The 57671-nt window shown below is 39.1% G+C and carries 46 protein-coding genes, 1 pseudogene and 1 CRISPR repeat array (2 of these 48 cut by a window edge); of the genes and pseudogenes, 33 read left to right on the top strand and 14 right to left on the bottom strand.

Features of this window, described 5'->3' with window-relative positions; all coding sequences use genetic code 11:
- Positions 1–406, bottom strand: partial view of a hypothetical protein gene (locus tag OXIME_RS00860; protein ID WP_393971605.1) — the 5' portion only. It extends 260 nt beyond the left edge of the window; the window shows 406 of its 666 coding nt (coding positions 1–406); the start codon lies at positions 404–406; its stop codon lies beyond the left edge, outside the window.
- Positions 407–591: 185 nt separating this feature from the next.
- Between OXIME_RS00860 and OXIME_RS00855 the strand changes: the two genes are divergently transcribed.
- Together OXIME_RS00855 and OXIME_RS00850 are read left to right on the top strand one after the other, a co-directional pair.
- The gene (locus OXIME_RS00855; RefSeq protein ID WP_393971604.1) at positions 592–1020 is read left to right on the top strand and encodes a 30S ribosomal protein S12; all 429 of its coding nucleotides are present in this window, start codon (positions 592–594) and stop codon (positions 1018–1020) included.
- Positions 1021–1022: 2 nt separating this feature from the next.
- Positions 1023–1586 carry a 30S ribosomal protein S7 gene (locus OXIME_RS00850; RefSeq protein ID WP_393971603.1) on the top strand — a complete coding sequence of 188 codons (564 nt, stop codon included), beginning with the start codon at positions 1023–1025 and terminating at the stop codon, positions 1584–1586.
- Positions 1587–1914: 328 nt separating this feature from the next.
- On the opposite strand, the gene OXIME_RS00845 is transcribed toward OXIME_RS00850, so the two are convergent.
- Positions 1915–2406, bottom strand: coding sequence for a CopD family protein (locus OXIME_RS00845; protein WP_393971602.1), 492 nt, complete (start codon positions 2404–2406; stop codon positions 1915–1917).
- Positions 2407–2741: 335 nt separating this feature from the next.
- Between OXIME_RS00845 and OXIME_RS00840 the strand changes: the two genes are divergently transcribed.
- Entirely contained in the window at positions 2742–3674 is a 933-nt protein-coding gene (locus OXIME_RS00840; protein WP_393971601.1) for a deoxyhypusine synthase, read from the top strand.
- A 23-nt stretch (positions 3675–3697) separates the two neighbouring features.
- Here OXIME_RS00840 and OXIME_RS00835 read toward each other — a convergent pair whose 3' ends face one another.
- Entirely contained in the window at positions 3698–3985 is a 288-nt protein-coding gene (locus OXIME_RS00835) for a hypothetical protein (RefSeq protein ID WP_393971600.1), read from the bottom strand.
- 83 nt (positions 3986–4068) lie between these two features.
- Between OXIME_RS00835 and OXIME_RS00830 the strand changes: the two genes are divergently transcribed.
- Positions 4069–4980 (top strand): ornithine cyclodeaminase, encoded by a 912-nt coding sequence (locus OXIME_RS00830; RefSeq protein WP_393971599.1) that lies wholly within the window; start codon positions 4069–4071, stop codon positions 4978–4980.
- 3 nt (positions 4981–4983) lie between these two features.
- On the opposite strand, the gene OXIME_RS00825 is transcribed toward OXIME_RS00830, so the two are convergent.
- Positions 4984–5922: a TIGR01777 family oxidoreductase gene (locus OXIME_RS00825; RefSeq protein WP_393971598.1), complete on the bottom strand. Its 939-nt coding sequence runs from the start codon at positions 5920–5922 to the stop codon at positions 4984–4986.
- A gap of 458 nt (positions 5923–6380) precedes the next feature.
- Between OXIME_RS00825 and OXIME_RS00820 the strand changes: the two are divergent.
- From OXIME_RS00820 to OXIME_RS00810, 3 genes and pseudogenes are all read left to right on the top strand, one after another.
- A pseudogene (locus tag OXIME_RS00820) lies at positions 6381–6485 on the top strand (hypothetical protein); the annotation flags it as partial.
- 73 nt (positions 6486–6558) lie between these two features.
- A complete protein-coding gene (locus tag OXIME_RS00815) occupies positions 6559–6687 on the top strand; it encodes a hypothetical protein (RefSeq protein WP_393971597.1) in 129 nt (42 codons plus the stop codon).
- 377 nt (positions 6688–7064) lie between these two features.
- Complete coding sequence (locus OXIME_RS00810; RefSeq protein WP_393971596.1) at positions 7065–7493, top strand: NUDIX pyrophosphatase; 429 nt, start codon at positions 7065–7067, stop codon at positions 7491–7493.
- Between the two features lie 50 nt (positions 7494–7543).
- Here OXIME_RS00810 and OXIME_RS00805 read toward each other — a convergent pair whose 3' ends face one another.
- Entirely contained in the window at positions 7544–8512 is a 969-nt protein-coding gene (locus OXIME_RS00805; protein ID WP_393971595.1) for a S1C family serine protease, read from the bottom strand.
- Between the two features lie 101 nt (positions 8513–8613).
- Between OXIME_RS00805 and OXIME_RS00800 the strand changes: the two genes are divergently transcribed.
- The gene (locus OXIME_RS00800; protein WP_393971594.1) at positions 8614–8955 is read left to right on the top strand and encodes a winged helix-turn-helix transcriptional regulator; all 342 of its coding nucleotides are present in this window, start codon (positions 8614–8616) and stop codon (positions 8953–8955) included.
- A 51-nt stretch (positions 8956–9006) separates the two neighbouring features.
- On the opposite strand, the gene OXIME_RS00795 is transcribed toward OXIME_RS00800, so the two are convergent.
- Both OXIME_RS00795 and OXIME_RS00790 read right to left on the bottom strand, forming a co-directional pair.
- Positions 9007–9579, bottom strand: coding sequence for a hydrolase (locus OXIME_RS00795; RefSeq protein WP_393971593.1), 573 nt, complete (start codon positions 9577–9579; stop codon positions 9007–9009).
- A gap of 105 nt (positions 9580–9684) precedes the next feature.
- Positions 9685–10572 carry a hypothetical protein gene (locus OXIME_RS00790; protein WP_393971592.1) on the bottom strand — a complete coding sequence of 296 codons (888 nt, stop codon included), beginning with the start codon at positions 10570–10572 and terminating at the stop codon, positions 9685–9687.
- A 181-nt stretch (positions 10573–10753) separates the two neighbouring features.
- On the opposite strand from OXIME_RS00790, the gene glgB reads away from it, so the two are divergent.
- The 5 genes from glgB to glgX all read left to right on the top strand — a co-directional run bounded on the left by glgB (position 10754) and on the right by glgX (position 20229).
- Complete coding sequence (gene glgB, locus OXIME_RS00785; protein WP_393971591.1) at positions 10754–12934, top strand: 1,4-alpha-glucan branching protein GlgB; 2181 nt, start codon at positions 10754–10756, stop codon at positions 12932–12934.
- A 4-nt stretch (positions 12935–12938) separates the two neighbouring features.
- Complete coding sequence (locus tag OXIME_RS00780) at positions 12939–14876, top strand: maltotransferase domain-containing protein (RefSeq protein ID WP_393971590.1); 1938 nt, start codon at positions 12939–12941, stop codon at positions 14874–14876.
- Between the two features lie 5 nt (positions 14877–14881).
- On the top strand, positions 14882–16549 hold the full coding sequence (treS, locus tag OXIME_RS00775; RefSeq protein ID WP_393971589.1) for a maltose alpha-D-glucosyltransferase: 1668 nt from the start codon (positions 14882–14884) through the stop codon (positions 16547–16549).
- Complete coding sequence (locus tag OXIME_RS00770; protein WP_393971588.1) at positions 16542–18038, top strand: hypothetical protein; 1497 nt, start codon at positions 16542–16544, stop codon at positions 18036–18038. The genes treS and OXIME_RS00770 overlap by 8 nt, the downstream gene beginning before the upstream one ends.
- A 70-nt stretch (positions 18039–18108) precedes the next feature.
- Positions 18109–20229 (top strand): glycogen debranching protein GlgX, encoded by a 2121-nt coding sequence (gene glgX, locus OXIME_RS00765; RefSeq protein WP_393971587.1) that lies wholly within the window; start codon positions 18109–18111, stop codon positions 20227–20229.
- On the opposite strand, the gene treZ is transcribed toward glgX, so the two are convergent.
- Positions 20226–21983, bottom strand: a complete 1758-nt coding sequence (gene treZ / locus OXIME_RS00760) for a malto-oligosyltrehalose trehalohydrolase (RefSeq protein ID WP_393971586.1) — start codon at positions 21981–21983, stop codon at positions 20226–20228. The genes glgX and treZ overlap by 4 nt on opposite strands.
- A 34-nt stretch (positions 21984–22017) precedes the next feature.
- Positions 22018–24585, bottom strand: coding sequence for a malto-oligosyltrehalose synthase (gene treY, locus OXIME_RS00755; RefSeq protein ID WP_393971585.1), 2568 nt, complete (start codon positions 24583–24585; stop codon positions 22018–22020).
- Positions 24586–24728: 143 nt separating this feature from the next.
- Between treY and OXIME_RS00750 the strand changes: the two genes are divergently transcribed.
- On the top strand, positions 24729–26678 hold the full coding sequence (locus tag OXIME_RS00750; RefSeq protein ID WP_393971584.1) for a glycoside hydrolase family 15 protein: 1950 nt from the start codon (positions 24729–24731) through the stop codon (positions 26676–26678).
- A 1144-nt stretch (positions 26679–27822) separates the two neighbouring features.
- Here OXIME_RS00750 and OXIME_RS00745 read toward each other — a convergent pair.
- On the bottom strand, positions 27823–28863 hold the full coding sequence (locus OXIME_RS00745) for a hypothetical protein (RefSeq protein ID WP_393971583.1): 1041 nt from the start codon (positions 28861–28863) through the stop codon (positions 27823–27825).
- 116 nt (positions 28864–28979) lie between these two features.
- Entirely contained in the window at positions 28980–29498 is a 519-nt protein-coding gene (locus OXIME_RS00740) for a TRASH domain-containing protein (protein ID WP_393971582.1), read from the bottom strand.
- Between the two features lie 74 nt (positions 29499–29572).
- On the opposite strand from OXIME_RS00740, the gene OXIME_RS00735 reads away from it, so the two are divergent.
- From OXIME_RS00735 to OXIME_RS00725, 3 genes are all read left to right on the top strand, one after another.
- Complete coding sequence (locus OXIME_RS00735; protein ID WP_393971581.1) at positions 29573–29713, top strand: YHS domain-containing protein; 141 nt, start codon at positions 29573–29575, stop codon at positions 29711–29713.
- 6 nt (positions 29714–29719) lie between these two features.
- Positions 29720–31819 (top strand): heavy metal translocating P-type ATPase, encoded by a 2100-nt coding sequence (locus OXIME_RS00730; protein WP_393971580.1) that lies wholly within the window; start codon positions 29720–29722, stop codon positions 31817–31819.
- Between the two features lie 65 nt (positions 31820–31884).
- Complete coding sequence (locus OXIME_RS00725; RefSeq protein WP_393971579.1) at positions 31885–33252, top strand: MFS transporter; 1368 nt, start codon at positions 31885–31887, stop codon at positions 33250–33252.
- A gap of 9 nt (positions 33253–33261) precedes the next feature.
- On the opposite strand, the gene OXIME_RS00720 is transcribed toward OXIME_RS00725, so the two are convergent.
- Positions 33262–34497, bottom strand: coding sequence for an MFS transporter (locus tag OXIME_RS00720; RefSeq protein WP_393971578.1), 1236 nt, complete (start codon positions 34495–34497; stop codon positions 33262–33264).
- Positions 34498–34693: 196 nt separating this feature from the next.
- Between OXIME_RS00720 and OXIME_RS00715 the strand changes: the two genes are divergently transcribed.
- From OXIME_RS00715 to OXIME_RS00690, 6 genes are all read left to right on the top strand, one after another.
- Positions 34694–35302 (top strand): DUF998 domain-containing protein, encoded by a 609-nt coding sequence (locus tag OXIME_RS00715; protein ID WP_393971577.1) that lies wholly within the window; start codon positions 34694–34696, stop codon positions 35300–35302.
- Positions 35303–35607: 305 nt separating this feature from the next.
- Complete coding sequence (locus tag OXIME_RS00710) at positions 35608–35847, top strand: alcohol dehydrogenase catalytic domain-containing protein (RefSeq protein WP_393971576.1); 240 nt, start codon at positions 35608–35610, stop codon at positions 35845–35847.
- A 785-nt stretch (positions 35848–36632) separates the two neighbouring features.
- The gene (locus OXIME_RS00705) at positions 36633–37508 is read left to right on the top strand and encodes a carbohydrate ABC transporter permease (protein ID WP_393971575.1); all 876 of its coding nucleotides are present in this window, start codon (positions 36633–36635) and stop codon (positions 37506–37508) included.
- Positions 37498–38322 carry a carbohydrate ABC transporter permease gene (locus OXIME_RS00700; protein ID WP_393971574.1) on the top strand — a complete coding sequence of 275 codons (825 nt, stop codon included), beginning with the start codon at positions 37498–37500 and terminating at the stop codon, positions 38320–38322. The genes OXIME_RS00705 and OXIME_RS00700 overlap by 11 nt, the downstream gene beginning before the upstream one ends.
- 8 nt (positions 38323–38330) lie before the next feature.
- Complete coding sequence (locus tag OXIME_RS00695) at positions 38331–39380, top strand: ABC transporter ATP-binding protein (protein ID WP_393971573.1); 1050 nt, start codon at positions 38331–38333, stop codon at positions 39378–39380.
- A complete protein-coding gene (locus OXIME_RS00690) occupies positions 39377–40549 on the top strand; it encodes an amylo-alpha-1,6-glucosidase (protein ID WP_393971572.1) in 1173 nt (390 codons plus the stop codon). Before OXIME_RS00695 ends, OXIME_RS00690 begins: the two co-directional genes overlap by 4 nt.
- A 433-nt stretch (positions 40550–40982) precedes the next feature.
- Here OXIME_RS00690 and OXIME_RS00685 read toward each other — a convergent pair whose 3' ends face one another.
- Positions 40983–42374 carry an extracellular solute-binding protein gene (locus OXIME_RS00685; protein ID WP_393971571.1) on the bottom strand — a complete coding sequence of 464 codons (1392 nt, stop codon included), beginning with the start codon at positions 42372–42374 and terminating at the stop codon, positions 40983–40985.
- 473 nt (positions 42375–42847) lie between these two features.
- On the opposite strand from OXIME_RS00685, the gene OXIME_RS00680 reads away from it, so the two are divergent.
- Both OXIME_RS00680 and OXIME_RS00675 read left to right on the top strand, forming a co-directional pair.
- Positions 42848–43249 carry a hypothetical protein gene (locus OXIME_RS00680; RefSeq protein ID WP_393971570.1) on the top strand — a complete coding sequence of 134 codons (402 nt, stop codon included), beginning with the start codon at positions 42848–42850 and terminating at the stop codon, positions 43247–43249.
- A 1043-nt stretch (positions 43250–44292) separates the two neighbouring features.
- Entirely contained in the window at positions 44293–44532 is a 240-nt protein-coding gene (locus OXIME_RS00675) for a hypothetical protein (protein WP_393971569.1), read from the top strand.
- 533 nt (positions 44533–45065) lie between these two features.
- On the opposite strand, the gene OXIME_RS00670 is transcribed toward OXIME_RS00675, so the two are convergent.
- On the bottom strand, positions 45066–45686 hold the full coding sequence (locus OXIME_RS00670; RefSeq protein WP_393971568.1) for a DUF6293 family protein: 621 nt from the start codon (positions 45684–45686) through the stop codon (positions 45066–45068).
- Positions 45687–45797: 111 nt separating this feature from the next.
- Between OXIME_RS00670 and cas6 the strand changes: the two genes are divergently transcribed.
- Genes cas6 through cas2 form a run of 8 tightly spaced genes read left to right on the top strand, consistent with a single transcriptional unit; the run spans position 45798 to position 54582 of the window.
- Positions 45798–46505 carry a CRISPR-associated endoribonuclease Cas6 gene (gene cas6 / locus OXIME_RS00665; protein ID WP_393971567.1) on the top strand — a complete coding sequence of 236 codons (708 nt, stop codon included), beginning with the start codon at positions 45798–45800 and terminating at the stop codon, positions 46503–46505.
- Positions 46495–49245 (top strand): hypothetical protein, encoded by a 2751-nt coding sequence (locus OXIME_RS00660; protein ID WP_393971566.1) that lies wholly within the window; start codon positions 46495–46497, stop codon positions 49243–49245. Before cas6 ends, OXIME_RS00660 begins: the two co-directional genes overlap by 11 nt.
- Entirely contained in the window at positions 49238–50308 is a 1071-nt protein-coding gene (gene cas7d, locus OXIME_RS00655; protein ID WP_393971565.1) for a type I-D CRISPR-associated protein Cas7/Csc2, read from the top strand. The genes OXIME_RS00660 and cas7d overlap by 8 nt, the downstream gene beginning before the upstream one ends.
- Entirely contained in the window at positions 50295–50978 is a 684-nt protein-coding gene (gene cas5d / locus OXIME_RS00650) for a type I-D CRISPR-associated protein Cas5/Csc1 (RefSeq protein ID WP_393971564.1), read from the top strand. Before cas7d ends, cas5d begins: the two co-directional genes overlap by 14 nt.
- An 8-nt stretch (positions 50979–50986) precedes the next feature.
- On the top strand, positions 50987–52873 hold the full coding sequence (locus OXIME_RS00645) for a DEAD/DEAH box helicase (protein ID WP_393971563.1): 1887 nt from the start codon (positions 50987–50989) through the stop codon (positions 52871–52873).
- On the top strand, positions 52848–53360 hold the full coding sequence (locus OXIME_RS00640; RefSeq protein WP_393971562.1) for a Dna2/Cas4 domain-containing protein: 513 nt from the start codon (positions 52848–52850) through the stop codon (positions 53358–53360). The genes OXIME_RS00645 and OXIME_RS00640 overlap by 26 nt, the downstream gene beginning before the upstream one ends.
- A complete protein-coding gene (cas1, locus tag OXIME_RS00635) occupies positions 53357–54325 on the top strand; it encodes a CRISPR-associated endonuclease Cas1 (protein WP_393971561.1) in 969 nt (322 codons plus the stop codon). The genes OXIME_RS00640 and cas1 overlap by 4 nt, the downstream gene beginning before the upstream one ends.
- A 2-nt stretch (positions 54326–54327) precedes the next feature.
- Positions 54328–54582 (top strand): CRISPR-associated endonuclease Cas2, encoded by a 255-nt coding sequence (gene cas2, locus OXIME_RS00630; protein WP_393971560.1) that lies wholly within the window; start codon positions 54328–54330, stop codon positions 54580–54582.
- Between the two features lie 182 nt (positions 54583–54764).
- Positions 54765–57671: direct repeats of the CRISPR family, unit length 31 nt; unit sequence GTCAGAAATTTACTCTATAAGAGATTGATAC (it continues 2230 nt past the right edge of the window).

Below are 57671 nucleotides of genomic sequence, written 5' to 3'. Positions count from 1 at the left end.
AGATCTGGAGTGGGGTTGCATTACTCATGTTGTCTGCACTGTAATTACCTGGTAATACGGCTATTCCCATTGGAAGATATCCATCCCCGGGATTTGGAAATGAATAATTTCCTTTAAATGAAGGGTATGTTGCAGAAAAATCCATGAGATTGTCGGAAGAGTCAAGATTGGAGACTGCCAGAACCACTGTTATGTTATTGCCCTTTACTATGCTCGTATTGCTTATAGCAGTGCTCAATTCTATTTCGTAAGTGTTATTGACATTGTAATCCGCCTTATCTGTATCCACCGGCAAAGCAGTGGGGTTGCTGAAATGAAATGCCACTATTCCAACTGCAACCACAATAACCACTATGATTACAGGAATCATTTTATTGTAAGTTTTTACTTTTTCAGGCTGACTCATCTGTGATCTACTTAAGGAAAAAACTCTATTAAACTGTTTAGATGGAGTTTATTTATCTGTTTTGTGATGAAGGTTCATGAAGCATTGCGAAGAGTTATAACATTGGCAGGGGATTAAAGAGAGATGTTATATACTGTTTTTAATTAACCGTATATCGCTAAATTACAAATCAAACAGGTGATAAATTGGCCAATGGAGAAAACGCAGGAAAAAAATTAATTTCCACCAGAAAGAGATATAGATGGTCTGATGGTAACTACAAGAGAAGAGTATTGCGCTTAAAGAAAAAAAGTGATCCTTTAGAAGGTGCCCCTTCAGCCAAAGGTATAGTTATTGAAAAGATAGGAATTGAAGCAAAGCAGCCGAATTCAGCAATAAGGAAATGTGTAAAGCTTCAGCTTATAAAAAATGGAAGGCAGATTACTGCATTTGCTCCTGGTGATGGCGCTATTAACTATATTGATGAGCATGATGAGGTCCTTGTGGAAGGAATAAGAGGAAGACAGGGAAGGTCAAAAGGGGATATCCCGGGGGTCAGGTACAAAGTATCAAAAGTAAACGGCATATCACTACATGAGCTTGTCAAGGGAAGAAAAGAGAAGACGGTGAGGTAAAGATGGAACTGAAATTGCTGGGAGAATATACAACAAACGATGTTGAGGTACATGACACAGGCTTGATGAAGTACATCAACCTTAACACAAACCTGAATCTCCATACTGCAGGGAGATTTTCAAGTTATTCCGCAGGAAAGAGGAACATAAACACAATCGAAAGGCTTCTGAATAAACTGATGAGAACCGAGAAATGGACTGGAAAGAAATACGGAGCTTACAGAGTCCTGAAGGACGCGTTTACAATCATTGCTGAGAAAACCAAACAGAACCCGGTTCAGGTACTGGTAAATGCAATAGAGAATGCTGCACCAAGAGAAGAGGTTACCAGACTTAAATACGGAGGCATCGCGGTTCCAAAAGCCGTGGATGTGGCACCTTCAAGAAGAGTAGATGTTGCTCTTAGAAATATTGCAATCGGTGCTACAAATGCATCATACAAGAGCAAGAAGCCCATTGCAAATTGCCTTGCAGATGAAATTCTCGGTGCCTCGAGAAATGATACAACCTCTTTCTCGGTGAACAAGAAAGAGGAGATAGAGAGAATAGCTGCTTCAGCCAGGTAAGCACATATATCTCTCCAAAATCAATTTTTTTAAACTATTGTAATATAACTGTCAAAACCTTTTCAATTATATAAGAAAAATATAATAAAATGAATATTGGTGGATTTTAGTTATAAAGCTTTAAATATTTGAAATTACCTTGTTTCTGAAGACTTGCCATATTAACATTTAATTTTATATTATATGTTCAGGAAAAAATGTTGTTCAATAACTTGGCAGAAGAAAAGAATGATTTGTTTCTGTTAAGGATCAAATATACATCAAAATTCACTTTTTTATCAAAAATTAAGAAATTTTGCGTTGGAAATTCAAAATAAAAAATAGAGAGTTAAGTGGGGAGGAATTGCAGCGAGGTTGCCAAAAGAACGATTATAACCATAAGGGCAAGAGATATGAAAGACATCATGTGCGATATTTTTCTTATTTTCTGAACCTCATCCATCTTTCCCTCCTTGCTCAGTCTAACTATCTTTTTTCCATGATAGAGATTATTACCGTAAATTATTACTATCATAATGACAACAAGTATCATTTTCACAAGCAGTGCTCTCCCCCCCTCAGAATCGAACAGGGCTGAGTATGATGGTAGATACCATGTCAGATTGAATAAACCTGTTACAATTAGAGTTATCAGAGATATGTGGGTGAACCACGCAAACCTCTTGGCTATTTTCCCAACAATCTGAGCATGCTCTCTACTGTCCTGTGTATATTTGTACACGCCTGGCCATACTACCAGCCATATAAAAAAAGAACCTCCGATGAAAATCATTGCGGCAAAAATGTGAATCCAGAGGACTACAATATCCAGCAACAGCATTATACGCAATAACATTATGATAATTTAATTTTTACAGCGTTCTCCTGTTTAATATTAACAAGCAATCGTAACAGTAAGACATCCTGTATTCTTGCCCGGTTCCATAAAAAACAATTTAATATGGTTCTTTTCCAGATTTTGATATATGGCGCTTTAAATGGTTAGACATTTTTCTTACAACCCCATTGCAAATTCATCAAATTCATAATACCTTGATAAGAAGAGAATTTAAAACCCTACATCTAACTAAAGTTGTTAACTTCAAAAAACGATTTACACATTTGGATAGTTCTATTAAAAAGTTAAAGATTTTAGGATTTAAGCAATCATGGTCTGTGAAAAAACAGGATCTCCTAAACAGGAAAGTTCGCGATCTTAAAATTGGCCCGGAAACCACAATCAGGGAACTCATGGAATCATTCAAGGACACTGGCGGATTTACCGCTGCAAAAGTAAGGAGTGGTTATGACATTTTAAAGAAAATGTTTAGTGAGGAAAATACGACATTTCTCTCCTTTCCAGCTGACATAATATCCACAGGGACAAGAGGAATTATCAACGATCTGGTAAGAAAGAAGCTTGTTGATGTGATTATAACAACCAACGGAATGCTTGATCATGATATTGCAAGGACTTATACAGATTATTACTCCGGAAGTTTCGACTTCAGCGATAGGGAATTGAGAAAGTTAGGTATAAACAGGTTGGGAAACGTATTCATACCAGATGAGAGCTATGGGATTATAATTGAAGAAAAGGTTGGGAACATTATAGAAGACCTCTACTCAATAAAGAAGGAATGGAGTGCAGTTGACCTTATTAAGGAAGCTGGCCTGAGAATAAACAATAAGGATTCAATTCTTTATAATGCAGCAAAGAATGACATTCCAGTTTTTGTGCCCGGTATAACCGATGGTTCCTTTGGTTCCCAGTTGTGGTCTTTTTATGAAAGAAACAGGGATTTCAAGATCAACCTGCTTGCAGATGAGCACATGTTATCAGACATAATATTTGAGGCAAAGAAGACAGGGGCACTAATGGTAGGAGGAGGCATTTCAAAGCACCACACAATATGGTGGAACCAGTTCAGGGGAGGACTGGACTACGCAGTGTACGTTACCACTGCCCAGGAGTACGATGGATCGCTTTCAGGGGCGAAACTTGAAGAGGCAATTTCATGGAAGAAAATTAGGGAGGATGCAGAATTTGCAAACATATATGGTGATGCCACAGTAATACTACCACTTCTTCTTGGACCTTTCCTTTGAGATTTAATAGTCGTTTCCAGATTTTATATATATTTAAGCCATTCCATTATGGGATCGTCTTCGTCACTCATCTCGCTTGATGTCTCCCCAAATGCACTTCTGGTTATGAATCTGTAAAATGATATCCTTCCATTTTCCTCTTTTCCCAGCATTATGTGTTCAACGCTCTGCCCTTCAGGCAGGTGCCCCATTGCTTCAGGAAATTCTGGGGAAAACCTGAGTTCCACCAACCCATCGTGTTCATAAAGTGTGTATGAGTTGGTTTCTGCCACATAGTCTCTCAGTTTCTTTGCATCTATTGATGGACCCATTTTTTCATATTGCAGCCGGCTATTTACACATATTTGTTGTCAGCCATGCAAAGCCATAATATTCAGTTTTACATCATAATTCTATGTTTTATATAACGGAAGATGAGGTTGATCGGAACCTTAAGATGGAGGAAGTGGTTGATGCACTGCAGGAAACGTTTGTTCATTATGGTGAAGGCAAAGCTATGGCATCCGCAAGAGACAGGCTAATACTTGATGGAACAGTTTACAACACCATGCCTGCCATAGATTCACAACTTGGCATTGCTGGCATGAAGACCTATATTGCTGGCAAAAACGGGGCAAAGTTTGTAGTAGTGATCTTCGATCAGAGAAAGGACGAACTTCTTGCCATCATAGATGCCAACCGGCTAGGGCAGATAAGGACAGGGGCTCTTCCTGCCATGGCTTCAAGGATCCTTGTTAAGGGAAAGAAACACAACCTTGCAATAATAGGGTCTGGTTTCCAGGCTCAGACACAGATCCAAGGAATGCTTTCACAGTTTGATGTGGATATGGTGAAGGTGTATTCGAGAAATTACAGCCATGCAAAGAAATTCGCTGATGAGATGAGCCGTAAATTTGGCGTAGATGTAAGGGCTGAAGAGACTGCAAGATCTGCCTTGAAAGATATTACACTTGTGAACAGTATAACAGATTCAAACCAGGCTATTTTCAGCAGATCTGATCTTGGTGATGAATACCACGTAAACCTGTGCGGCGGAAACATACCAATGAGACAGGAAGCAGCGGATGACGTGCTCTCTGAAAGTGATCTTGTTGTTACAGAACATCTTGAACAGAGTTTGAAAGAATCCGGTGAGATGATTCATTTCGTTAAAAACAGCGGCGGAAAGCCTGTGGAGCTAAAGGATTTGGTGGTTAACAGAGAAAAGTATTACGGAAAGCAGAGAACCGTTTTCAAAACCATGGGAATTGGGCTTGAGGATATAGCCACGGGATATCTGTTGCTGAAGAAGATGAACCTTATCTAAAAATCACTTTTTCAGAAGATTTTCCAGTGCCGGACCTAGGTATGGATATTTAAATTCAAATCCAAGTTTCAAAGCCTTATCCGGTATAACTTTGGTCCCTTTGCCAAGAACACCGGCAGATTCCCCCAAAGCCAACCGTATGATAAATACAGGAATGGGGAATCTGGAACTTTTTCCAAGCACCTTTCCAAGAGTATGTGCAAATTCCTTCATCCTGGGAACATCTGGTGCACTTGCGTTGATGGGCCCGGAGTATGAACTGTCTCTTACAGCGTTGACTATGATTGACACTTCATCATCAATGTGAATCCATGGAAACCACTGGGTCCCAGGCCTTATGGGCCCACCTATGCCCTTATTGAAGATGCCAACAAGCTGAGGAAGGGCACCACAGTCAGAACTGAGAACCACGGAAGTCCTTATTGTGACAACTCTTATCCCAAGATCCTGAGCCTTCATGGCCTCGGCCTCCCATTTTGAGACCAGATCTCCCCAGAAGTCATTGCCAGGCTTTGATTCTTCAGTCATGGGTTCATCCGTTACCCTTTCATACCCGTATATTCCTGCTGCAGATCCGTTTACAAGAACAGATGGCTTTGTTTTGCAACCTCTCATCGCATCCACAATCATCTTTGTTGATTCCACCCTGCTTGCCACAATCTCTTCTTTGTATCCTCCAGTCCATCTCTGAAAAATATTAGCACCTGTGAGGTTTACTACCGCATAAACACCATCCATTGACTCACTTAGACCTGTATTCTTTTTATAATTAAATTCAATGAATAAATTTACCTCAGGAAAGGCCAACCTTGCCCTCTCAGGGTCCCTTGATCCTATGATTACGCTGTAACCTGATCTATTCAAACCTGCAACCACTGCTTTGCCTATGCATCCTGTTGCACCCAAAACCATAACCTTAGGAGAGGATTCCTCTGAAACCATGTCTTATAATCATGAATACACATATAAAATGATATAAAATTTTTTTGGCTATTTTATTTATTTGCATATTTAAAATAATAATGTTGAATGATTCATACATTTATTCTTTCTATAAAATTCGACACAAAACATTACATGCAGTGCATTCTGGCACTCGACCTGGACCTTGATCTCCTTAATTCTGCCAGGAAGTTCGATTTACAATGCCGAAAAAAGTCTTTTTCTCAAAAATGGATGTATAGATCTTAATGCTTATATTCCAGTTCAGAAGCCTCTTTCCAGAGAGATTGAAATTGTTATGCCTCACTACCCCACACTAAACTTGGGAATGCATATTCAGTCAATATTGGCAAAGACCAATGCAGGGATATTATAAAACCTCTAAATATTCTTTTTTTGAAATCAATGGTAATGGATGATGTTAATTTTTCCAGTAGCCTGCATAAGTTTATTATAGATTCCAAAGGTCTCAACTAAAAAATGTTTCTGGCTTCTTGCTTAAGACAAAAAGGCAGTTACATGGTTTTGTTCTCGAATATCTTGGAAAACTCTGTTCTCATTAAGATCCTTAAGCAGATTGACCTTTGCATCCCCTTATATTAAATATTTCTGGAAACAACATTTAATCCTTCTTGGATGGATAATGAAAACATTCCTCTTGGTACCACTTCATGGAAAAGGGTTAGAGTATCTGGAGGATGGAAAATAAGTGCATATATTATACATGGATGGCAGTTGAGATTGGCGGGGGAAGGGCAGATATGATTTCAGAAAAGATAGCACATTCAGTGTATTTTATGAGCCCTTTATCATTGAATTTCTTGCTAAAAAGATGTTGAAGATGCCCATAATGGCAATCATCTGATCCCTGAGATTTGAAAAATTTAGGCTGAGGATTGATATTATGCTTTTGGAAATTTGCTTTTCCATCTGCCTGGATATTGCTTCTGAATCTATTGAAAAGTTTCCTGATTTAAAAATAACAACAGCCTAATTTAGCAGTTTCTCATAAATAGACAAATTTACAAACCATGCCGCACAGGTTTAGTCTGTGATAAAGGTTTAATGAACAAAGTGGTTATGCTGAAAAATTATAGCACCATGGCAGGTAAACCATAAGAGTGAAAATGGGATTTCCAGTCATGGATAGAATTAGGAAAGTCCAGGTCGTGGTTTACACCATGATTAAAGAACCTCAATTTCTTGTACTCAGGAGAATACCCAGTAAAGGAAGTATCTGGCAGAATGTGACCGGTGCCATTGAGGATGGGGAAACACTGGAAAATGCTGCATACAGGGAACTTGAAGAGGAGACCGGAATAGGAAGGGATAAGATACTGGAATTCGGACAGCTTTTTTCCTTCGAATACAGAGATGCTAGAGATATGGAAGTTGAGGAGACAGTATTTTTCGCAAAAATAAAAGAAGGTACTCCTGTGGATATTACCAAAAATGTCTACCCTGAGCATGAAACCTTCAAGTGGTGTTCTGACAGAGAAGCTATAGAATTAATGAAGTGGAAAACAAACTCAAGGGCAATTGAAGCTGTAATGGAAAATCTAAAAAAATAATTTTCTGCAGTTTGGGAATTATAACTTCCCTCCTGCTTTAATGCACCAGGTTACTGTATTCTGACTATGGTGCCTTTTTCTTTGGCTTCCCTGATATCAACATATGTTTTGTATTTTCTGCCATTTCTTGAAAACACTATATCCAGATTTGATCCCAGTTGAGCACTAGACAACTTCTCTATGAGAGTTCTCATGTCGGTTATCTCTGCATCTCCCATTTTCGTTATTATATCTCCAGGCCTCAACCCAGCTTCATAAGCTGGGGACCACTGATCCACCCTGACCAGGAGAACACCTTTTTTTATTGAGGATCTATTCATCTTGTGATCACTTCTTCCAAGATCAACCCCAGATATTCCCAGCCACGGCCTTTTTACATACCCATCCGATATTATATCTCCCATTACCCTCTTTACCGTGTTTACCGGGATTGAAAATCCCATTCCCTGTGCAAATGGAATCATGGCTGTGTTCACCCCTATTACATTTCCATCTATATCTGCCAGTGGCCCACCGCTGTTCCCCGGATTTATGGCTGCATCTGTCTGTATTAGGCCTTCAAATATAAAATCCGCCCATGGCATTGGCCTGTTCTTTGCACCTATAACACCCATTGAAACTGTAGGTCCTCCGGGAAGTGCAAGGGCGTTTCCAACCGCAAAAACAAGCTGCCCTACTTTCAGGTTGTCGGAATCACCCATTTTTGCAGGTTTCAGCCCCTCTGCATCTATCTTAACCACTGCAATGTCCGTCTGCGGATCAGAACCAACTACCTCACCCTCAAAGCTTTCGCCGGAGTTTAATACAACCTCAACGTTCTCCGCACCTTCTATTACATGGTTATTGGTTATCACATAGCCATCTGTGGTTGCAATGAACCCGGAACCGGATCCTTTTGTGGGAGAAAGGCCATATCTAAGGTCCCTGCTGATCTTTAGGCTGTTGATGCTCACCACAGAGTCCTGAAGCGTCTCCACAGCATTTACAATACTTTCCTGAAGAACTTTCAATCCATCCATATATTCACTTCCTGCACCCTTTCTTCAAGGGGACATTATCCAAGATAACCTTTAAGTTAATATATTGGAAAGTTTTAAGGAATTGACCAGGTGAAGTTGAATTGACTCAGTTGAAATTGATGCACCTGCAGCCTCCTTTGAAGAATGTTGCAATGCTTGAAAAATATCGGGAGATCATGAGATCCTGGACCCTTCCGGTTATATATGCACTTGGGGAGAAAGATTACTCCGGATTCAATGAACTGAAAAAGAAAATAGGTGAAATAAATTCCACAACTCTATCACAGACCCTGGACATTATGGAAAAATATGGAATTGTTGAAAGAACAATAATACCTGATAAGCCGGTGAGGGTGAAATACTCCCTTACTTCCAGAGGGCTTGAATTCCACAGGATTATCATGGAATTCTGGGAGTTTATGGGGACCCATGCTGAGAGTTGATTCTTAGCACCATGGCAGGTGTGCAACGCTTGACAATTATTTACCAAGCCGTTAAATGATCCATTTAAGGATCTCTTCAGTCTTTCTTACCAGACCGATTCTTTTCAACACGAATTCTACCGAATCTTTGTGTGATTCCTCTGAAAGATCAGACATTGCATCCTCAGGGAATATTTGCTGGTATCCGTATTCATAAGCAAACCTTGCTGTGCTTTCCACCCCGTATTTTGTGGCTATTCCACAGAGAACTATTGTATCAATCTTCCTTCTCCTCAACTGCAGGTCAAGATCAGTTCCATAAAACGCTCCCCACTGTTTCTTTGTTATTATTATATCGTTCCTGGATCTTTCCAGTTCAGGGACGAATTCATGCCAGTCTTGGGGCATATCACCCCTCCTCATCTGTCCTGAATCATTCAGGGGATGGAGTGAGGTTTCAACATCGGAATAGACATGAACCAGAAAAACAGGCATGTTGCTTTCTCTGAATTTTTTAGCGAGTATGGCCGAGTTTTTTACAACCTCAGATGTGCTGTAGGGTTTTGTTGGCATAGATACTATTCCTTTCTGCAGATCTATTACAACAAGTGCAGTTTTTTTCCTGTCTAGAGTATTAGAATCCATGCATCCTCATTGGGTTTTTCTATTTATAATGTAAGGCTTCAGCAGACATGGAGAGTCTCTGGATCTATTGGATAAAAACTGAAAAAGATAATGATTATTATGGAATCAAAATTTTTGGAAATTCACAGTACGTATCGCCGGAACACTACTTCCGGGTAATGGATGCGTTACTGCATGTCTTATGGGATACATTGACATCAGTGAAAGGATGAGTAGAATTACACCACTGTTTGGATCTGTTCCCAAAGCTGTATATATCTGGCCAAACATTTCACCAGGAATCCATATGAAGATGGAAAGAGCTATGGATATGTATGAAAAGATATTCTTTCTATCCCTGAAAATGATGAAACCAATGCCGGTGCAAAGAAACAACCCTGCAATAAAAAAGTCAAAAAGAAGAGACTGAAACCCGGACATTTTTAAAAACCAGTTAACTGATAGACTCCATGTTACATTTCTGCTAATGAAATAGTATGGCTGCATCTGCAATATGAAACCCATTATGAACAGAAATCCAAGCGAATATCTTGCAATTTTCCTTGAATTTATTTCTGCTTTTTCGGCATCTCTCGATGGGTACAGAATGATTCCCACCAGAGCATAGAGGATTACTGCTCCCGGTGCACCAGTAAGAAGAGATGCCTGTCCTGTGAATAGTGATCCAAACCCCTCGCCTATCCACCATACGGCAACTGACCATATGACTGAGAATATGATCACCGCTTTCGTATACTTTCCAGTTATAAGCAGAAGCCCTATTGCTACCTGTATTGATCCAAAAATAATATCGAAACCTGTAACATTGATCAGGATAATTTTTCCTGCTAAATATATGGGGTATGCAATGTCCATAGGTTGATACCAGGTATTCGGCCATATCACTGAAGTGACGAAATTCTGTGTGAACATGAGGGGCTTGAACTGCATAAGGCCATCCAGAAGCCAGATTGAACCCAGTATTATGAGAAATTTTCTATTTCGTGATATCATGCTAACAACATTTCTTAAAAACATATTATTGATTAGGCTTAAAAATCAGGCGTTTATTTTATATACAAAAAAATCGCAAACATTTTATATTTTTATATTGACTGGTATTTAAAAATCATGCCACTGGACAATATATATATCAGATAAAACAATGTTAAATGTAATAAAAAGGTGCATCGATTTGAATAAAGAAGAATTCATGAAACAGATAAGAGATATGGATTGTGATAACCCATTTCAGTATCTCGGGCCCCATACAGCATCGGATGGGAAGGTAATTATCAGGGCGTATCTTCCAATTGCAAAAAGATCCTGGGTAATATTTTCAAACGATGGTACAAAGATTGAGATGAAGATGGAGAGGGATCGATTCTTCTTCCTTGAGACTTCTGATAAAAAGATGTCTGGAGGATACCGGATAGCCTACAGTGATGAAAGCGGATATGTGAACACTTCAGAAGACCCCTATGCATTTCAACCTTCATTGAGTGAATTTGATCTCTACCTTTTCAAAAAGGGTGAACTCTATAAAAGTTATGAAACAATGGGGTCTCATATTATCACTATAAATGGTGTGAAGGGGGTAAGATTCATAGTGTGGGCACCAAATGCCAGATCTGTTTCCGTTGTTGGTAACTTCAACCACTGGACACAGGGGATGCATCCAATGGCAAATGTGAGCCAATCCGGTCTCTGGGAGTTGTTTGTACCCGGACTGGGGGAAAATGAGCTTTACAAGTTCGCAATAAAATCGAAGATGGGAGGCGATGTGAGTGAAAGAACTGACCCTTATGCATTTTACACTGAGAAAAGGCCACGAACTGCATCCATAGTTACCAGTTTGGATCACAGCTGGAATGACCAAGGCTGGGTGGATGGTAGGGACAAGCAGTCATACCGTGAAATGCCTATGGCAATATATGAAGTACACCTTGGTTCGTGGAAAAGAGGGCCATACAACACGTTTCTGAACTACAGAGAAATAGCTGACCATCTTGTTGAGTACGTTAAGAAGATGGGATTTACCCATATAGAGATAATGCCCATAACTGAATATCCTCTTGACGAATCCTGGGGGTATCAAGTTGTGAACTATTATGCCCCCACATCGAGGTATGGGGATGTCCATGACTTCATGTACTTTATGGAAAAGTTTCATGAAAATGGGATTGGAGTTATTCTCGACTGGGTCCCAGCTCATTTCCCAGACGACAGATATGGTCTTTCCATGTACGACGGCACACACCTTTATGATCATGCGGACCCAAGGATGGGAAAACACCCGGACTGGGGGACAAGGATATTCAACTACGGAAGGAACGAGGTGAGAAACTTCCTGATCTCCAGTGCACTCTTCTGGATTGACAAATACCATGTTGACGGAATAAGGATTGATGCAGTTTCATCCATGCTCTACCTGGATTACTCACGGAAACCTGGAGAATGGATACCAAACAGATACGGAGGCCGCGAAAACCTGGAGGCAATAGCGTTTATCAGGGAACTGAATACTAAGATTCACGAATATTTTCCCGGAATAGTCTCAGTGGCAGAGGAATCAACCGCCTGGGGTGGAGTCACAAGCCCTGTTGAACTTGGCGGACTTGGATTCGACTACAAATGGAATATGGGCTGGATGCATGATACACTTGGATTTTTTTCCAGCGATCCAATATACAGAAAATTTGATCTTGGCAAACTGACCTTTTCCATGTGGTATGCATTCAGCGAGAAGTACATACTTCCCATATCTCATGACGAAATAGTGCACGGAAAGGGTTCTATATACCAGAAAATGCCTGGGGACAACTGGCAGAAACTTGCCAACATAAGGCTTCTGTTTTCATACATGTTTGCATTCCCAGGAAAAAAGATCATATTCATGGGAAATGAATTCGGGCAGATTGAGGAGTGGAATGCCCTTGACCAGCTGAAGTGGGATGAAGCACAACAGGATGAAAGGAAGAAAATAGTGAGGATGATAACCGATCTTGCTCATATATATGGCAAATACAGTGAAATGCACCAGCTGGACTGCAATCACAGAGGATTTGAATGGATTGACTTCAACGACTCAAATAATACAGTAATAAGCTTCATGAGGATGGATATCAGCAGAGACAAAGAGATTATAGCGGTGTTTAACATGACTCCTGTTCCAAGGAGCCATTATGTCATAGGTGTCAACAGAAAGGGCTTCTACAAGGAGATATTCAATTCGGATTCAGAACACTACGGAGGAAGCGGAGTGGGAAATTATGGGGGGGTGTATTCCAATGGAAATGGATCACATGGAAGGCCGGATTCCATAGAGATCACATTACCTCCACTTGGATCTGTTTTCTTCTTAAGGGAGGAATAGAACAATGGAAAGTGATGGAAGGATTGCCATAGAGAATGTATGGCCCCAGCTGGAATGCGGAAAATTCAGTGCAAAAGCCGTGGTGGGAGATAAATTCACGGTAAAGGCTGACATTTTCACTCATGGAACAGATCTCATCAGCGCCAATTTAAAATTCAGGCCTCAGGGGAGTGCCGTCTGGGAATCAATTCCCATGCAACTGGAAGATAATGACCGATGGTCAGGAAGATTTGAGATTCCGACAACAGGTTTTTATGAATACACAATTGAAGCCTGGGTTGACAAGTTTGCCACTCAGTCCAGAAACATTGCTTCATGGATTATGGGTGGGGAAAGTATTGATGCAGACCTGAAGGTGGCCATATCCATGCTGAAGGATATTGCAACGAGATGCGGAAGCAAGGATTCAGCATTCATAAGGAAGAAGATCGCAGCAATTGGAAGAAGCGACCCTGCAGACGTCCCCCATCTTCTTAACGACCCAGGATTGCTATCAATTGTCAGGCAGTATGGAGAAAAGAAAGATCTTACAACATTTTCCCCTGTGATGAGGGTGAGTGTTGACAGGGTAAAAGCAGGATTTTCAAGCTGGTATGAAATCTTCCCCAGATCCCAGGGGAATAAACCAGGTGTATCTGGTACATTCAGGGACTGCGAAAAAAAACTTGATTATATTTCGTCAATGGGATTTGACGTCCTCTACCTGACCCCAATACACCCCATAGGGATAACAGAAAGAAGGGGGAAAAATGGGGCAAGGAAAGCAATGCCTGGCGATCCGGGAAGCCCTTGGGCAATTGGTAACAGTTTCGGGGGGCATGATGCCATAAACCCTGATTTAGGAACAATGGATGACTTCATTCACCTGATAAATGTTGCTAAAAAGAAGGGGCTGGAGATTGCAATGGATCTTGCATTCCAGTGCTCACCAGACCACCCATACGTCAAGGATCACCCGGAATGGTTTTACCATAGACCTGATGGCACAATAAGATACGCAGAGAATCCTCCAAAGAAATACTATGACATATATCCTTTGAATTTCGATTCACCTGAAAAGGAGAATCTCTGGAAAGAACTGAAGCGCGTTATTCTTTTTTGGATAGAAAAGGGTGTAAAAATATTCAGGGTGGATAATCCCCACACCAAACCCCTTGATTTTTGGAAATGGATTTTGAATGAGGTGAAAAAAGATCATGATGATGTGATTTTTCTTGCCGAAGCCTTCACCCGGCCTAAATTAATGTATGAACTTTCAAAAATAGGATTCTCAATGTCCTATACTTATTTCACCTGGAGGAATTATGATTTTGAGATCCGGGAATACTTTTCGGAACTATCCTCCCCGGAATTGAAAAGCCATTTCCGTCCCATGATCTTCACAAACACACCAGACATCCTTCCTCCAATACTCCAGAAAGCGGGACGGCCAGCCTTCATGTTTAGATCAGTTCTTGCAGCAACTCTTTCTCCACTTTGGGGGATATACAGCGGCTTTGAGATCTGCGAGAACCAGGCTGTTCCTGGAACAGAGGAATACCTAAACTCTGAGAAATATGAGATCAGGAACAGAAACTTTGATGAACCGGGCAATATAAGAGAACTCATAACAAAGCTGAATGCAATAAGAAGATCTGAGAAAGCTCTCCAGTCCATTGGGAACGTTCAGTTTCACCAGAGCGACAATCCAAACATAATATTTTACACAAGGCAGTCAAATGATGGAAAAGAGGCTCTCATGGTTGCCGTGAATCTCAACCCTGACCAGGTCCATTCAGCCACGGTTAGGGTGCCTCTTTCACTTGTCGGTGCAGATGAATCAAAACCTTACAAGGTGAGAGACCTTCTGACAGGTGATCTTTACGTATGGAATGGAGAGTATAATTATGTGAGACTCATACCTGGAGAGAGACCTGCACACATACTGAAAGTGGAAAGGTGAGATGCATGGAAGACAATCCTTTGTGGTATAGAGATGCTGTTTTTTACGAAGTGCCTGTAAAATCGTTTTATGATTCAACAGGGGACGGTTTCGGTGATTTCAATGGCCTGAGGCTCAAGCTCCCCTATCTGCATGATTTGGGCGTAGATTGCCTCTGGCTCCTCCCATTTTACAAATCTCCAATGAAGGATGACGGATATGACATATCAGATTTCTATACCATTCAGCCTGATTACGGTACAATGGATGATTTCAAGGCATTCATAAAGGATGCCCATGACCTGGGAATAAGGGTCATAGCCGATCTTGTTCTCAACCATGTTTCTGATCAGAATGCATGGTTCATCGAGGCTAAGAAAAGCAGGAATTCTCCAAAAAGGGACTGGTTTGTATGGAGCGACACAGACCAGAAGTATAAGGATGCAAGGATCATATTCATAGATACTGAGCTTTCCAACTGGACATGGGAACCAACCTCCAAACAGTATTACTGGCACAGGTTTTACAGTCATCAGCCTGATTTAAACTATGATAATCCTGAAGTGCGGGAGGAGATAAAGAACGTGATCAGGTACTGGCTTAGCATAGGACTGGATGGGTTCAGATGCGATGCTGTCCCTTACCTCTATGAAAGAGAGGGGACCAGTTGCGAAAACCTTCCTGAGACACATGCCTACTTCAAGGAGATCAGGAAAATGATAAACGAGGAATTTCCCGGATGCATTCTTCTGGCTGAAGCAAACCAGTGGCCGACTGATGCAAAAGAATATTTTGGAAATGGAGATGAATTCCACATGGCGTTCAATTTCCCACTGATGCCAAGAATGTTTATTTCACTGGCCAAGGAAAACGGTTATCCCATCGTGAATATTATAAACCAGACACTTGACATTCCCGAAAACTGTGATTGGTGCATTTTCCTGAGGAATCATGACGAACTTACACTTGAAATGGTCACGGATGATGAGAGAGATACCATGTATCAAGAGTATGCCAAACTTCCCAAAATGCGACTTAATCTTGGTATAAGAAGAAGGCTTGCACCTCTGGTGGATAATGACCGCGCTACACTTGAACTTTTGAATGCCCTTATTTTTTCGCTTCCGGGAAGCCCCATTATATACTATGGAGATGAGATAGGTATGGGGGATAATATATACCTTGGAGACAGGAACGGGGTAAGGACCCCCATGCAGTGGTCACATGATCGTAATGCCGGATTTTCTATGGTGGATAGCGAGCAGCTTTACTCACCGGTAATAACAAACCCCAACTACAACTATGAAAGCATTAATGTGGAATCTGAATTGAGACTCAATTCATCACTTCTCAACTGGATGAAGAAAATGCTTCGGGTGAGGAAAAATTATTCAAAACTCCTGGGAAGAGGCAAGATCAGATTTATAGAACAGAAAAACAGAAGGGTGCTGGTATATGTCAGAGAATTTGAGGATCAGAGAATGCTATGCATATACAACCTCTCCAGAAGACCTACATATGTGGAACTGAACCTTCCTGAGTTCAAGGGCCTTAAACCATTGGAAGCCATAACAAAGGCTCCATTCCCCCGAATTGGAGATCTCCCCTATTTCTTTACACTTTCCCCCAGATCCTTCTTCTGGTTGAACCTTACAGTCCCGGATCAGGACGATGAGAGGGATTTTGATGATTGATCTTCACCCTGAAGATCTAGGCGGAGAAACCGGAGAAAAGCTTCTCAATTATATAAGAAACAGGAGATGGTTCGGACAGAAGTCCCTTGCACCTGAGAGTATTAAGGTTTTGGACATTGCAACACTGGATTCCCAAGATCTCATTTTTATACTTATCTTAGAAATAGGCTTTCACGAAGGGGGGAGTGCACTTTATTCTTTCCCGCTGGCTATTTCATTAAAGGAGGAGGAGGGCACAATAGCCTCAATTGATTTTAGAGGCTTGAGAATGTTTCTGTGTGATGCTTTCTTCCAGCCTGCTTATACAAAGGCCATGATTCTTGGCATAGCCGCAGAATCTGAGATAAAAGGGATGGCGGGGACAGTGAAGTTCTCAAAAACCGGGTTCTTCAGAATGCCGGCATTCCAGGAATTTGAAACAGTAAAATCTGAACAGAGCAACAGTTCCTCCATAGTGGACAGAGGGATTATCGTAAAGAACTACAGATATCTTCAGAGCGGTGAAAATCCAGATCTGGAGATGGCCTTGGCACTGAGGGTGAGATCAGGGTTCAGCAACGTACCCATGCCAATGGGGTATGCTGTGTATGAAGGGAAGGGGATGAGATTATACCTGGCCGGTTGTTCAGAGTTCCTGGATGGATCAGTAGATGCGTGGTCATACTATACTGGGAAATTCATATCACTTGCAGAAAAACCGGAGACATTTCCATTATTGAAATGTGATATTGTCAGACTTGGAGAAGAACTTGGAGGAATCACTGGCAGCATGCACAGATCACTCTCACATATAGAGGAGGGGGCATTCAGGCCGGAACCAGTGCAGTTAAGTGATCTGCATGATATTGTAACTGGATCTCTCAGTTATATAAGGGAGTGTTTTGAACTCCTCAAGCCATATATTGAAAAAAATGAAAAATATACGGAAAGATTTTTAAAAATAGTCGGAAAAATCCATTTGAATGCATTGGGTGAAAGAATGCTTTCCGGATTGGCCCTATCAGGAATGAAAAAGATCAGGGTGCATGGAGATTACCATCTTGGCCAGATACTCATATGGAGGGATTCATTCTACATCATAGATTTTGAGGGGGAGCCCGTGAGATCAATGGAGGAGAGAAGGAAAAAGCAGTCCCCAATGAAGGATCTTGCCGGCATAATCAGATCCATGGACTACTTGGTATCCTATATTATTTTGAAGACAGGAAACAAAAGGCTGGCTAAAGATAAGGAAATATTGCTGAGGAAGGTGAGGGAGACCTTGATTGATTCTTATAGGAAAGCGTTCACAGGATGCCCTGAAATTTTTTCTGATGACAGTGAAAAATTCAATGAACTTTTAGACTTATACATACTGGAAAAAGCATCATATGAACTGCTGTATGAGATCAATAACAGGCCTGCCTGGATAGAAATACCACTGATCCCGGTTATGGACATTCTTGAGAGTTCCACCGCCACCGGGGAAGATCATAAGGGATCTGCGTGACCTACTGGCAATAAGATCATAATAACCGGTATATCGTAAACTATATCATAGGCATTGGTTATACTCCCCCATGCTGAAAATAAAGTCAGGGAGTGCCAATATACAGGGTGCCACAGTTGAAGAGAGCGGCACAAATTTTGCATTATTTTCTGAAAACGGTACTGCAGTAGATCTTGAGATATACAGCCATAGGGACGATGGAGACCCAAAAGAGATCATAAAACTGAAGGAGAGAGATGGATTTGTATGGCATGCGTTTGTTTCAGGCATTGGACCTGGAACGCTCTATGGTTACAGGGTGGATGGACCGTATAAACCCCAAGAGGGACACAGATTTAACAGGAACAAGCTACTCATTGACCCATATGCAAAGGGAATCTCCAATCCTGTGCATTGGAATAATGATATTTTCGCTTACAATTTTGGTGATCCTGACGCGGATCTATCATTCAACGCCAATGATGATGCAAAGTATGTCCCTAAATCGGTTGTTATGAATGATAACTTTGACTGGAAGGGGGTCAGAAACCCCGGTTTTCCATGGAACAAAACTGTCATTTACGAGACACATGTGAAGGGCTTCACAGTGGCCAGGGAGGACATTGGCGAGAATATCAGAGGCACCTACCTTGGACTCTCCTCTCCAAAAATGGTACAGTATCTGAAGGATCTGGGGATAACTGCTGTAGAATTGATGCCTGTACACCATAAAATAGATTCAGATTACCTGATAAATAAAGGGCTTTCCAACTACTGGGGCTATAATACAATTGGGTACTTGGCACCTGATATAAGGTATGCTTCCAGCGATGTTCCAGGGGAACAGATAAACGAATTCAAAAACATGGTAAAGACGCTTCATGAGAACAGTATAGAGGTGATTCTTGATGTTGTCTATAACCACACAGGTGAAGGCAATCACCTTGGACCCACCCTATCCTTCAAGGGCATAGACAATGCCATTTACTACAGGCTTGATCCAAATAACCCCAGATATTACTATGATGTTACCGGCACTGGAAACAGCCTTGACGCAGGACATCCTCAGGTGTTGAAGCTCATAATGGACAGCCTGAGATACTGGGTAACGGAGATGCACGTGGATGGTTTCAGGTTTGATCTAGCAGCAGCTCTTGCCAGGCAGCTTTACGATGTGGACAGGCTTTCGGCATTCTTCGATATAATCTACCAGGATCCTGTGATATCCAGAGTGAAGCTCATCGCAGAGCCATGGGATATAGGTCCAGGAGGGTACCAGGTTGGAGGGTTTCCAACCCTGTGGGCTGAATGGAATGGCAAATACAGGGATTCCATCAGGAAGTTCTGGAAGGAGAGAGGAAACATGATTGGTGAGTTTGCAACCAGAATCTCCGGTTCACCTGATCTCTATGAGAGCAACGGAAGAAAGCCGCATTCAAGCATAAACTACATAACATCCCATGATGGGTTTACAATGTATGATCTTGTTTCCTACAGTTCAAAACACAATGAGGCAAACGGAGAGGACAACAAAGATGGAACGGATGACAACATCAGTGAGAACTTCGGCGTTGAGGGGGATACTGAAGACCCTAATATCCTCAGAATGAGGGAGAAACGTATTAGAAGTCTTTTCATAACGCTGCTTACCAGCCAGGGATCACCCATGATACTGGGCGGAGATGAAATAATGCGCACTCAGAAGGGAAACAACAACGCCTACTGCCAGGATAATGAGATAAGCTGGTACAACTGGAAACTTGACCAGAATAAAATTGATCTGTACAACTTTGTGAAAAACCTGATTGAAATTAAGATGAAGTTCCATGTGCTGAGAAGAAAGAATTTTTTTCAAGGGGAGGTTATGCCTGGCACTGACACAAAGGATGTCACATGGGTAAAGAATGATGGAGTTGAAATGGGTATGGATGACTGGAACTCCGGCAAGGTAAGGGGATTGGGAGTTGTTCTCTCATCTGCCGGAATAGAGGAAGCAGGCAACGGAGATGATATTTCCAACAATAACCTGATGCTTCTATTCAATCCCACTGATACAGATATGGAGTTCACCATCCCTGAAAAGTGGGAAAAAACAGATATGATCATCGATTCCATCCCTGAACATAAGGGCATTTTTCCTCTGCGGATAAACTCACATAAAGTAAAAATGGAGGGGGGTTCTGCAGCCATTCTTATGGAATCTTCCGATTAATGGTGGTATTTGGTTATGAACGCAGAGTAGGGTTGCATTATTATTGTTCCTCCTGCACTTTTTTCTGGAGAAGATTCATCAGTATTGCAATCTTCGGTAGTGAAGATAATAGAATTGTCACTGTTGAGATCAAAATTTTCCTCTTTTGATGAGAATGACATCACAACCCTTACATGTGTGTCAGCATAGTCAAGAACAATGAGATGCCTGTTTTCATCAGACCAGACTTCCGGCCTATGCCCCTGGATGTATTTTTTCCTTATTGAGATAAGATTTCTGTAATGGGCCAGAAATCTCTTTCCTGTTCTCTCCTCTGACCTTTCATGATTGACTTTGGATGAGATGAATGTTTCAATGTGGGAGGGATCTGGGATATTCTCTCCCCAACCGAATTGGGAGAATTCATCCCTTCTTCCCTGGAAAACCTTTTCAGCAAATTCTCTCTCCTCCGATTCCATGAAAAAAAGGAATGGGTTTGCTGAACCGAACTCCTCACCCATGAAGATCATAGGTGTAAAGGGGGAGGCAAGGACTGCCACAGCGAACAGGAGGGCTTTCCTCTCCCCCATTATTGCAATGGGCCTCTCTCCAAATGCTCTGTTTCCAACCTGATCATGATTCTGGGTAAAAACCACCAACCTCTCCATGGGGAGACCGGCATATCTGGAACCCCTTGTTTTCCCAAGAAATTCTGAGTAGACGCCGTCGTAAACAAAGCCGTTTTTATATGCATGGACTATCTGATCAAAATTTCCGTAATCCATATAGTAGCCTGATCTCTCCCCTGAAAGAAAGCAGTGAAGGGCATGGTGAAAATCGTCGTTCCACTGCCCATTGAACCCATAACCGCAATTATTCCTTTCCCTCACAGTTTCAGGATCGTTTCTGTCTGTTTCAGCGATGATTCTTATATTTCTGCCAAGTTTATTCTCCAAATACCTTGAAAGATCAGTGATCTCCTTCAATATGTTCAAAGGTGAACTGTCGTAAATTGAGTGAATCGCGTCCAACCTGAGGCCATCCATCCTGAATTCCTCAATCCAGTACCTGACATTTTGCAACACGAATGATCTCACCTCATCGGAACCCCTGCCGTCAAAATTGATGGCATCTCCCCATGGGTTATGGTAAGTGGAACTGAAATAGTATCCGAGAATGGGAAATATATTTCCCATTGGGCCCAGATGGTTGTAGACTACATCTAGAATTACATTCAGCCCCTTTCCGTGACATTCATCCACAAGATTCTTGAGATCTTCCGGAGATCCGTATGAATATGATGGTGAAAATGGAAAAACCCCATCATAGCCCCAATTCCTCGACCCATAGAACTGGGCAAGCGGCATTAGTTCTATGGTATTTATTCCTGTATCAACAATATGGTGGATGTAACGGGAAAGATCACTGTATTTCCCCCCTTCTGTGTAAGTTCCAACATGGATCTCCTGTATCACCGATTCTTTCATTATATATGTTTCCCACCTATTATTTTTCCATTTGAAACTGCCTGTGTCCACCATCATTGATGGTGAATCAATACCCTGGGGCTGGAAACGTGACGCCGGATCGGGAATCTCCTTACCTGATTTCGTTATTATTATGTATCTGTCACCATTTTTGCCATCTGTGACTGCGGAGAAATAACCTTTCTCCTTTCTCTGCATGTTTATGGTTTCACCTGAGGATATATTCTTCATCCTAAGATCCTTCTGAAGGGGGGCCCATACATTGATCTCCACTTCTCCTTTTTCCATGAACCTTGCTCCATGCATTATTTCAAATCTTTTTTCAAACAGAGGATTCAGCCTCCCTCATCAAAACTGAAAATGGGAACTGGGAAAACATCTCTCCAACTTTCAGGGAAGTGCCGTGATATATATTCCCTGTGAAGATATCCCTGTAAAACCCGGAATATCCATCAGGAATATTTATTGCTGTATCTCCCCATCTATCCATTCCGGTGGGCATATCATCATCTGCCTTTTCTTCATATTCAAGCATAACTGTTACTATAATTACACTGCTACCTTTTTTTCTGCAGTAACTCAATATTTCAATTTCACAGGGGCCGGTGGTTTCCACCTCCTGGTAATCCCCTGAGAGAAAAATATCAGGATTGTTTTTCCTGAGGTTGAGAATTATATAATTTATGAAAATCTTTAATGTTCCGTTTTTCCAGCTTTTCTTAATCCCGCTATAATCTCCCTGCAGGTACATCCCCACTGCCTTTTCAAGCATATACTCAGAGTGTTTATAATCAACGTTACCACGATTATCAGGATCGGTGAAGTTCAGATTCATAGCCTCCGAACCCTGGTATATGTCTGGTATGCCGGGGGCAGTAAGTTTAATTATATTCTCAGAGATGGATATAAGCATCCCCATAAACTGAGCTTTCCCATAGAACGCTTTGAATGAATTTCTGAAGCCTTCACTGCCCATGATCCCATTTATAAACCTTGAAAGGTGATCCTCGTACACTTCATCCGGACTGTTCCAGTCCGAAATGGTTCCGGCTTCCCTAACCATTTTTACCATCTGCCCATGGATTCTATTTCTAAATCCAGTTTCTTCCATCCACCTATCTGGATCTTCAGCAAGCAAAATCTGGTATAGATAATACTCATGGTTTTTTGTTGGATATTCTTTTTTTCCATCCACTGTTTTATAATTCAGGTTGATTCCATGCCACTTTTCAACCATTTCTACCCATGTATCTACCATATGTGAGATGGATGCGATCCTTGCCCTGATATCCTCCCCCAACTTTGTGTCATGGGTGGATAGGGTATTCATAGCCATTGGCCAATGGGTTGATCTCATTTTCATGAATCTGTGGAATGATTTTCTAGAGATTGAAAACTTTTCAGGCATGCATCCAACCTCGTTCAGGGAAATCAGCATATTATACTGGAAAAATAACCTGTCCTCAATAGATTTTGCAATTGTTGCCGGTATGAACTGCTGAAGTTTCTGAAAACAGTATAATGCTTTTCCCTCAATAAGATGAGAATCCAACATCCTGTTCATGCTTTCCTGAACAACTCTCAGCCCTGACCTCTTTCCAGCCAGATTTATTGCATTGCGCATTATACTGATATCCTTCATATTTTTTGAACCGGCTGTGAGATATGTTCGGTATGTGGTGAATGATGAAAGCAACTCTTCCATGAATTCACGTGTTTGGCTATATGTAATATCCTGGCCATAAATCTTATCCTTAAAAAAATCAAAGAAAATATAGGAGAGAAAATCGGCTTCATGTGAGAAACTTTTTTTTATATATGATTTCTTGTTTTCATATGCCATTATCCTTGCTGATTTTTTAACACCGGAAAATAGAGTGTAAAACTCCTTCAGTTTTTTATACCCCTTGTTTTCAACAAAGAGATAGGTGCAGTAATAGAGAAAATCATAGCCTGTGGTTCCATTTGTTTTCCATGATTCTCTTAGATTCTCACTGCCTGTGAGAATCTTCTCCACCCATACAGGCGCATTTTCTGTTCCTCTGGCAAACCTGAGAAGGAAATTTTCAGGGCTAAAGAGACCGTCTATATGATCCAGCCTGAAGCCGTCTATTATTCCATTTCGAAAAAGGCTGATCAATTTCTGTATTGTTACACCGCTATACTTTGTGTTTTCAGTGCGTATTGCAATGAGACTGTTAACGGAAAAGAACCTTCTGTAGTTTGTCCCTTCAATCCCAGATTTCCAGTACCTGACCCTGAAAATCTGTTTGGAAAGAAATGAATGAATCATTTCAGGATCAGAGTTTATTTTTTTGATGGCCTCACCCGTTATTTTTCCATCCGTCACAGATTTTAGCATTTTTAAACTATTTTCTGACATTGGAAATTCCTGATCATAAATTTTAATGGATGGATTCTCCGGGTTAACTATGCATATATTGCCCGATTTTATAACCTCCTCATATGGATAACCCAGTATGAACAGATCAATCCTGTTATGGAATTCCGGTGTGTTCATGAAATCAAATAGATTCCAGTAAAATGATTTTTTACCATATTTAAAAACGTCCTTCAGATAGATGTTTTCAGAATTCATGGCCATGTGGTTTGGCACCGTGTCCTGAATCCACTTGATTCCATTACTGTGAACCATGCCTGTTATGTCCAACAGACCTTCCTCTCCCCCAAGATCTGCATTTACCTCACGGAAATCTGTCACATCATAGCCATGGGTGCTTCCCTTAGTACTCTTAAGAATTGGTGATGAATATATTGCGTCAACGCCAAGTTTCTTCAGGAATGGAATTACTGGCTTTAGATCCTGGAAATTGAAACCCTTCCAGAACTGGATGCGGTACATTGATGTTATTTCCGAATTTTCTGACATCATATGTAAATGAGGTATTGCTTAAATAGTTCACTGGAAATATTGCCCATAATGTTTTTGATAACATTTTTATACATGCAGAATAAAAAATCATGCCGGCATGATAACAGTAAAATCTTTAACCTTAATGTCACTGACCTAACATGGTCAGATATCTCCCAATCGGTAACGGGAGAATGCTTATAAATTTCGACGCGGATATGAATCTCATGGATTTTTATTTCTCCAGGAATCAGGGGGAGAACCATGCAGGCCATCCTTTCAAATTTGGTCTGGCGGTTAATGACCATTTCACCTGGTCAGATAAAATGGGAATTCATGATATGGATTACCTGGATCATACAATGGTAGGCACCTGGAAGTTTTCCCACCATGGAGTGGATTTTGAAACCTTCAATTTTGTTGACATATATGAGAATCTCTACGCCAGAAGAATTACTGCATACAACACAACGAAAGAACCAGTTGATATAAAATTCTACTTTAACCAGAATTTCAATATTTATGGGAACGATATAGGCGACACTGCCGTATACATGCCTAAAATGAATGGGGTTCTCCATTACAAAGGCAGAAGATATTTCCTGGCTTCAACACTGGACAGCCTGGGAAATAGAATGGATCAGTATGCAATAGGGATAAAGGACTTTATGGGACTGGAGGGGAGCTGGAAGGACGCCGAGGATCTGGAGCTTTCAGGAAACTCCGTGGCAATGGGGTCAGTTGATTCCGTTATAAGGCACAGAGTTAAGCTTGAACCTGCCATGGGAATCAATGTGTCATATTTCATATCAGCAAATATGTCTCTTGATGAGACTGTGGCTAACTCAGCTTTAATAACATTTGATAATCTCAGGAGGGATGAGATAAGAACATCCAACTACTGGAAGCTTTGGGCCGTTAAGAAGCCCATAAACCTGGAATTAAAACTTTCATCAATGTTCAGAAAGTCCCTGTTTATAATTCGAAGCCATATGAGCGATAAGGGGGGCATTGTTGCCTCAAGTGACAGCGAAACCATCAAGGCCAATAAAGACGGTTATTATTATGTGTGGCCAAGAGACGCTGCTATTGCAGCATATTCACTCATAAGATCAGACCATTCCGGACCTGCAAGAAGGTTCTTTGATTACGCCAAGAATCTTGTATCTGAGGAAGGTTACTTCTTCCATAAGTATAGCCCCGATGGTGAAATTGCCAGCAGCTGGCTTCCCCAGATCTATAGAGGAAAATCCATTCTTCCCATACAGCAGGATGAAACGGCCCTTATGCTATGGGCCATATGGAAGCATTACGAAAAAATCAATGATATAGAGTACATGGCTGAATTTTACGAGACAGTAGTTAAAAAATGCTCAGAGTTCATCATGTCCTTTCGTGATGAGAATGGCCTTCCAAAAGAATCCTTTGATCTCTGGGAGGAGAGGTACGGTGTACACACATTCACCATAGCAACATCATTTGCAGCCCTAATCTCAGCATCAAAGTTTGCCAAAAGATTCGGAGATATTGATCTTGCAGCAAGATATGAAGAAGCTGCAAGGAAAATGAAAGCATCTTTTGAGGAGAAGTTCTACAGCCCTGAAAAAGGATTTTACGCGCGGGCCATTATAAATGGAGTGCCTGATTTTACCGTGGACAGCGCCATAATGTCCCTTTATCTTTTTGGAATGGAATCTGTCCATGATGAGAGAATGATATCTTCCATGAAAATTCTTCTTGATCGGTTGTGGGTGAAAACTGTTGGAGGAATTGCCAGATATGAGAAGGATATTTACCAGAGAGTGAGAGATGACAGTTCAATTCCCGGTAACCCATGGATAATTACCACCCTCTGGGCAGCTGAATACTTTTTGATTTCCGGTGATGTTTTAAAAGCCAGACCCTATATTGACTGGGTCGTGGACCACAGCCAGCATTCAGGAATTCTGCCTGAACAGGTAAACCCCTATAACGGCCAGCCTCTTTCTGTTTCTCCTCTTGTATGGAGTCATGCCCAGTTCATAATAACAATGCTTGATTATGAGAAGGCACTGAGTGCAGTACAGGATAAAATGTTACACGAATCAGCTGGAATTCCAAATCGATCCTGAGAATGATGAGCAATCAGCTTATTTTAAACAGAAATGATTATCCTCCAGTATCTGTTTCAAAAACCCTTTTTTTCCAATCAAACTTACCTTAATGCATATGACCTTTTTAATCTGGTTTTCCCTCCCTTCAAGTCTTATAATGAAATAAGGTATACATACCATCATTATTACGCCTGAGACTTTTAGGTTACAAATTAGGTTACAAAGTTTGTTATAATATAAAGTCATTAATATTGTTCAAATTCCTAAAAAGAGACAGTAATGAAATATTTTTCAAAAATCTTTATGCGATTTGAATATTCGTCCGGAACCTTGTCAATATTGGTTTTGGTAGAAAGTGGCAGTTTTGATCAATGCATACCATAAGCGATGATGTGTTGGCAACTTCAACCGTATTAACTAAAAATACAAAATTAAAATTATGCCAGCTATTGCACTTATTATTAGGTAAAAAGGTTTGTAAAATCTGTCTATTTTGTTATTTTTTCTTAAAATTCATTGTAACTTGACATTGAAAACAGAACTCTGTGTGTTTCATTTAATTCCATTAGATCTACATGTTCTGTGGCTATGATTCCTACAACCACAACCATTATAATCATATTCTGATGAGGCACATTAAATAATTATGGCCTCTTTACAAAAAAACTCACCATATTTGAAGCAGATCAACTTTGAGAAAATAGCTTAGAATGCCCTGGATTACCAGGAACTTGAGAATAGGGGTAATGCAACCATGATCGAGATGAAAGGGACCTGAAATGATGAAGCAAATCATACGAGGTAAGAAGCCACTACTGGGAATAATTTTGTAAAGTATCAACCAGATTGGAAATAACTACTGATCCAATGTCTGCAAATTCCAGCAGAAGTTTCCTTTTTTCTTACTAGATTCACTTCTTTATCTCTCAATTCTCTTAAAACCTTGTTATTTTCATCCATTTTTTAAATCATTTACAGATTACTGTTAATTGGGCTTTCATCCTGTTTTTACTTTTCTTCATAAATACTGGATGAGAATAAATTAAAGGATGGTTTAACAGTGAATTTCTAAAATTCCAGAAAATAAAATAAATAAGTATCCCGCCAAAAATAAGAGCGGGTAGTGAGAAGAGGACTGTTGTATTTAGTCTCTTCATTTATACTACCTTTTTATACCAGATATTCCGTTGGCAACCATATTCTCCAGATATGAGATGGAGAAGGGAGAGACATATATGTACTCTACCTGACTGCCCGTTCCATGTATATCACTCTGAATGTTACTTATGGTGCTAGAGATACCTGTTGATACTGTTCTGTTTGCGGTTGTATTTGCCCACGGCGGTAAATATCCTCCAAAGGGATGACCTGCATAACCCAAGTACCCCAATCCAAGACTATTGGCCGCCTGCCAGTCTGTATAAGTTGTAGAGAGAACTCCTTTTATTGCCTTATAAAGGGTGAATGACGCAGACAGATAGTTACTATTTGACCCTCCAGATGAGAAGCTTTCGGAAAATGCAGTTAAGGCTGATTCAAATGTAGCAGTAGGACCATCAAACATTCCAGCCTGGAGCTGATAAACCCAATCATTAGATGGAGTTTTCTTTGCTTGCTGGTAACTGTACCACTGAGCCGGAGTGTTAAAGTAATTAGTTGTTATGTTATCATAGAAAGTCACAGCTTTCCATTTTGTAAATATTTTTTGCCCTGCGAAAGACGCAAAGTATTTGGCAAATGCGAGACCATTGATCTGTGACTTACCAGTTGGCACAGCAACGGAATCGGATATCATCTCGAAATATTTTCCTGTTCCAGGAAAACTATTCGACATAAGAGTTATGTTTTTCCAAGAGGTGTATGGATCTATAGCTGGATAGTTAGTAACATTAAGATAGTCGTATGCGTAATTTGTTTCCCAATTTCCATTATCCTGAAAAGCAACTTTCCCTTGGGTTACTAGGGGTATTCCCTGAGTCCAGGTGAGTGACTGTTCTCCTGAGTAACTGTCATTTTCGAATACTGAAAAGTAATTGTTTGTAATATTGATATCATTCATGAGAGCGGGCGACATTAAACCGTATGTAAATTCATCATACAGTTGATTACCAGCCACAGCCAATAGTATATCTCCCCATAAAACTATCTGATCAAAACCCCCATCAGCGCCTGGTATAACCCATGCCGTTTGGCCTGATTTCATCAAATATTGCATATATATGCTATTGAGGTGGATACATTGTTTTTATAATCGAATAGTTGACAATCTTAATAAATAAACCAAAGATCAGTAAAAGTGAATGTTGCAGATGGATCATATCATTTCATTGCCTCAAGCCTTTTTTTTAGATTTGTCTCACAGGATGTGCAGCATACATAGTAAAGACTGTTTCCATCCCTGATCTTTAAAGGATCAGAGTTGATCTTTCTGCCACAGAAGTCGCATTTTATCCCTTCAATATTTAATGATCCAGTATTTCTTTTTCTGCCTGTGCTAATATGAATTCGCTTCACTTTAATTCCCTCCAGTTTGAATGAATCACTGAAAGGTACGGTAATTATGTGGGTTCCGTCAAGAAGCCGAAAATCATCAATGATTATGTCCTGGTCAATGCCTTCAATGCTTTCCAGTTCCACCACCAGAAGAGGGTCATTCTCCTGTCCGGTCTCAATAGTGAAGCTTTTAATTATCCCCCTTTTTATGAGAGATGCAAGCATTCTCTTTGCCGTAATCCTGCTTACTCCCAGTGTACTTACCATCTCAGTTATTGGAGTTCTGGCATTTATTTTCAGCATCTTTAGCATTTTATATTCTTTTTCACCTAAATCTATGCTCATATGAATACATATCCACAGTTTTCTTTATCAGTATGTTTAATTAAGTTATAAATATACATCTTCAATAACATATCATGAAGAAAAATATTGATCCAGTTTGTGGAATGGTGGGCAAGAACGACATAAAAGCAGAATATAATGGAAAAACCTATTATTTCTGTGCAGAGGGCTGCAGAGAACAGTTTCTGAAAAATCCACTGAAATATACAAGATGATCATATATGCCCACTGATCCCGTCTGCGGAATGTTCGTACCTGACACAACAGATCTTGTGCAGGAAAAAGATGGGGTAAAATACTATTTCTGCTCAACCACGTGCCTGGAAACTTTTAAGTCACCAGAGGTTGAGATCTCAAAGCTGAAAATGAAGCTTGCAGTGGCATGGTCGCTTTCAATACCTATTTTACTGATTACCTATTTGACCGGGCATTTTACCTTGAAGGATTATCTTCTCTTTGCACTTGCAACACCAGTACAGGCCTATTCGGGAAGAGGATTCTATTATGGCGCCTGGAACTCCATAAAACAGAGAACCAGCAATATGGATCTTCTTGTAGCGCTTGGAACCACAACTGCATATATTTTTTCCGTTGCAGTGACTTTCGCAAGGCCCTCAATCATACCTATGGGATCAGTTTATTTTGACGCTTCCTCCTTCATAATAACACTGATCTTGACCGGAAGTTATGTGGAAACACTGACAAAAACCAAAGCAAATTCTGCGGCAACTAAGCTTCTCTCAGTGATTCCCTCCACTGTTCATATCCTTAGAGATGATGGTACCATCGCCAATGAGGGGATAGAGGCACTTAAGAAGGGGGACAAGGTTGTTGTAAAACCTGGAGAAAATATACCTGTAGATGGGACTGTTTCATCAGGCAGCAGTGAAGTGGACGAGTCCATGATCACCGGTGAGCAGATGCCGGTTTTAAAGAAAACAGGCGACTCAGTAACATCTGGAACATTGAATCTTAATGGTGCGTTGACGGTGAATGTTGAAAAGACAGGATGGGATTCCACAGTGAGAAGGATATATTCCCTTATTCAGATGGCTGCCTCCGGACGGACAAAGGTGCAGAAAGCAGCAGATACTTTCGCTCTCTGGTTTGTTCCTGTGGTTCTTTCAACTGCAATAGCATCTTCACTTTTCTGGTTCATTTATCTTATTTATTCCGGAAGCACGCTTTCCTCCTTTGTACCTGTACTGGTGTTTGTTTCAGTGGTGGTTATTGCCTGCCCATGTGCAATCGGCCTTGCCGGTCCCATAACACTTCTTATTTCATCCAACATATCATTTTCAAATGGGATGATCATTAAGAATCCAAACGCACTGGACCGGATCTCAAAAGTATCAAGAGTAATACTGGACAAAACCGGAACCCTTACCGAAAGGAATCCAGCAATCCAAGGGGTAAGTTCTTCCTCCGGTTTCACAAATGAGGATGTGATAAGATATTCCTCTGCACTTGAGGCGTTTTCCAACCATCCCATAGGAAACGCTATTAACGCCTATGCAGCAAGCCATGGGATAGATGTTCCGGATGCACACAATGTAGTGGAAACGGCTGGTATGGGCATAACTGGAATCGTTTCTGGAAAGAATATTGAGATAACAAGGTCAAAGGAAGCTGGCGGGTCGGATGTAATGGTGAAAGTTGATGGCAGATTAGCTGGAACCATCAGACTTAATTATGAACTCAAAGCTGATGCAGTGGAACTTGTTAAAACACTCAATGATGCAGGGATTAAAGTAAGTATGATCACAGGAGATAAAAAAGAGGAAGCCGATAGGCTCGGTGGTTTGGTTGGCATAACTGATATACATTCTGATGCCCATCCGGAAGATAAAGCAAATATTGTTTCTGAGTACCAAAAATCCGGCGATTATGTAATGTATGTAGGAGATGGCATAAATGACAGCATAGCTCTTGAAACAGCCGATGTGGGTATGGCAATGGGAAGCGGATCTGACATTGCAATGGAAAGTGGTGATATAATTCTGTTAAACGATGATCTAATGAATATAAGATCATGCTTAATCATAGGAAAGATGACCATTAGAAAGATCAAACAGAATATAGTATGGGCTATAGGATACAATTCTATCCTAATACCTGTAGCGGCAGGCATCCTCGTGCCACTTACCGGGCTGGGCATTTACTCATTCCTCCCAATCCTTTCGGCACTTGCAATGGGGTTTAGTTCCACTTCTGTAGTGTTGAATTCACTTCTTCTAAGGAGAAATATTGGTGGGAAACTAAAAAATCTAATAAATCCATCTGGGAAAATTACCTTGTCTGGAAATCGACTGGCACATTAGGAAAATACAAGTTTTGTATCACTTAATAAGAAAAAAATAAAATACCATGGGTTTGTATCTATTTTATGCTAGATAGTGGCGAAAGTTATGAAACATCGCTGAAGAATTTGCTTGCAAGAATAAACAGGATCAGTGTCTGGTCCCTTCCAACTGCTTTTCTTGCCATAATAGGCATTGGGTATTTCTTCGTTTTTTACGATATTTCAGATATTGGGCTTGCCATGCCGGCCATTGATGCACAGTTCAATCTTCATGGATCAATCATACTCTTTCTGGCACTTTCAATAGGGCTCATAGGTTATGCAATAGGATCTTATGTCATAGGTACTGCCTCGGACATATTTGGAAGATACAGGACAATGATTCTGACCATGGGGCTTACTGCCCTTGGTTCCTTTGGAGATGCACTTTCCGTAAATGTTCCCATGCTTGTGGTATTCCGTTTTATAACCGGATTAGGACTTGGTGCTGACCTGAATCTTGTTTCAGTTTATGTGAGTGAATTTGCTCCCCCGAATATAAGGGGGAAAATCACTGTGTTTACCTTCTTAATTGGTATTCTGGGACAGTCAGTTACACCACTCATTGGTTACTATCTGGTACCTTCATCCGCTTTGGGTTGGAGGTACCTGTTCATTATTGGTGGTATTATTGCAGTGGTTGCACTTGGACTGAGATTCGAACTGCCTGAGTCGCCAAGGTGGCTGGCAATAAGAAAACGTGACATTGCAAAAGCCTCGCTTATAGTTGACCAGATGGAAAAAGTTGCGACAAATAAAGAGGGAAAACTTAGAGATCCTCAACCTGAAAACGTTAAAATTGAAGATAACAAATTCCCCACGCTTTACCTGTTTAAGAGACCATACTCCACAAGGCTTTCTATCCTGGTAGCAATGTGGTTTCTCTGGTATATAGGAAATTACGCATTTCTGGGGGATGCAGCTACACTGGTCTCTAACCTTGGTGTCACAATTGCAAGCTCAATCCTATACCTCGTTGTAGGGGCAATAGGATATCCGGTTGGAGCTGCAATAATGATATTTGTATCGGACAAACTGCAGAGAAAAATTCTCATATTAATCGATACGGTAGTATGGTTTTTTGGCATGATCATATTCAGCCTTGCCACAAAGGATGCCTTATTTGTTGGAGCGTTCTTGGGATCGCTTGGTCTTGGGATGTACCTTCAGGTAGCATATACATTCACAGCTGAGAGCTATCCAACAAGGGCCAGAACATCAGGATTTGCCCTAACAGACGGAATAGGGCATGGAGGTGGAGCACTGGGGGCCATATTGCTTCCTGTTCTTGTAGCAGAATACAGTTTTTCATTTGGCTTTACCTTCATAGCAATAACCGGTCTGTTGGCTGGTCTGGTAGCGCTTCTGGGTCCTGTGGCATCCAAGAAGAGTCTGGAAAATATATCCAAATGACTTTTATTTTTATGCGTTTTCAATTGAGGTGGATTCGACTCTCCATCCTATGAACAGAACAGTAAAAATAAAACCAAGCATGCAGGTCAATGACAGAAAGATGAGGCCAACCCCAGCACCTATGAGGGAAAAAGCACCAAATCCAAGAACACCAACAAACCCTCCAATTCTTCCAAAAGCCTCACTGATGCCCTGTCCTGTCCCCCTTATCTCTGTGGGGTAACTTTGGGCTGGGGAGGTTACCGTAGTTTTGTCCGGACCCAGAGCACCGAAGAAGAATGATCCGCCCAGCATTCCAATTATAACAAAAGCTGCAATATGAATACCCATGTAAAGTACAACACCAAGCAGTCCCAGAAGTATTGATCTCAGAAGGAAACCCAATGACTGGAGGAAGTTTCTACCCAGGCGATCAATGAATATTATTGTAAGGAATGAGGCGGGAATTGTAAAGATTTTTACGAGGACTGCGCCCAGAGCCCCTCCCGAAAATGATGCACCTATGTAGGGTATCAGGATCACAGGTAAAAAAAGTGTAAGGCTCTGGTCGCTGATTTGATAAAGAAACCATGGAACAGAGAACCTGAATACATCTTTCCTGTTATGTTTTAGAAAGGTTTTAGCCAGGATTTCCCTGATGGAACCAAGACGAGAAAGTTTCCACAGTTCTGATTCTCTAAGCCTCAGCCTCATCAATATAGAGAACATTGAAAGTATGGATCCTGTTGCAAGAGTAAGACGCCATCCTGTTGGTCCAAGTTTCAGAAGAATAATCCCGCCCAGTAGATAGGCAAGAAGTATGCCAAAGTTGGCAAAGAACATGACTGTAACCAGCCTTTTCCCTCTGCTGTGGGATCTATGTTCAATTTCTGATATGTATGCGAACACAACCACATAATCCATCCCAACGCCTATTCCAACAATTAACCTCAGTGTGAATATCTCAAGAAAGTTGCTTACCAGGGCACTTGCAATTCCAGCAACCACAAACGTCATAAGATCCAATGTAAGGATTCCAATTCTTCCAAACCTGTCAGAGAAAATGCCACTGAAGAAAGCACCAAAAACTGCCCCTAATAATATTGCTGAAGCCAGGAGTGTAACCTCTGTTCCATTAAGAGACATGTAATTCTTTATAGGACTCAAAGCAACAGAAATTATGGCAATATTATAGCTGGCGGTAAGTATGCTCATTGAACCAGCCATTGTTGGAAATATCTGTTTTATATAATTTCTTGAAATCATTAGGCATACCTATTTAATTCGTACTTGAAACTGCTATTTACCTAATTGGATGCTTTTATTTAAATAATCCTGTTAACAATGTTGTCTGCAAAAATGAGCAAGAAAATTTCCTCTTATTCCCTTCTTAGAAAAGGTTATGAAATGCCTGAACTCAATTAAACCTTAAATTTTGATCTAAAAACTCAAATTTATTTTCATGGTAACAATATTTAATAAGGATCTTAAACATAATATTCACATGCATGTTTCAGGAAATTGGAGAATGAAAGTCTCAGGTCTTGTCCTATTTGCAGGAGTTGCTCAGTTTTTCCTTTTTGTACTAATTGCAGAGGCAATATATCCTAATTACAGTATTGCGAATAATTATATCAGTGACCTTGGGGTAGGTAGCACTGCTTACATTTTTAATACATCCATTGTCATTCTTGGAATTGCAATCATAATTGGCGGTTTTTTTCTTGAAAAGTTTTCCACCCAGCTGAGAATAGTTTTGATACTGGCAGGAATTGGAGCTATGGGTGTAGGAATTTTTCCTGAGACTACCGGGGCTTTGCATACATATTCTTCTCTCTTGGTATTCCTAATGAGTTCAATTGCACCTTATTTCATAATCTGGAAGTTGAGAAGTACTATGTCTCTGCTATGGGTTATTCTGGGTACGCTTGGTTTGATATCACTGATTCTTTACGTACCTGGGGTTTATCTGGGGCTGGGAAAAGGTGGGATGGAAAGGCTCATAGTCTATCCAAATATTATCTGGGTTCTTAGCTTCAGTGGATGGATATTTGGGAAATATGATAAATGATTGACTTTCATACCAGTCCGGCATTTTTAATCCAACATAATAACTGATCCTTAACATAAATATACGCCGCTTACGGTGAAAACGTATCATAATAAATGCCAGGTAGTAGTCTCAGTTGCTAAATAGGAAGCTCTCCAACCTGAAAGATCATCGGTGAATTTTTTCACCTTATTGGTTCCAATTCATGGCTAATTTGATAGGGCTTATTGATTGCCTGGAAGAGTGTTCATCTTTAAATCTTGTTATGAATAAAAATACTTATTCATCCATAAGAAGATATACCTTATACAAAATAGGTGTTTTCAATGAAAGCTATAGTTGTCAGGCCCCCATCGGTTGGTGCAGAAATAGGGGATATTGAAATAAAAACGGAGAAATTCCATGGTTTGAGTGTAAAGATTCTTGAAAATGGGATTTGCGGAACCGACAGGGAGATAGTTAAAGGAATGATGGGAGAAGCTTCTTCTCCACCAGGTGACAGATTTATGGTTCTGGGCCACGAAGCCTTAGGAATTTTGGAGGAGGATGGGTTTCAAAAGTACTAGTTAGTATGGAAGGACCTCTAATTTTGCCGCTTTTTCTGTGTCATTTCCGAATAAGTTTCAAAAGTACTAGTTAGTATGGAAGTAATTTTAGACGGAGGGGCATGGGACATATAATGGTATTTAGTTTCAAAAGTACTAGTTAGTATGGAGGTTTGACTTTTTTGAGCCTTTTTATTTCTATGTTTTTGTGTTTCAAAAACATTAGTTAGTGTGGAAATGCCATATCAACTTTCTACATTCTTATTTGTGTGCTTATTATCTCCGCTTTTTTCAAAGTTTATTAAAAAGAGAACGAATGCAACAATATCTCTTATTATTACTAATCTTTCAGAATTGAAAGCAATATTGGTGATAATTCCAGTTGGAAAACTGATACTCAGATTGGAATAAGAAAATGCAAATCAGATACTATCGCTTCTTATATTACCCATTACAAAAAAAAGTTATAGGTGGCACACTAACAGAATAACAGTAAGATCGCTATGAAATTCTTTGAGATAAAGTGTCTTCTGACAATTTTCATCAAACATTATGAGAAACTCAAGTTTTAATACATGTTACCCTTTAGAATCCTTAAAAATGTTCTTTTAGTTTTTGTAACATTTAAAACTTCCAATTTGTCAGTAAATTTGTCAGTAAAATTCTATAATACATATACAGTCCACTGGATACTAATATAAATAGAAAAATAAATAGAAAAATATGCAAATTCTTTAGAAATAGTATGATTGAAATCGAGAACCGTTTAGAAAAATATATATTACAATGATCTCATAATGATATCAATGGAATCTGAATTTACAGAGGTAAATAAGAGAAAGATTCGTGTTACGAAAAAGCATCTAATCTACTTCCTTTTTTCTCTTCCTGCTATTGCGTATGTTATTGGCCTTTCAATACTTCCAGCGTTAACCGTGGTTTATGACAGTTTTCTTGTTAATGGCAACTTGTCAATACACAATTACCAGTCTCTTCCAAGTTATGGCCTCTATTCATCCATAGGCAATACTCTGCTCGTGAGCGTTGGTGCTCTTTTAATCCAGCTACTCCTTGCTCTAGCCATAGCCATGGTAATGGTAAAACCTTTTAAGGGAAGCAAGATATTTTCAACAATAGTTATTATTCCTTTTGGTATTTCAACCATTGTAAGTGCCTTTATTTTTAGTTTAATTTTCCAGAATATCGGTGGATTTGCCAATGGGGTGCTTGTATTCTTTGGATTGAAGCCGGTAGTATGGTTTTCTTCTTCTCTTTCCGATCTCGGCATCGTAATGTTTTCAGATTTTTGGAAGAATACACCATTGGTTGCGCTGATTCTTTACGGAGGTTTATCTTCAGTCTCACCATCGCTATATGAAGCAGCGTCCATGGATGGTGCTGGCCCTTTTAGCAGATTCAGGCATATAACGCTTCCAGCTCTTGCCCCTTTAATTTCCATTGCTCTCCTTGTTAGAGGTGTTAGCGAGTTTAACATTTTTGCGTTACCTCTGGTTCTTATAGGATATCGCCCCCTTATACTAAACACACTGATTTACGAGAATTATTCTACTTTGGCGACAAGACCCATCTCTTACGCGGCGGCTACTGTACTTCTGGTAATAATAATGGTATATGCCATTTTCGTTTTGAGGATTGGGGGTGCAAAACAATATGCCCAGTAAGACAAAACCGCTTATTTACATTGCAGCTATTATACTTTCAATCATATTTTTTTATCCATTCTGGACATTGATTCTATTAGCTTTTGAACCAACAAGATTGACATTTGGAAGGCTGTATCCTGTTCAGTTTCCATTTGAGGTAACTTTGCTTAATATAATTAATTCTTTCAAACAGGTTGATCTCATTGGTCCACTAATTAGGAGCTTTGAAGTTGCATTTATGGTAGGGGGGCTGGCACTCTTGCTTGGCGTTCCAGCGGGGTATGGAATAGCTAAGTTAACAGCAAAAATTTCCAACAAGCTTATTGCCTTTCTATTTATAATAAACATGATGCCAGGTCTTGTTATCGCAATTCCAATTTCTCTTTATTTCTACTCGGCACATCTTGAAAACACCGCCGTGGGAGTTGCACTTGCACAGGAACTTGTAGTTCTTCCTCTTACTGTCTTCATTTTAATGGGAGGTTTTAGAAGCCTTCCAAGGGATCTGGAGAATCAGGCAAGAGTAGACGGAGCATCACTTGGTTCAACCTTTTACCATGTATTGCTGCCGCTGGTTCGCATACCCATACTAATAGCCTTTGTTCTTTCATGGATGACTTCGTGGGACGAATTTACTTATGCATTCATAGTTGCACCCATTGTGCCTTCAGATTCAACGTTTCCGGTTGCTCTGTATGACTATGTTAGGCGTGATCTTCCACTACAGTCGGCAACATTTGCACTGATTGCTACAATACCGGTAATTATACTCGTGGTTGTTTTCCAGAAATATCTCAAAGGACAGTATCTTTCAGGAGGATTGGTAGGATGAATGTAAAAATGAAATATGAGAACGTGTACAAGTTTTATGGAAAAACCAAAGTGCTGGATAAATTCAACCTTGAGATATACGATGGTGAATTTTTGGTTGTACTTGGCCCCTCAGGAACAGGAAAGACCACGCTATTAAGGGTTACAGTGGGAATCGAGGAGATGACACAGGGTAAAATTATCATAGATGGGGAAGATGTAAGCAGATTACCTCCAGACAAAAGAAACATCGCTATGGTGTTCCAGAACTATGCCCTTTACCCCAATATGACAGCTTACCAGAATATTGCCTTCCCTTTGAGAATGGCAAAGAAACCCAAGACAGAGATAAAGAGAAAAGTAGAGGAAATAGCTGAGACACTGAAAATTGCGGAGGTACTTGAGAAAAACATAACTCTCCTAAGTGGTGGTCAGAAACAGAGAGTTGCCCTCGCAAGGGCACTGGTAAGGGATCCAAAAATATTTCTACTTGATGAGCCACTGAGTAATCTGGATGCAAGAGTAAGAGTTGTGGCCAGAGGGGAGTTGAAGAAGATTCAAAAGGAGCTTGGGCATACATTCGTGTATGTTACTCATGATCAATCAGAGGCGGGAAGTATGGCAGACAGGGTAGCAATATTGAGATCGGGTAAAATAGAGCAGATAGGGACTTATGAAGAACTTTTGAATGAATCACAGAGCACATGGGTTGGAGACTTTATAGGCGATCATCCCATGAATTTCATTTCAGGGAATAAAATTGGTTTAAAAGGCCATACGATTGGATTCAGAGATTCATGGGTTTCAGAAGGGACTGGAAACCTTTCCGGAACTGTGGAACTTTGTGTTATGGGAGAGGAAAGTTACCATGTTCAAATCCTGCTTGATGGTGTAAAAGACAGCGACGGCATATTGCCCGCTGACCAAGAAATTGGAACAATGGACGGTTTTGCAGGCAGCACATTGAGCCTAAGATCTTCAAAAAAATACAATATAGGGGAGCACATAAGATTCGGCCTTAACAGATACAACGTATATGATGAAAGTGGTAAACTGGTAGAGTGTGTTAAACCTTCATGAATATGTCAGAAACAACAAAACAACTTGATGCACTCAGGAGCCCAGAAGGTTGGCTATATGCTGGCCTACCTAAGTTCAAAGCACTTTTTGGAAGGGATTCCATTATTTCTTCTCTGGAACTTATTAATTATGATTCGTCAATTGCAGTTTCAACCATAAACGCGCTGATGAAAATGCAGGGGATAGGGTTTAACAGCAGAACTATGGAAGAACCGGGTAAAATTATTCATGAACACCAGACTGATAGAGAACTTATTGAAAAAAGATCAAAAGAACTGCCATGGCTTACAGTTGGAAAAAATTATTTTTCCGTGGATAGCACCCCTCTTTTTGTCATACTGATTTCAGAAATGTGGAGAAATGATAAACATCTTGTTAGAGAAGATATGATAATCTCCATGGTAAAGGCTGTGAAATGGATAATAGAGCATGGAATGAATGGATCTTTCCTTTCATACAGAAAACCACCGGTTGATTCCGGTTTACAGTCCCAGAGCTGGAGGGATGGAATAGGTTCCATACTGGATGAAATGAAATCACCCATAAGTATAGTTGGGGTACAGGGTTATGCATATTACTCTCTCAAAAAGGCTTACGAGGTTTTGAGGGGCTTTGGCAGTGAATACAAAGAACTTATTGATGAAATACAATTTTCGTTGCGTTTTATCAGAGATAACCTATACGAATATTTTCAAATTGACGATGGGACTTATCTTGGACTTGCACTTGATGGGGATGGAGTTTTAAACAGAACAATTACCAGCGATCCAGGACACCTACTGTTTTCCGGAATACTTGACGGTAGACAGCAGAATGAGATTGTCAAAAGGTTATTTGAACCGGATTTATTGACGGATTATGGGATTAGATGCATGTCAAAATTAGATCCCTTTTTTGATTCTAAAGCCTACCAGAGAGGTTCAATTTGGCCACACGACAACTGGATGATAGCCATTGGACTTTTGAAAAATGGATTCTTAAAACAGTATGGTGATTTGAGGGAAAGGATCCTACATGCTTCTGAAATACTTGGCGGATTGCCTGAATATTTCGGTGTCTCCAGAGGTGGAACCATAATAGAGAATGAAAAAATGCGCATAAAACCATGCTTTCCACAAGCATGGTCAACCGGAGCTGAAATTTATTTTCGTAAGAAAAGAGGAAGTTAAATAAATTGGGTAGATCCTACAATATTGTGGATATAATAATTCTCAATCCATATTTCTCAGCATGGCTTCATATTTCAGCTTTTCATAAACATTGATCTGGTTGGTGCCTCTCATTAGATATGTGAAAAAATAGTGGTTACATATCCTTATTCTCATAATATGGAAGGGGATTGCCATTTAATGTGTTATTAACATGCATCATCTATAATTTAAGTTGTGTTTTTAAGAATTAAGAATAAAGTCTCCTTGTAACATGAAAAATATCTCAAGTCATTAGGTCAGATTCATATGGTAAAGAAAGGATCTTTGAATTAGATATATAGAAAATATATACATCCAAAAATGTAAAAATAAACATAAATTGTAAAATTAATTTGTTCATAAAAATTGTATAAAAATTGAAAAAAGTTAGGGATATAAATTTTTTAAGTTATCAGACTGAAACCGGTTTGAAGTAGCCGTTTTCGTACTCTTTAGCAACATTAGGTCCGTAAAGTGTTGGATAGGCTGAGCTATTTGTATTATATAAGTAATTGTACATTGCACTGTTTTCAGATGCTAGTATAGAAGGTATGCTGCTGTAGGATGTTGTTGAGTGATCCACAACTATTGCTGTAAAAGCGTTATCCATGTATTCCTGCCACTGATTTATCCAGACTACCGGATCTCTCAAGAAGACTCCTCCCTTTATGGCAGAAAGAGAAGCATTTAAGGCAGTGTCTGTTGAATTGTATGGCTTCATTGACAACGCTGTCAGATTTACTGAACCCGGCCACTGATAGTACATCATACTATAGCTGTTTGAGGCAAGTCCGGTGTATGTTGCCCAGTATGAAGTCGTGTAATCAGGTGATAGATATGGACTCAGGTTATACAGATACTCCATTGCATGGATGTCTCCTGAATCATTAAATACCATGGGGTTTCCACCAAATTGGACCATCCATTGGTAAAGCTCGGTTGCTGTGCTTGCTCCACCGTGTCCCTGGAAATTAACCTCACCAACACCGTACTTGTCGTAAAGGGTTTTTGCATCACTGAATAGCTGTGTATAGGTTGTAGGTGCAGTCGTTATTCCGGCCCCAGTCATTGCAGACCAGTCCATCCATACAAGTGGTATGTTGACAAGCTGTGTCAGGAAATAAATTCCTCCAAATACATGCGTCTCATAACTATTTAGACTGCTTATAGACGAAAGAACTCCCGCGTCAGCAGTTATTCTTGAAGTGGCACTGGTTAAGTTGGCTAGGTATCCCTCGTAGAATAGTGTTCCAACATCAAGATTGTCTATTGTCATTACTATGTTGGATTTAGCACTAGAGGATTGCTCAGCCTGCACCGCAGATACTATACTTGTCGCTGATACATAACTTGTACTAACATGTATGTTAGGGTAGGCTGTTTCGAAGCTTTCTATTACACTATTTATATAGCTTTCGTCGGCTGTGCTCATGCTGGTGTAATACGTTACAGTTACTGTGGGTGAAGTCGAACTGTATATTGTTGGCACTGATTTACTTTGAGTTGCGTTATAAGCTCCCTGGTCTACCGGTATAAATCCAGTGTTGACTTCAAAACTCTTTTGAATCGAAGGAGTCAGCAGATACGCTACCAACTGTTCAGAAGCATGCATATTTGGGCTGTTATTGGCTATTGCAATGACACAGCCACCCAGCAGATGGTTGGAGTTACTAGACCCACTCACACCTGGATACACATACAGGACCTGGGAAGTGGAGGAAGTGGAGGTGGATGGAAACAGTTTGCTATGGTCAAGACCTATGAAGGACCCCACCAATATAACTACTATTACAACTACTAACACCCCAATCCAAGTTTTCTTTTTTTCTTGTTTTGGAACTGGTTCTTTTTCCATAATGATCAAACTCTATATGAAAAAACATTAATATAAAGATTCCTTTTTCTCCGATTTTATATAAAGACTTCGTAATAAAATATTTTTTTTGACTTTTCCGATCTGTCTATTTTTACAGGATTAACGTGTAATGTTTGAATTCATTGTTTAATTAAACATACTATTTACCTTAAGTATTTCCCATGCATAATATTAAAAAATTGGAGTAAAGAGTTTTAAAAATGAAGATAGGTTATTCTTTATTCGCTTTGCCCTCGAAAAAGAACCTAATTGATATAAGAAAGTCAGTCCCAATAAAAATGCATAAAAAGAATTGATGGCCTAACTGTGGTTTTAAATTTTTAGATTTCAAGCAAAGTATATGTTTTTCATTCCTTGGCCATGAGGGATGCAAATATCTTGAAAACTATATCATTGAGAGAATGAGGGAAGTTGAAATTCTCACACTGGAATCACCCATAATCACGGCGGCAAAACTTGCCCTGAGAAAGGCAAAGCCAATTATTTCATACACGAACGTGGGAGATGCTATGCGTAATCCCATAAGGAATGCAGGATTCAATATGAGGCTTTGCGTTCTGAGATCATATTTCGACAACAGATTACTGCTTGCAGAGGATACCCGATTCATGAGGAGAGATTACAGAACATTCATAATGGGTCACAAAGGAGATATAAAAACACTTACCCCAGGAACAAAGGAAGACTTCCTGATGAACTCGTGGAACAGGTGGGAAATGCATATGAAAAATCGCCGTCATATTTTGATACGGTCAGAAGCATTATATCTCATCAAGATGAGAAATCACTTGGAAAGACCCTAACTTCAACCTTCCCCTGAAAGGTGTTCGGGATGAGGATATCCGAGGTTGCGGATTTCCTGAAACTTCCGGATAAGATATTGCAGAAAAACCTCAGGGAACACATGGGACTGAGCATTAACAAAGGCTATTCTTAAGAGTGATAAACGTCAAAGAAATAAAGGATTACATGCGCAAGGGATGGGGATGAGTAAACACACTACCGCGAGATAAGGAAGTCGCTTTTAAGCTGCCCGCATGAGGAAATTTTGATAGGGGTTTTTCTTTAAACTACTCTTATTTGGCATTCTTTTTAACTCTATTTAAGGCTTCTCTTCATTTCCTATTCTTACTTGAAATTTTAGGATTCAGTTATAACGATCCGCCTGACCCCCCTCGTAGGGATTTTTTTCATATTAAAGTTTAGAGAAACTGCATTCAATATCAAATTCGGTATAAATCGAAGGATGGTTTGTATACAATAGTTTTGCAAAACGATTTTTTAGTTCAATGATTTTGAGCTACTCGGCGATATTCTTTGCAGATTGTATGACATCTAACAGTTCCAAGGCTGAAATCACTAAAAGTATTGGGGAATTCTCAGATGTCTTGACATTTGGCATGAAGAGATCTGTGAGAAAAGCGTTTTCGTGAGTGCCTCCTTGGCTTTGTGATTCCGCCTGAAATAAGGAGAAAGAGCATCTAAAACGTTGTAGAACTTGTTTCGAAAAGGGATCATAGCACTGCTAACATATCATTTCGCTCTGTTGATTCTGATGTCTTAGAGAAAAATTATATCACTTTTCTGAAATCCATAATTGCCAAACAAAGGGTGCAGTTAATAGGAGATGACACACTCCTTGACAACTTGGGATCAAAGGTCATGGGAATCTGTTGGATGGTTCTAAGATCGAAAAGACAAGAAGAACGTGCTTGCACATTAGTTTTTAACATCCAGATTTTTGATATGAATGTAGACATATTCTAACCTTTCCTCATTAGACTCTACAAGAAGATGGATGATTTCCATGATAACATGAAGGATAGTATCATGATCAGGATATATCATGAGTGAAATATTCACCTTTGCTGAGGTGATTTTCAAGGTCACCGGAAAGATCATAGACTCATGGTATTCAAGTGCAAAGTTCCTGGGAGATCATTTTGTGGCAGGCTTAAAGAGTGAAGGAAGGTCTCCTTCGGCGATCTTGAAAGGATCACTAATCAGAACAGGGATCTTTTCTACATCATGGCTGAGATACTTGAACCCACATTCCTCTTTTATGGGAAGGATACCGCAATACTGAAAGATTTTCCACTGCTGAGGGAATTTCATGTTTTTTTACCTATGATAAGGCAGTGAATCTCTTGATTCTTTACAACCCTAGAGAGGAAGGAAAAATTCCCTATTTCCCAATATCTCTCAAGTGATAATATGATTGTGGCATGGAACCACCGCTGGTGCATAAAAACTTTTCATAACGATGTAAAGGATCCGTGTATTGGATATTATCAGGTGCGGATACGGAAAGGGTCGCTTATAAAGGCGATGATCTCCTTTTCTGCCTATGCTCTACTCTCAATAATGATGAGAAAGTTACGGAAGCTTTTCAAAAGGCTTCTGAAGACCATAAGCGAGTGTTCAAGAGCAATAAAAAAGCTTCGAATTTTCAAAAAGAACGCCAAATCAAGGTTATTTTTAAGATAATTGAAAAACTATTGTCGACATTTTAATAGATTTCATTATACTTTTGTTCACTTTTTGAACTACAGTACCCTATAAAGATAGCCTATCAACAGATCGATATACTCATCTCTTGCCAACGGAAAAACGCTTTCACTATTCTTTTCTTTCAAGTAATTTTCTGCTTGTATTTGTCATGCCAATTGATATTCTTCTATCTTTTTTATTGATTTCAACTAGGTAGTTAGCTTTTAAAATTCTCACTCTTCTTGAAATGGTTGATTTTGATAAAGTTAACTTTTCTGCAATATCTGATAAAGTTAGTGGAGTTTTCTCGATTAATTTTAACAGATCATAATTTTTGCTAGCATTGCGAAATAGGTCTTTGGCCTTTGATATTTCTACTTTTGTCGTCTTGTCATTTTCCTTGTTATAAAAAACTACAATCACGTCATGATTAATGGCAAAGAAAGTTAACGCTGATATTGCAATTCCAGGTCCAGCGCTAACGTTCACCCACAATGGTTTACCCATATTTACAATTAAATTTTCTAAGTTTGCTAAAATTTCAAAAAAATTGAAAATATCTTGAATCTCAATATATCTACTTCTAACATTCGCAAAAGCTAAAAATTCTCCGATTTTTTTTGTGGTTTCCATCGACTTTTCATTTCGAGTCCCCAGTAAAACCAATTCGTCAATCGTTTTAGTCATTCTAAGGAATGGTTTTATTACTAATTCTGGGTGAAAACCAGAAATGGCTATTGCATACCTCACATGTGAGTATTCGTTTCATATTAATAGATTTTTTGTGCAACGTTGCAACGAATTTAAAATCTAATGTGATTTACAAAAACATTTTTATAATTTAAAGTAGGTTACCATCCAATGCATTTGATCGTTAATCTCGACTCAAATAATTTTGAAATGCCATATGATCATTCGTATCAATTATATTCTTCAATTCTGGCATTAGTTGATAATCAGAACGAAGCAGCTGCTGAAAAGCTACATGGTTTTAATCCCTCCTCAAAGTTTAGTATGAGTCAAATTATGCCAGGCGGAAAAAGGGAATTCACTAGAACTGGGTTTCGTGGGGAGAGATTTATCTTCATACTTTCAAGTCTTGATTCCTCTATAATAAATCTCTTCGAAGATTCCTTTCGTTCTGCAGAATTTATTGAACTATTTAAAAATAAATTTAAAATTTATTCTATATTAAAAAGGGAAGTTTTTCCCACCTCAGAGATTGTAACGATAAAAACCAAAAGTCCAGCGATTCTTAAGGATAAAGGCAAGTACTTATTGAATGAATCAGATGAATTAATTCTATCTACATTGAAAACAAATATCATTAATAAGTATAATAAAGTCAGAGGAACTAAGCCAGAAATACGATTTATTAAAATTTTAGGCCTAAAGCGAAAGTTGTTGGATTTAAAAGGTACAAAACTTCCGGCCCTTATGATAACATTCACCATGAGCGCGGATATAGAGATTATCAAATTTATTTTAGAAGTGGGGATTGGATCTAAAAACAAACTTGGATTTGGTTTCATAGAGGAAGAAAAAGCAGGAGACGCAAATGTATATTAAAACAGATTATAGAGATGATCAATTATTCAAAACGTCCTATTTTAGCGAAGCTTTTCGTGACCTTTTTTATCCGAGGGGTCTAGAAGATGAAAATAAATTGGAAAGGGGACCGCTGACAGTAATTCTGGAAGATTTTCCTTTAGTACCTGCAAAAGGAGGAGGTGCGAAGGAATTTATTGGCTGGCCAGACATAACATATTTCGTTCATGTGCTGAATGCGATGGTTGTTTCGGGAAAGATTTTGGAATATAAAGTCACAAAGCAAGAAACAGGAAATCCAGAGGAACGTGAGAAATTCGTTAGACTGTTTTTTTCTGCACTTGCGATGCATGATGTTGATAAGCTATTTCAAGAGGGGGTGGCTGGTGCAAACAATCTGCCAATGGTACTGGAAAAAAATAAGCAGAAAATCATCGAAATTTGTTCTTATTACCTGAATTCTCTGGGTTCACCAAAGGAGTGGTGGAATGATCTAGTTTACTTGATTCTAAGGACAGAGAACAGGAGCATGGACTATGCAAACTCTCTTGAAACAAAACTTAATAGAACTGAACTAGCAACGCTAAGCCAGTATTTAAAGTTAGGAGATCAAGTCGGGGGGATCAAGGCTAACACTACTGATGCTATATTTCATGAAATCAGTAAGCACATGGAACCAATGTTAAGTGCTCTTCATGAGCAAATCAACCTGATCCACTTTACGGACCTTCCACAGATACTTCTGCTTGAAACACTGACTAGGAATTTTGATAAATTTCTTAAAAATAATTCAAGGCATGTTCTAATCAACTTTCCGGACGCAATTGCATATTTGGGTTCACCTTTGTCTGAAAACGAATATCTTTCTATATATGAAGATTTTTCTAAAGAACTTGGTCCAACTGATGATAACATAGATAATTTGTTAGAGAGCTTCGCACCCAGTGGCAATTCGATTAGACTGGACTTCTCGTTTGATGTCAAAGCAACCACAAAAGTAATTAAAAAATATATCGAGAAATTTGGTGGCAGACTCATAATTTGGCAAGGTGAACAATGGAAAACTGAAAATCCAGACTTCGACAATCGTGCGAGGTCGCAGGGTGTTCCTATTTTTCAAGGTGATAAAAAAGGCAAAAAATTTTTTTACCTTAAGTTACCCGAGGAGAGCGAGGAACAAGCTGACGTTGAGTCTCAGAAAACCAGATTCATAGGGTTAATAGCATGTGCTCAAAGGGTCCTATACTCATGTGAGCAATCAGATCTTGACACTTCGAAGGAGGACGCGTTGGCTTTAAAGATCTTTGGCAATGGGGTCTTTAATGCCTCAGATTCCTTGCAGAAGAAAACTGTTCAAGCAATCTGCCATGCTGCTTTTTTCAAAGATTTATCGTTAGATCAAATTTCTGACGAATATGAAAGAATATGTACCAGTATATCATCAATACTGGTCCCAAATTTTGATGAAAGTAAGATAATTGATTACCGGGAATTTTTTGACAGAGCGCTAGGAAATAGCGTGTTAATTCAGGAACCACCAGATAAATCCCAAATGTGTCTGTATTGCGGTATTTTCGCTGAAGATCTTCTCAAAGAGGAAAATTCCTTTGGTATAAAAGCAACGAGTGGAACAGGCAAAAAGATAACAGTTCTGAAGTATGATAAGAATAAGTTTAATGGCAAGATCTGCAAATATTGTTCTAGAGAAAATTCTTTGAGGCGATCCTTGCTTGGTAAGGAAAACGAATCATTGTGTATGCATGTATATTTAGGAGACTATATAGTTCCAGTCAACTTAGAGTTCGTAGTGGACTCTCTAAGGGGCGTTTTGAACAGTTCTGCAGATTTAAGGTTCGAGACAGAAGCAGATTCTTCAAACACTAATAGGATAGTATTCCGGGTGGGAAAAAGATCAAAAAAAGACCTTGGATACCACATGATACTTTTCGTTTCTAAACCTAAGAAGAAAATAGAGGAATTTTATACTCTATTTAAGACATTGAACTTCATATCTAAAACTGGAGTAAAAATCCGTCTTACCTCACTTATTTCATCAAAGAAGATCTTTGATCCTATGTTTGAGTGGGATAATGCACCAAGCTGGGTGAAAAATTTTAAAATGGATAAAGTAAGGATAGATCAGATAGAAACGGCAGCCAAGGAGTTGGACCTTATATATTGGGTTTCAAAAATCAGCAAAAAAAAGAATGCTCTTGCATGGGTAATCCACGAAGTAAATAGAGGTAAGAGAGGTATCTTTCAAATTATTTACAGGAACATGCTTGGTGATTTAGGGCGCATTGAGATAGATCATTATTCAAAAGTAAAAGAGGGAGTTGAGTGGTATATGGAAAAATATGAGCGAGAAATAAATAAGAGTGGTATGGCAAAGGTAGTAGAAGAAGCATGTGGGATAGCAACGTCTGGACCAAAATCAAATAATGAAAACACTTGGATGATGCGTGAAGCTATGAAGCTCTATCTAAGATATTTCAAAGCAGACGACAATGATCTAAAAGAAAAGATTGCAGGAAAAATATGGGAGTACGCAAAAAGACAGAAGTATTCAGGTAAGGAAACTCAGATTCACGCCATAGGCTTTTCTGAAGCATTTGTTGACTTTATGAGAAAGGAATTTAAGAACAGGATTCCAGGAAACGATTACAGAAAGGACTTGATAGCACAATTTGCTCTTGTATATAATTTGGAGATGTGGAAGAAATTAAAAAGCAAAAAGAAGGAGAATGAAAAAAATGAGTGAGGAATTAAGAGAATATATATATTCTAAAATCGGTGAGAACAGCTTTGCTACAAAGGAAGAGGACGGCATACCAGCTATGGCACAGAACAAGAGAAGGGTAGTAACTATTTACGTCCTGAGAGAAACTATTGCGCCTATGATAGACAGAAGCGATGATCCGGAATCTTCTGTTTCATTGGTAATGCCTACTGAAGATGGTGAAATCGAGGTTATAGAAGTACCCGCTCGTAAATTTAAATCAAAGGAAAAACTGATGGGACTAAAATTATGTCGCACGTTCAAGGTAATTGATGCGGGCTATGAATACAATAGCGTTAGTTCCATTTCCTATCTAGGAAATCCAAATTCGGTTATTTTCGGTGACAGCGTTGTTGAAGGAGGAGATGCGGGACAGGCAATGCTTCCATCACGGGTACTCTACTCCAGCTCATACAGCATTCGTAGCAGATCGGAGATAACAAAACAGCTCACCCACAACTCGTTATCTGAATCTGGAACCATGTGGGACAGAAGAAATGAAGAAAACAGGACTAGCCTCTTCAACACTGAATACATTATTCCTGGTGTTTACTTTCCATCATTTATAACAATGATTAATCCAACACCTGAATCACTCATCCACATGATGCTTTGCCTTAAGCAGAGAAGTTATGGTGCACAGACGTCGATCACTGGCCCAAATATAAAAAATAACATTGTGTGTATATACTCCGGGGAGGTAGAATTACCCATTACCTCGTTTACAGTGTCAAAAAATTCGCATCCAAAAGTTAAATGGGAACAAGATCAAGAAAAATTCAAGGATTCTGTTAACAAATTTGTTGTCGAGTCGATGTTGGAAGAGCATACGGGAAGGCTGACCTTTGGCCATGATATTGAGGATTTTAATATGCGTATTGATAATCTCTCAGCATCAGAACTGCAAGCCGTATACGATAGGCTAAAATCTGATTCTCAGGAACTGGTGAAATATGCGAAAATTACGCCAAAGGATAGGAAAAAGAAGGCAACCAGTAAAAGTGAAGAGCTCAAATCCGCAGAGGATTCAGATGAAAGCGTATGAACTAAACCTCCTGTCTCCACTTTACTATCGTAGCAGAATAGAGTCTGGAGCTGCAGGTGCAACAACAACATCTCCATGGATTGGGGATTTGGCCATGATGTATGCAATTAATAGCTCTCTTGGGCTTGAGCATATAAAATTCGGTTACACTTCTCACAAGCCTAACTATGGCGAAATCGTAAAACTTGGTTTTCTCTTAAGCGTACTTGAACCCATATCTCCATGCAAATATACCAAAGTGTTTGACATTGCGACCAGCTTTATTAGTGAAGGATATCCCCAGGGCAAGGCCATACATGATTCTAGTAATGCGCCCATGCGTAATTGGATGAAACGCCAGGGTATTGAACCAGGTAACAGGTTCTCCTTTTTCTCTTTCTTTAGCGATAATTTTAGGGATCTTCCGTCAAAATTTACCGTTAGGTTGGGAAACACCAGAGAAAGTCTTGCGCTTGTTACAGAAATACCAAAGAATGAAATGAAGAAAGAGTTAACCTTGAATCTTTACAGTCTCTCCATCGCTCTCAAGTCAGAAAGATTTCAAGAAATCCTAAGAGAAATAAAAGCTGGGAGATATTCTATGCATATTGAGCAGGTAGCCCCCCAATACGTGCTAGCCAAAGAGGTATCGGTTAAAGATGCTCTGGAAATCCTTGAGCCATATGCGTGAGCCATTTTATGATCAAGAAAACATTCATTTTCCAGCCCCAATATCTGCCACTTACCAATAATATGCAGCTCGGTTTCAGACTTCACGAATTCCAGGTCATTGTTAAGGACATCTTAGGCATGTCGGAGGATTGTCTCTTTTTAGACGCCCCAACAGCATCGGGAAAAACACTTTCTTTTATCCTCCCAAGTGCGTGTAACAATCTAACACTAAGGAGGGCTAAAACCTTAGTTATTTCTCCTACAAACCTGCTCATTTCACAAACCTACGAAGAGATAAGTGAATTGATCAGGGAGAAACCAGAAATTCAAGATATGAGATTGTCTAGAATTAACAGCAGATCTTTCGTAGGGTTGAAAATTTATGAAAGGGCTAAAAAGATAAGGGGTGAGTTCATTAACAATGACATAGTGATATCAAACCCAGACGTTATTGCGCTTTTTCTTTCTGGATTCTACGACAAGTCTTACAAAAATGGACCCGGGGCTGAATTCACAAGAGTTCGCAGTACAACAGATATCTTCTCTGAGCTTGACATAATTATATTTGATGAATATCATGTATATTCTGAGGAAGAACTTGGAAAAATCTCAGCATTCCTAAATTTATGCAAATTAACAGGAAAAGTTCCTAAGATTATTTTTACATCAGCAACGCCGCAATATAAGATGAGAGAGATGCTAATCACTTTAGGATTCACTTACCGTGATTACCATGTGAATGTATCTCAAGTTGAATCCGCCGACGCTCGCTGCATAAGGGGCGAGATCAAACTGTCGGTAACTGATCAGCCCATTAAGGATTCATTATCTGATGCTTTCATTAATGAAGGAAAGGTGCTTTATCTCTTTGATCACAAAATTGAAGCAGAAAAAGCCAGATCAAAATTGATAGAAATGGGATTAGAAAGCAAATATATTAAAGATTTAAGTGGTTTTTCAAACAGGGCATTAGAGAAGAAAGAATCAAGCGCATTAGAAAGGTGCATAGTGGCTACGAATGCCGCTGAGCAGGGCTTAAATTTAGACGTTTCCATTGCTCACATAGAACCTGGCTTATATATTGAAAATCTAACACAAAGATATGGGAGAATAGGGAGGAGGGGCCAACCCGGTTCCATTTTCATACATCTGAAAGACTGGCAGGTTGACAAGGTATCGGACCATTTGGCTGACTTTTCTGATTTAATTAATGAACTTGAAAAGATATTCTTTAGCAAAGATCTTTTTATGTCGAGAATTAAAAGGCATTTCGCCGCTTTTATGGCACTCTGCTCAATCGAGGATAAAAGAGGCATAATTGCATCTCAAATAAAGAATTCTGTTGAGAAAATCAATGACAGTACTATAACTAAAATATACAGGGCAATAATTGCTTTCGAAGATGCGATAAAAAAACTTTCAAAACTAAAACAACCAAATCCCGAGGATATCAAAGACCTAAATAAGTGGTGGGATTCTTTTCTGCTTTCAATTGGATTTTTCAGAGGAGAGTCAACAAGTGTTTTTATTCGTTTAAAAAGGGATGGTGAATATATGGATACCACCGAGGATATTGTCTGGGTAAAAAAAATGTGCATAACTGAAACTATAAAGGACGAAAAACACAAATTATACCTGATATCGAGTTTCAAGGAGGTGCCTTCTTTAGTAGAACTTGAATTTAGGCTACCGCTGGGAACACTCCGGGTCACGGAGCGAGAATTATTTGACCGAAAAGGATTCGCAACTAGTTATTGCAAAAAAATATCTAGTTACCTGTTGGATGTATTTGAAGGTTATGGAATTGATATTTCTGAAATGACAACAAACTTTAGACAATTAGTTGAGATAATTTATCCAAATATGCTTATGCCTAAGGAGGTAGAACTTGCTTCAGAATCCCAAATTATCTGAACAAAGAGGCGTTACCGGAAACCACTTTTTTGATTTTTTATCCTGTACTACCCGCCTTTGGCTTTCTAATAAGAGAATAAATGTTGGCCTTGATAACGAGCACATAATGATTGGAAACTACATTGATGAAAAGACAAAACCGAGATCGAGAAAAAGGTTAATAATCCAAGGTCTCTGCTCGATAGACTATATAGAAGAAAAAAGTGGCATTGAAGTGCATGAAGTTAAGAAAGGAAGGACCCCTACCGAACCCCACTACTTTCAGCTTTTATTCTATATGCAAATAATTTATGAATTAACTGAGAAAGAGCCCTTAGGATTTCTTCACTTGCCGCAGGTTAGGAAGGTTGTTAAAGTTATCCGCGATGAAAAAAAGGTCTACGACGCTTATAACGAAATAGTTAAGGTTTTGTCAGGGCCTTGTCCCAAACCAAAATTAAAACCAATCTGCGTAGGTTGCAGTTTTATGGAGATGTGTTGGGCATGAACAAGAATTACTACCTGTTTTCCAATGGAATTCTCTCAGCTGATCAGTCGGTATTTCGATTCGATGGAAAGGATGGAAAAATGGTAAGAATCCCAGTTGAGGGAGTAAGTGCTTTTGATTTATACGGTGGAGTTTCCATCACATCAGGCGCACTAAACTTAGCGACGCAGCATAATATATGCGCCCATATTTTTGGATATTACGGAAATTATCTTGGATCATTTTGGCCAAAAGAAGCTTACTTCAGTGGTGATCTTACGATCAAACAAGCGCTAGTTTACTCGGATTACAAGCGTAGGTTCTCTCTTGGGATGAAGTTACTAAAGGGCATACAGCGAAATATGTATGCTCTCCTTAAAAAATATAATGGAAACGTAAGCGATCTAGAACTCAACGTAACTGACAACACCATTGAAGCTCTTATGCTCGCAGAGGCAAGGATGCGAAAGTTATATTATAGTCAACTGGATGAAATTTTGGACGACGATTTTAAGATTGGCGCCAGAAAAAAAAGACCACCAACAAATTATGGGAACTGCCTTATCTCATTTGGCAACTCGCTTCTCTATTCTGAGTTCGTAACTCAGTCAAGGAAGACATCAGTTAACATTACCATCCCATTTTACCATTCTCCTGAATCTGGAAGATTTGCATTGGCATTAGATCTATCTGAGGTATTCAAGCCAGGACTAGTAGACAGAATGATTGTTGGGATGACCAAACAGGGAATAATAAGGGCATCTAATGATCACTTTCATGATATCGGGAATGGAATATTACTCAATGAAACCGGGAAGAAAATATTCGTTGAAAATTGGGAAAATTGGATGAACATGGCATCCTACAATGTAATATTCAAAAGGAAGGTGTCTCACCGGGAACTGATAAAAATGGAAATTCATAAATACGCTAAGGAAATTGAAGAAATTGAGGATTACAACCCAATAAAACTTCCAAAGGATTAAACATGCATATTATTATAGCCTATGATGTGGAGGCAAAACATACAGAAAAATTTAAAAAAATTTGCCAAATTTATCTGACAAGGGTTCAAAACAGTGTATTTGAAGGAGATATAGAAAAAGCAGATTTAATGCGATTAACGGATTCCTTAAGAAGAGAGGCAAAAGAAAATGAAACGATACGCGTATGGATAACATCGAGGATTCTTGATACTATTCGTATAGGTATATCAAAAGATTTAGAAAATGGGATTATATGAAACCTTACGATATTCAGATCTAATTAAAAGCAAATCAAAATGGTAAAATTTAAATCTCAATATATTGGAAAAAACGGTCACCCCTTAGATTGAGATCACAAAAACTTAATAGATGCTTCAAATTTTGTTAAACAAGTATGAGGAAAATTTCGCAAATATTTAATAATAGCGCAAAAAATCTTGTCAGAAATTTACTCTATAAGAGATTGATACAAAAATGCCGAAAAATAAAGGCTCGGAAACGATTTTGTCAGAAATTTACTCTATAAGAGATTGATACTTGTCTTAATATAATTGTCATAATGAACGAATTGTGTCAGAAATTTACTCTATAAGAGATTGATACTGATCAAAACACTCTCTAATTTCAAGCAATTTATCCGTCAGAAATTTACTCTATAAGAGATTGATACTAATAATTTCCTATAGAATAAGCGAATGCATCTGAACGTCAGAAATTTACTCTATAAGAGATTGATACACAACAACCTCTGTTTACTTCCTATACTACAGGCTACGTCAGAAATTTACTCTATAAGAGATTGATACATTACCGCTATTGGATTATTAACATCATTTATCTTGGGTCAGAAATTTACTCTATAAGAGATTGATACATTTATTTAGAATTTAAGAATGAAATTGAAAATAAAGTCAGAAATTTACTCTATAAGAGATTGATACACTCTAAGGGTGATAACCTTTGAGTGGCACATTTAAGTCAGAAATTTACTCTATAAGAGATTGATACATGAAGTGTCTTCTGGAAATATATCGAATACCACGTCAGAAATTTACTCTATAAGAGATTGATACATTATGATCCAACTTTAATTGCCGAATTCAAAAGAATGTCAGAAATTTACTCTATAAGAGATTGATACCTGTTAAGGCTAATATGCCAATCACTACAAATATAAGTCAGAAATTTACTCTATAAGAGATTGATACTAATCAGGGAATTATTGATAAAACCTGATGGTTCAAGTCAGAAATTTACTCTATAAGAGATTGATACGGCCTGGTTGTCTGATAATAAGAATCATCTGCTATTTGTCAGAAATTTACTCTATAAGAGATTGATACTAAAAAAAGATTTTATGGACTGAATTGTTGAATAACGTCAGAAATTTACTCTATAAGAGATTGATACAAATATATGATTAAAACCTATTTCTTGTTGTATTTTGTCAGAAATTTACTCTATAAGAGATTGATACTTTTATAACTATTTTCAGAGAAATAATTTAAAATTACGTCAGAAATTTACTCTATAAGAGATTGATACAGATAGAACGCGTATTATGGGAGAAAGGAATAGTTCGTCAGAAATTTACTCTATAAGAGATTGATACTTCTCTTTTTGTTTTTTAAACTGGTTTATAAATTCGGGTCAGAAATTTACTCTATAAGAGATTGATACTATTACTCTTCCGCTTCTATTTCTAAGGCTTATTTACGTCAGAAATTTACTCTATAAGAGATTGATACTGGATACTACCCCTCAGTGCTCACGTATTTGTCCGCGTCAGAAATTTACTCTATAAGAGATTGATACCTTGTACACCCCCGAATAACTGTAGGGGAAGTACTCGTCAGAAATTTACTCTATAAGAGATTGATACAGTACATGTCCCAGCGAAGAGGGCGTGGACCTGGGGGTCAGAAATTTACTCTATAAGAGATTGATACGCTTGTTCACCCCTTGACGTACTTGTAATAGAAGATTGTCAGAAATTTACTCTATAAGAGATTGATACTTTTAAGCTGATCTGTATATATTCCTGAGGGGTCCCGTCAGAAATTTACTCTATAAGAGATTGATACCAAATCACGTAATTAATTTTCTTGACAGTTTTAACGTCAGAAATTTACTCTATAAGAGATTGATACTATTGAACTCGGAAATGGCATCTGGCGTTTTATCGCGTCAGAAATTTACTCTATAAGAGATTGATACGAAGTCAAACAAAAGAAAAAAGAAAAAGAGAAAAATGTCAGAAATTTACTCTATAAGAGATTGATACATTTTGAAAATCATAAACGTCAACATTGAAAAAATATGTCAGAAATTTACTCTATAAGAGATTGATACTTAATCCTATCACTCACTCTTTTCACCTTTCTTCTCTTGTCAGAAATTTACTCTATAAGAGATTGATACACGACCTCGGCTGCCGTAACGGACACCATCTATGCAAGTCAGAAATTTACTCTATAAGAGATTGATACAAGAAAATGGTAGGTAGAAAACTTCTTCAGTATAGGTCAGAAATTTACTCTATAAGAGATTGATACAATATAGTGCGGGTGTTTTTGATTTTCCTATGATCGTCAGAAATTTACTCTATAAGAGATTGATACAAGATAATTTGATATCTTTATTTAAAGAATTTCAAAGGTCAGAAATTTACTCTATAAGAGATTGATACTAATGAATATTGCTGATACAACTATTCCCATATATTGTCAGAAATTTACTCTATAAGAGATTGATACCCAGTCTCCTTCATACCCCAAATCCTTAATTAAATCGTCAGAAATTTACTCTATAAGAGATTGATACTCAGTCGAGAGCTCCTTGTGTTTGAAAGTTTGATTAGGTCAGAAATTTACTCTATAAGAGATTGATACAATACCACTATTGAGATTTGTTGGATTGTTATTTATAGTCAGAAATTTACTCTATAAGAGATTGATACCTGGTTGCGCTAAAGGAGAACGTTCCGAATTATTGGTCAGAAATTTACTCTATAAGAGATTGATACTATTGACTGCTAAAAAAGATATATACGGTGGTGCGTGTCAGAAATTTACTCTATAAGAGATTGATACATTGGAGTCCAGGGCACACTCGAGGAGGTCCTAAGTCAGAAATTTACTCTATAAGAGATTGATACTTTTCATGGCCTTCAGTTGTTTTAATTAAACTATCTGTCAGAAATTTACTCTATAAGAGATTGATACGATAAAATAATTGAGTTTTGTCTTGTGTCAGTAAAGGTCAGAAATTTACTCTATAAGAGATTGATACAAAGCTATGACTGGGTTGTATTCATGATCCTTGTGATGTCAGAAATTTACTCTAT

This window comes from Oxyplasma meridianum, assembly GCF_038024865.1.
GTDB lineage: Archaea > Thermoplasmatota > Thermoplasmata > Thermoplasmatales > Thermoplasmataceae > Oxyplasma > Oxyplasma meridianum.
The sequence above is the reverse complement of the archived record's forward strand: the minus strand, read 5'-3'. Positions and strand labels throughout refer to the sequence as shown.

Excerpts from the sequence above, each read along its gene's own strand:
- OXIME_RS00710 (WP_393971576.1), top strand. The coding sequence starts at position 35,608 with ATGAAAGCTATAGTTGTCAGGCCCCCATCGGTTGGTGCAGAAATAGGG.
- OXIME_RS00680 (WP_393971570.1), top strand. The coding sequence starts at position 42,848 with ATGAGGGAAGTTGAAATTCTCACACTGGAATCACCCATAATCACGGCG.
- OXIME_RS00745 (WP_393971583.1), bottom strand. The coding sequence starts at position 28,863 with ATGAAATCAGGCCAAACGGCATGGGTTATACCAGGCGCTGATGGGGGT.
- OXIME_RS00645 (WP_393971563.1), top strand. The coding sequence starts at position 50,987 with ATGATCAAGAAAACATTCATTTTCCAGCCCCAATATCTGCCACTTACC.
- OXIME_RS00825 (WP_393971598.1), bottom strand. The coding sequence starts at position 5,922 with ATGGTTTCAGAGGAATCCTCTCCTAAGGTTATGGTTTTGGGTGCAACA.
- OXIME_RS00810 (WP_393971596.1), top strand. The coding sequence starts at position 7,065 with ATGGATAGAATTAGGAAAGTCCAGGTCGTGGTTTACACCATGATTAAA.
- OXIME_RS00725 (WP_393971579.1), top strand. The coding sequence starts at position 31,885 with ATGCTAGATAGTGGCGAAAGTTATGAAACATCGCTGAAGAATTTGCTT.
- cas5d (WP_393971564.1), top strand. The coding sequence starts at position 50,295 with ATGAAAGCGTATGAACTAAACCTCCTGTCTCCACTTTACTATCGTAGC.
- OXIME_RS00835 (WP_393971600.1), bottom strand. The coding sequence starts at position 3,985 with ATGGGTCCATCAATAGATGCAAAGAAACTGAGAGACTATGTGGCAGAA.
- treS (WP_393971589.1), top strand. The coding sequence starts at position 14,882 with ATGGAAGACAATCCTTTGTGGTATAGAGATGCTGTTTTTTACGAAGTG.
- OXIME_RS00700 (WP_393971574.1), top strand. The coding sequence starts at position 37,498 with ATGCCCAGTAAGACAAAACCGCTTATTTACATTGCAGCTATTATACTT.
- OXIME_RS00690 (WP_393971572.1), top strand. The coding sequence starts at position 39,377 with ATGAATATGTCAGAAACAACAAAACAACTTGATGCACTCAGGAGCCCA.
- treY (WP_393971585.1), bottom strand. The coding sequence starts at position 24,585 with ATGTCAGAAAATTCGGAAATAACATCAATGTACCGCATCCAGTTCTGG.
- OXIME_RS00845 (WP_393971602.1), bottom strand. The coding sequence starts at position 2,406 with ATGCTGTTGCTGGATATTGTAGTCCTCTGGATTCACATTTTTGCCGCA.
- cas6 (WP_393971567.1), top strand. The coding sequence starts at position 45,798 with ATGCATTTGATCGTTAATCTCGACTCAAATAATTTTGAAATGCCATAT.
- OXIME_RS00730 (WP_393971580.1), top strand. The coding sequence starts at position 29,720 with ATGCCCACTGATCCCGTCTGCGGAATGTTCGTACCTGACACAACAGAT.
- OXIME_RS00830 (WP_393971599.1), top strand. The coding sequence starts at position 4,069 with ATGTTTTATATAACGGAAGATGAGGTTGATCGGAACCTTAAGATGGAG.
- OXIME_RS00735 (WP_393971581.1), top strand. The coding sequence starts at position 29,573 with ATGAAGAAAAATATTGATCCAGTTTGTGGAATGGTGGGCAAGAACGAC.
- cas1 (WP_393971561.1), top strand. The coding sequence starts at position 53,357 with ATGAACAAGAATTACTACCTGTTTTCCAATGGAATTCTCTCAGCTGAT.
- glgX (WP_393971587.1), top strand. The coding sequence starts at position 18,109 with ATGCTGAAAATAAAGTCAGGGAGTGCCAATATACAGGGTGCCACAGTT.
- OXIME_RS00715 (WP_393971577.1), top strand. The coding sequence starts at position 34,694 with ATGGTAACAATATTTAATAAGGATCTTAAACATAATATTCACATGCAT.
- OXIME_RS00795 (WP_393971593.1), bottom strand. The coding sequence starts at position 9,579 with ATGGATTCTAATACTCTAGACAGGAAAAAAACTGCACTTGTTGTAATA.
- OXIME_RS00780 (WP_393971590.1), top strand. The coding sequence starts at position 12,939 with ATGGAAAGTGATGGAAGGATTGCCATAGAGAATGTATGGCCCCAGCTG.
- OXIME_RS00815 (WP_393971597.1), top strand. The coding sequence starts at position 6,559 with ATGGATAATGAAAACATTCCTCTTGGTACCACTTCATGGAAAAGGGTT.
- cas2 (WP_393971560.1), top strand. The coding sequence starts at position 54,328 with ATGCATATTATTATAGCCTATGATGTGGAGGCAAAACATACAGAAAAA.
- OXIME_RS00720 (WP_393971578.1), bottom strand. The coding sequence starts at position 34,497 with ATGATTTCAAGAAATTATATAAAACAGATATTTCCAACAATGGCTGGT.
- OXIME_RS00750 (WP_393971584.1), top strand. The coding sequence starts at position 24,729 with ATGGTCAGATATCTCCCAATCGGTAACGGGAGAATGCTTATAAATTTC.
- OXIME_RS00705 (WP_393971575.1), top strand. The coding sequence starts at position 36,633 with ATGGAATCTGAATTTACAGAGGTAAATAAGAGAAAGATTCGTGTTACG.
- OXIME_RS00740 (WP_393971582.1), bottom strand. The coding sequence starts at position 29,498 with ATGAGCATAGATTTAGGTGAAAAAGAATATAAAATGCTAAAGATGCTG.
- treZ (WP_393971586.1), bottom strand. The coding sequence starts at position 21,983 with ATGGAAAAAGGAGAAGTGGAGATCAATGTATGGGCCCCCCTTCAGAAG.
- OXIME_RS00805 (WP_393971595.1), bottom strand. The coding sequence starts at position 8,512 with ATGGATGGATTGAAAGTTCTTCAGGAAAGTATTGTAAATGCTGTGGAG.
- OXIME_RS00790 (WP_393971592.1), bottom strand. The coding sequence starts at position 10,572 with ATGATATCACGAAATAGAAAATTTCTCATAATACTGGGTTCAATCTGG.
- OXIME_RS00675 (WP_393971569.1), top strand. The coding sequence starts at position 44,293 with ATGAGTGAAATATTCACCTTTGCTGAGGTGATTTTCAAGGTCACCGGA.
- OXIME_RS00850 (WP_393971603.1), top strand. The coding sequence starts at position 1,023 with ATGGAACTGAAATTGCTGGGAGAATATACAACAAACGATGTTGAGGTA.
- OXIME_RS00695 (WP_393971573.1), top strand. The coding sequence starts at position 38,331 with ATGAAATATGAGAACGTGTACAAGTTTTATGGAAAAACCAAAGTGCTG.
- cas7d (WP_393971565.1), top strand. The coding sequence starts at position 49,238 with ATGAGTGAGGAATTAAGAGAATATATATATTCTAAAATCGGTGAGAAC.
- OXIME_RS00660 (WP_393971566.1), top strand. The coding sequence starts at position 46,495 with ATGTATATTAAAACAGATTATAGAGATGATCAATTATTCAAAACGTCC.
- OXIME_RS00770 (WP_393971588.1), top strand. The coding sequence starts at position 16,542 with ATGATTGATCTTCACCCTGAAGATCTAGGCGGAGAAACCGGAGAAAAG.